General features: G+C 66.1%; 53 protein-coding genes, 1 pseudogene and 1 riboswitch (2 of these 55 only partly in view). Of the genes and pseudogenes, 29 read left to right on the forward strand and 25 right to left on the reverse strand.

All coding sequences use genetic code 11. From position 1 onward, the window contains the following. On the forward strand, positions 1–141 hold the 3' portion of the coding sequence (locus GUV69_RS00275) for an L-idonate 5-dehydrogenase (RefSeq protein ID WP_164198755.1). It extends 903 nt beyond the left edge of the window; only the last 141 of its 1044 coding nucleotides appear in the window; its start codon lies beyond the left edge, outside the window; the stop codon is at positions 139–141. A 75-nt stretch (positions 142–216) separates the two neighbouring features. On the opposite strand, the gene GUV69_RS00280 is transcribed toward GUV69_RS00275, so the two are convergent. The 4 genes from GUV69_RS00280 to GUV69_RS00295 all read right to left on the reverse strand — a co-directional run bounded on the left by GUV69_RS00280 (position 217) and on the right by GUV69_RS00295 (position 3544). Next, positions 217–1074: an amino acid ABC transporter permease gene (locus GUV69_RS00280; RefSeq protein WP_164198756.1), complete on the reverse strand. Its 858-nt coding sequence runs from the start codon at positions 1072–1074 to the stop codon at positions 217–219. Next, positions 1071–1721, reverse strand: a complete 651-nt coding sequence (locus GUV69_RS00285; protein WP_164198757.1) for an amino acid ABC transporter permease — start codon at positions 1719–1721, stop codon at positions 1071–1073. Before GUV69_RS00285 ends, GUV69_RS00280 begins: the two co-directional genes overlap by 4 nt. Before the next feature lie 107 nt (positions 1722–1828). Further along, positions 1829–2716 (reverse strand): glutamate ABC transporter substrate-binding protein, encoded by an 888-nt coding sequence (locus tag GUV69_RS00290; protein WP_164198758.1) that lies wholly within the window; start codon positions 2714–2716, stop codon positions 1829–1831. A 72-nt stretch (positions 2717–2788) separates the two neighbouring features. Then, the gene (locus tag GUV69_RS00295) at positions 2789–3544 is read right to left on the reverse strand and encodes an amino acid ABC transporter ATP-binding protein (protein WP_164198759.1); all 756 of its coding nucleotides are present in this window, start codon (positions 3542–3544) and stop codon (positions 2789–2791) included. Between the two features lie 115 nt (positions 3545–3659). On the opposite strand from GUV69_RS00295, the gene GUV69_RS00300 reads away from it, so the two are divergent. The 4 genes from GUV69_RS00300 (at position 3660) to GUV69_RS00315 (ending at position 6525) form a co-directional block, all read left to right on the forward strand. Next, complete coding sequence (locus GUV69_RS00300) at positions 3660–4442, forward strand: LOG family protein (protein ID WP_164198760.1); 783 nt, start codon at positions 3660–3662, stop codon at positions 4440–4442. A 23-nt stretch (positions 4443–4465) separates the two neighbouring features. After that, the gene (locus GUV69_RS00305) at positions 4466–4879 is read left to right on the forward strand and encodes a DivIVA domain-containing protein (RefSeq protein ID WP_164198761.1); all 414 of its coding nucleotides are present in this window, start codon (positions 4466–4468) and stop codon (positions 4877–4879) included. Further along, positions 4876–6123 carry a hypothetical protein gene (locus GUV69_RS00310; protein ID WP_431197083.1) on the forward strand — a complete coding sequence of 416 codons (1248 nt, stop codon included), beginning with the start codon at positions 4876–4878 and terminating at the stop codon, positions 6121–6123. The genes GUV69_RS00305 and GUV69_RS00310 overlap by 4 nt, the downstream gene beginning before the upstream one ends. Positions 6124–6357: 234 nt before the next feature. Continuing rightward, positions 6358–6525 (forward strand): DUF3117 domain-containing protein, encoded by a 168-nt coding sequence (locus GUV69_RS00315; RefSeq protein WP_009357720.1) that lies wholly within the window; start codon positions 6358–6360, stop codon positions 6523–6525. Positions 6526–6603: 78 nt separating this feature from the next. Here GUV69_RS00315 and GUV69_RS00320 read toward each other — a convergent pair whose 3' ends face one another. Beyond that, entirely contained in the window at positions 6604–7236 is a 633-nt protein-coding gene (locus GUV69_RS00320) for an O-methyltransferase (RefSeq protein WP_164198762.1), read from the reverse strand. 230 nt (positions 7237–7466) lie between these two features. Here GUV69_RS00320 and sigE point away from each other — a divergent pair, with 230 nt between their 5' ends. The 3 genes and pseudogenes from sigE to GUV69_RS00335 all read left to right on the forward strand — a co-directional run bounded on the left by sigE (position 7467) and on the right by GUV69_RS00335 (position 9409). Beyond that, complete coding sequence (sigE, locus tag GUV69_RS00325) at positions 7467–8081, forward strand: RNA polymerase sigma factor SigE (protein ID WP_164198763.1); 615 nt, start codon at positions 7467–7469, stop codon at positions 8079–8081. Positions 8082–8089: 8 nt separating this feature from the next. Then, positions 8090–8929 carry an anti-sigma factor gene (locus GUV69_RS00330; RefSeq protein WP_164198764.1) on the forward strand — a complete coding sequence of 280 codons (840 nt, stop codon included), beginning with the start codon at positions 8090–8092 and terminating at the stop codon, positions 8927–8929. Between the two features lie 69 nt (positions 8930–8998). After that, a pseudogene (locus GUV69_RS00335) lies at positions 8999–9409 on the forward strand (twin-arginine translocase TatA/TatE family subunit). A 25-nt stretch (positions 9410–9434) separates the two neighbouring features. Here the strand turns inward: GUV69_RS00335 and GUV69_RS00340 are convergent. The 3 genes from GUV69_RS00340 to GUV69_RS00350 are packed head-to-tail and all read right to left on the reverse strand — an operon-like array spanning position 9435 to position 12623. Then, positions 9435–10562, reverse strand: a complete 1128-nt coding sequence (locus tag GUV69_RS00340; RefSeq protein WP_164198765.1) for an Mrp/NBP35 family ATP-binding protein — start codon at positions 10560–10562, stop codon at positions 9435–9437. A gap of 11 nt (positions 10563–10573) precedes the next feature. Then, positions 10574–11347: a DUF1003 domain-containing protein gene (locus tag GUV69_RS00345; protein ID WP_373458689.1), complete on the reverse strand. Its 774-nt coding sequence runs from the start codon at positions 11345–11347 to the stop codon at positions 10574–10576. Beyond that, complete coding sequence (locus GUV69_RS00350) at positions 11340–12623, reverse strand: magnesium transporter MgtE N-terminal domain-containing protein (RefSeq protein WP_164198766.1); 1284 nt, start codon at positions 12621–12623, stop codon at positions 11340–11342. Before GUV69_RS00350 ends, GUV69_RS00345 begins: the two co-directional genes overlap by 8 nt. 77 nt (positions 12624–12700) lie before the next feature. On the opposite strand from GUV69_RS00350, the gene GUV69_RS00355 reads away from it, so the two are divergent. Next, a complete protein-coding gene (locus GUV69_RS00355; protein WP_244292577.1) occupies positions 12701–13624 on the forward strand; it encodes a YflT domain-containing protein in 924 nt (307 codons plus the stop codon). Between the two features lie 101 nt (positions 13625–13725). Here the strand turns inward: GUV69_RS00355 and GUV69_RS00360 are convergent, their stop codons facing one another. From GUV69_RS00360 to GUV69_RS00375, 4 genes are all read right to left on the reverse strand, one after another. Then, the gene (locus GUV69_RS00360) at positions 13726–14559 is read right to left on the reverse strand and encodes a carbohydrate ABC transporter permease (RefSeq protein WP_244292814.1); all 834 of its coding nucleotides are present in this window, start codon (positions 14557–14559) and stop codon (positions 13726–13728) included. 80 nt (positions 14560–14639) lie between these two features. Then, positions 14640–15626, reverse strand: coding sequence for a carbohydrate ABC transporter permease (locus tag GUV69_RS00365; protein ID WP_164198768.1), 987 nt, complete (start codon positions 15624–15626; stop codon positions 14640–14642). Positions 15627–15659: 33 nt separating this feature from the next. Next, positions 15660–17030, reverse strand: coding sequence for an ABC transporter substrate-binding protein (locus GUV69_RS00370; RefSeq protein ID WP_431197084.1), 1371 nt, complete (start codon positions 17028–17030; stop codon positions 15660–15662). Between the two features lie 192 nt (positions 17031–17222). Beyond that, positions 17223–18821 (reverse strand): aminopeptidase P family protein, encoded by a 1599-nt coding sequence (locus tag GUV69_RS00375; protein WP_164198769.1) that lies wholly within the window; start codon positions 18819–18821, stop codon positions 17223–17225. Between the two features lie 83 nt (positions 18822–18904). On the opposite strand from GUV69_RS00375, the gene GUV69_RS00380 reads away from it, so the two are divergent. Continuing rightward, positions 18905–19753 (forward strand): PHP domain-containing protein, encoded by an 849-nt coding sequence (locus GUV69_RS00380; protein WP_164198770.1) that lies wholly within the window; start codon positions 18905–18907, stop codon positions 19751–19753. 68 nt (positions 19754–19821) lie between these two features. Here the strand turns inward: GUV69_RS00380 and GUV69_RS00385 are convergent, their stop codons facing one another. The 4 genes from GUV69_RS00385 to thiE all read right to left on the reverse strand — a co-directional run bounded on the left by GUV69_RS00385 (position 19822) and on the right by thiE (position 25014). Then, on the reverse strand, positions 19822–20694 hold the full coding sequence (locus GUV69_RS00385; protein ID WP_164198771.1) for a DNA-methyltransferase: 873 nt from the start codon (positions 20692–20694) through the stop codon (positions 19822–19824). An 8-nt stretch (positions 20695–20702) separates the two neighbouring features. Then, on the reverse strand, positions 20703–22403 hold the full coding sequence (locus tag GUV69_RS00390; protein ID WP_164198772.1) for a DEAD/DEAH box helicase: 1701 nt from the start codon (positions 22401–22403) through the stop codon (positions 20703–20705). A 291-nt stretch (positions 22404–22694) separates the two neighbouring features. Beyond that, positions 22695–24200: an RNB domain-containing ribonuclease gene (locus GUV69_RS00395; protein WP_164198773.1), complete on the reverse strand. Its 1506-nt coding sequence runs from the start codon at positions 24198–24200 to the stop codon at positions 22695–22697. Positions 24201–24285: 85 nt separating this feature from the next. Then, on the reverse strand, positions 24286–25014 hold the full coding sequence (gene thiE / locus GUV69_RS00400; protein WP_164198774.1) for a thiamine phosphate synthase: 729 nt from the start codon (positions 25012–25014) through the stop codon (positions 24286–24288). A gap of 27 nt (positions 25015–25041) precedes the next feature. Next, positions 25042–25161, forward strand: a riboswitch (TPP riboswitch). On the opposite strand from thiE, the gene thiO reads away from it, so the two are divergent. The 4 genes from thiO (at position 25154) to GUV69_RS00420 (ending at position 28193) form a co-directional block, all read left to right on the forward strand. Further along, positions 25154–26413 carry a glycine oxidase ThiO gene (gene thiO, locus GUV69_RS00405; RefSeq protein ID WP_164198775.1) on the forward strand — a complete coding sequence of 420 codons (1260 nt, stop codon included), beginning with the start codon at positions 25154–25156 and terminating at the stop codon, positions 26411–26413. It overlaps the preceding riboswitch by 8 nt. Further along, a complete protein-coding gene (gene thiS / locus GUV69_RS00410) occupies positions 26410–26646 on the forward strand; it encodes a sulfur carrier protein ThiS (RefSeq protein ID WP_164198776.1) in 237 nt (78 codons plus the stop codon). The genes thiO and thiS overlap by 4 nt, the downstream gene beginning before the upstream one ends. A gap of 3 nt (positions 26647–26649) precedes the next feature. Beyond that, positions 26650–27465 carry a thiazole synthase gene (locus GUV69_RS00415; RefSeq protein WP_164198777.1) on the forward strand — a complete coding sequence of 272 codons (816 nt, stop codon included), beginning with the start codon at positions 26650–26652 and terminating at the stop codon, positions 27463–27465. A gap of 59 nt (positions 27466–27524) precedes the next feature. Further along, entirely contained in the window at positions 27525–28193 is a 669-nt protein-coding gene (locus GUV69_RS00420) for a 4a-hydroxytetrahydrobiopterin dehydratase (protein WP_164198778.1), read from the forward strand. Between the two features lie 30 nt (positions 28194–28223). Here the strand turns inward: GUV69_RS00420 and GUV69_RS00425 are convergent, their stop codons facing one another. From GUV69_RS00425 to GUV69_RS00435, 3 genes are all read right to left on the reverse strand, one after another. Next, positions 28224–28526 (reverse strand): hypothetical protein, encoded by a 303-nt coding sequence (locus GUV69_RS00425; protein ID WP_164198779.1) that lies wholly within the window; start codon positions 28524–28526, stop codon positions 28224–28226. A 70-nt stretch (positions 28527–28596) separates the two neighbouring features. After that, positions 28597–28821: a DUF3107 domain-containing protein gene (locus GUV69_RS00430; protein ID WP_056343932.1), complete on the reverse strand. Its 225-nt coding sequence runs from the start codon at positions 28819–28821 to the stop codon at positions 28597–28599. Positions 28822–28873: 52 nt separating this feature from the next. Then, positions 28874–29539, reverse strand: a complete 666-nt coding sequence (locus GUV69_RS00435) for a TetR/AcrR family transcriptional regulator (RefSeq protein WP_164198780.1) — start codon at positions 29537–29539, stop codon at positions 28874–28876. An 84-nt stretch (positions 29540–29623) separates the two neighbouring features. Between GUV69_RS00435 and moeB the strand changes: the two genes are divergently transcribed. Continuing rightward, on the forward strand, positions 29624–30823 hold the full coding sequence (gene moeB / locus GUV69_RS00440; protein WP_164198781.1) for a molybdopterin-synthase adenylyltransferase MoeB: 1200 nt from the start codon (positions 29624–29626) through the stop codon (positions 30821–30823). 179 nt (positions 30824–31002) lie between these two features. Here moeB and GUV69_RS00445 read toward each other — a convergent pair whose 3' ends face one another. Further along, the gene (locus GUV69_RS00445; protein WP_164198782.1) at positions 31003–32331 is read right to left on the reverse strand and encodes a glutamyl-tRNA reductase; all 1329 of its coding nucleotides are present in this window, start codon (positions 32329–32331) and stop codon (positions 31003–31005) included. A gap of 158 nt (positions 32332–32489) precedes the next feature. Here GUV69_RS00445 and hemE point away from each other — a divergent pair, with 158 nt between their 5' ends. From hemE to hemL, 10 genes are all read left to right on the forward strand, one after another. Beyond that, the gene (gene hemE / locus GUV69_RS00450) at positions 32490–33596 is read left to right on the forward strand and encodes a uroporphyrinogen decarboxylase (RefSeq protein ID WP_164198783.1); all 1107 of its coding nucleotides are present in this window, start codon (positions 32490–32492) and stop codon (positions 33594–33596) included. A 4-nt stretch (positions 33597–33600) separates the two neighbouring features. Then, positions 33601–35076 carry a protoporphyrinogen/coproporphyrinogen oxidase gene (locus GUV69_RS00455; RefSeq protein WP_244292578.1) on the forward strand — a complete coding sequence of 492 codons (1476 nt, stop codon included), beginning with the start codon at positions 33601–33603 and terminating at the stop codon, positions 35074–35076. Between the two features lie 95 nt (positions 35077–35171). After that, a complete protein-coding gene (locus GUV69_RS00460) occupies positions 35172–36053 on the forward strand; it encodes a hypothetical protein (RefSeq protein WP_208786562.1) in 882 nt (293 codons plus the stop codon). A 119-nt stretch (positions 36054–36172) separates the two neighbouring features. Continuing rightward, positions 36173–36874, forward strand: a complete 702-nt coding sequence (gene hemQ, locus GUV69_RS00465; RefSeq protein WP_164198785.1) for a hydrogen peroxide-dependent heme synthase — start codon at positions 36173–36175, stop codon at positions 36872–36874. Further along, complete coding sequence (locus GUV69_RS00470; RefSeq protein WP_164198786.1) at positions 36871–38136, forward strand: ferrochelatase; 1266 nt, start codon at positions 36871–36873, stop codon at positions 38134–38136. The genes hemQ and GUV69_RS00470 overlap by 4 nt, the downstream gene beginning before the upstream one ends. Then, positions 38133–39116: a hydroxymethylbilane synthase gene (hemC, locus tag GUV69_RS00475; RefSeq protein ID WP_164198787.1), complete on the forward strand. Its 984-nt coding sequence runs from the start codon at positions 38133–38135 to the stop codon at positions 39114–39116. The genes GUV69_RS00470 and hemC overlap by 4 nt, the downstream gene beginning before the upstream one ends. 4 nt (positions 39117–39120) lie before the next feature. Then, positions 39121–39987 carry a uroporphyrinogen-III synthase gene (locus GUV69_RS00480; protein WP_164198788.1) on the forward strand — a complete coding sequence of 289 codons (867 nt, stop codon included), beginning with the start codon at positions 39121–39123 and terminating at the stop codon, positions 39985–39987. Then, complete coding sequence (hemB, locus tag GUV69_RS00485; protein WP_164198789.1) at positions 39984–40964, forward strand: porphobilinogen synthase; 981 nt, start codon at positions 39984–39986, stop codon at positions 40962–40964. The genes GUV69_RS00480 and hemB overlap by 4 nt, the downstream gene beginning before the upstream one ends. A 42-nt stretch (positions 40965–41006) precedes the next feature. Then, positions 41007–42125 carry an LLM class flavin-dependent oxidoreductase gene (locus GUV69_RS00490; protein ID WP_164198790.1) on the forward strand — a complete coding sequence of 373 codons (1119 nt, stop codon included), beginning with the start codon at positions 41007–41009 and terminating at the stop codon, positions 42123–42125. Positions 42126–42200: 75 nt separating this feature from the next. Further along, entirely contained in the window at positions 42201–43520 is a 1320-nt protein-coding gene (gene hemL / locus GUV69_RS00495) for a glutamate-1-semialdehyde 2,1-aminomutase (RefSeq protein WP_164198791.1), read from the forward strand. 115 nt (positions 43521–43635) lie between these two features. On the opposite strand, the gene GUV69_RS00500 is transcribed toward hemL, so the two are convergent. The 4 genes from GUV69_RS00500 to GUV69_RS00515 all read right to left on the reverse strand — a co-directional run bounded on the left by GUV69_RS00500 (position 43636) and on the right by GUV69_RS00515 (position 47106). Continuing rightward, complete coding sequence (locus GUV69_RS00500) at positions 43636–44373, reverse strand: amino acid ABC transporter ATP-binding protein (protein WP_164198792.1); 738 nt, start codon at positions 44371–44373, stop codon at positions 43636–43638. Then, positions 44370–45134, reverse strand: coding sequence for an amino acid ABC transporter permease (locus GUV69_RS00505; protein ID WP_164198793.1), 765 nt, complete (start codon positions 45132–45134; stop codon positions 44370–44372). Before GUV69_RS00505 ends, GUV69_RS00500 begins: the two co-directional genes overlap by 4 nt. A 17-nt stretch (positions 45135–45151) precedes the next feature. Further along, positions 45152–46087, reverse strand: a complete 936-nt coding sequence (locus GUV69_RS00510; protein WP_164198794.1) for an ABC transporter substrate-binding protein — start codon at positions 46085–46087, stop codon at positions 45152–45154. Between the two features lie 308 nt (positions 46088–46395). Then, the gene (locus GUV69_RS00515) at positions 46396–47106 is read right to left on the reverse strand and encodes a 3'-5' exonuclease (RefSeq protein WP_164198795.1); all 711 of its coding nucleotides are present in this window, start codon (positions 47104–47106) and stop codon (positions 46396–46398) included. Positions 47107–47169: 63 nt separating this feature from the next. Here GUV69_RS00515 and GUV69_RS00520 point away from each other — a divergent pair, with 63 nt between their 5' ends. The 3 genes from GUV69_RS00520 (at position 47170) to GUV69_RS00530 (ending at position 54514) form a co-directional block, all read left to right on the forward strand. Further along, the gene (locus GUV69_RS00520) at positions 47170–47586 is read left to right on the forward strand and encodes an MGMT family protein (RefSeq protein ID WP_164198796.1); all 417 of its coding nucleotides are present in this window, start codon (positions 47170–47172) and stop codon (positions 47584–47586) included. 131 nt (positions 47587–47717) lie between these two features. After that, positions 47718–51050: an ATP-dependent helicase gene (locus GUV69_RS00525; RefSeq protein WP_244292816.1), complete on the forward strand. Its 3333-nt coding sequence runs from the start codon at positions 47718–47720 to the stop codon at positions 51048–51050. After that, on the forward strand, positions 51047–54514 hold the full coding sequence (locus GUV69_RS00530; protein ID WP_164198798.1) for an ATP-dependent helicase: 3468 nt from the start codon (positions 51047–51049) through the stop codon (positions 54512–54514). The genes GUV69_RS00525 and GUV69_RS00530 overlap by 4 nt, the downstream gene beginning before the upstream one ends. On the opposite strand, the gene GUV69_RS00535 is transcribed toward GUV69_RS00530, so the two are convergent. Next, positions 54501–55829: a macrolide 2'-phosphotransferase gene (locus GUV69_RS00535; RefSeq protein WP_164198799.1), complete on the reverse strand. Its 1329-nt coding sequence runs from the start codon at positions 55827–55829 to the stop codon at positions 54501–54503. The genes GUV69_RS00530 and GUV69_RS00535 overlap by 14 nt on opposite strands. 166 nt (positions 55830–55995) lie before the next feature. On the opposite strand from GUV69_RS00535, the gene nudC reads away from it, so the two are divergent. Beyond that, positions 55996–56855 carry the 5' portion of an NAD(+) diphosphatase gene (gene nudC, locus GUV69_RS00540; protein ID WP_164198800.1) on the forward strand. Its footprint extends 163 nt past the window's final position, so the window shows 860 of its 1023 coding nt (coding positions 1–860); it begins with the start codon at positions 55996–55998; its stop codon lies off the right edge, out of view.

The raw sequence follows: 56855 nt of genomic DNA on the forward strand, positions 1-56855 counted from the left end.
GCCCTGGAGCTCATGGCCGGTGGTGTGGATGTCTCCCCACTGATGACACATGAGGTATCGCTCGTGGACGCGCTGGCTGGCTTTGAGATCGCTGCGGACCGGACTTCCGGATCCTCGAAGGTCATGATCCGCCTCGGCTGACGCCGGGCCTGCGGGGAAACCACAAGGGGTCCGCAGCCTTGCGGCTGCGGACCCCTTGTTGTGTGTTGGATAGTGCTACTTGGGTTCCCGGACTTCCGGCAGCTCCGGGGCAACGACGGCGGTTGGAGCCTTGGCAACACCGCCGGCAGCCTTCGTGGAGCCGCGGCGTTCGATCCAGACCGCGATCCGTGAAACACAGATGTTGATCGCAATGTAGATCGCGGCGGCGACGAAGAAGATGGGGAACAGGAACGCGTTCCCCAGGAAGTCCGCCATCACCTGGACCGCGCGAAGCAGCTCACCGTAGGCCACGATGTAACCCAGCGAGGTGTCCTTCAGGAGAACCACCAGCTGGGCAACCAGTGACGGCATCATCCGGCGCACAGCCTGCGGCAGTTCGATCAGCATCCGGGACTGGAAGCTGGTCAGGCCGATGGTCAGGCCGGCTTCACGTTGTCCCTTCGGCAGTGACTGGATGCCCGCGCGGATGATTTCCGCGAAGATGGCCGCGTTGTAAAGGACCAGCCCGGCGATCACCGCGACGAACGAGCTGGTGCCGAACACCAGCAGGACAAAGAGCATCATGAGGACAACCGGCATGCCGCGCAGGAACTCGAGGACCACCCGGGTGGGGATCCGGATCCAGGCCACAAGGGAGATGCGCAGGAGGCAGAGCATCAGGCCGAGCGGAAAGGCAATCACTGCAGCAATGGCGGCGGCGCTGAGGGTTGCCCCGATGCCGTTTCCGAGCAGCATCCAGACATCGCCCCGGGTGAAGATGGCCCAGCGGCGGCCTTCGAAGATGCCCTGCTGGGCAAGGGTCATGATGATAAACACCAACAGGCCGAGGATCACCACCGTGCCAATGATGGAACCGATCAGCGAAACCCGGCGGGCCTTGGGGCCCGGGACGTCGTAGAGGACTGAAGTCATCGGGCAATCGCCACCTTTCGTTCCACCGTGCTGGCCAGGATGCCCAGCGGAACGGTGAGGAGCAGATAGAAGAACGCCACGCCCAGCAGTACAGCCATGACCTGGTCGCCGTTGGCATTGGCCATCTGGCGGCCGTAGCCGAACAGCTCAAGGACGAAGAACGCGCCCGCGACGGAGGAGTTCTTTACCAGGGCAATGAGGATGTTGATCAGCGGCGGAATCACCGTCCGCAGGGCCTGCGGGAGGATGATGAGTGAAAGCACCTGGCCAAACTTCATGCCAATGCTTCGCGCTGCTTCCGCCTGGCCGATCGGCACGCTGTTGACACCGGAGCGGACAGCTTCTGCGATGAAGGCCGCGGTATATGCGCTGAGGGCGATGATGGCGGCGACCTCGAACTGTTCGAAGGTCACGCCGAGCCGAGGCAGGACGATAGCCGCGAAGAAGAAGGCGATGGTCAGGGGCGTGTTCCGCAGGACTTCCACGTAAACCATGCTGAACCCGCGCAGGGCCGCGACGGGGGAGACGCGGGCGGCGGCCAGAAGGGTTCCGACGATCAGGGCGATAATCCCGGAGACGACAGACAGGAAAAGAGTGCGGAGAAGGCCTTCCCAATACAGGGGGAGGTTTTCGAGAATGACTTCCATAGGATCCTTCGGCTCTGGGCGTAGAGGGTCGAAAAACAGGCTGGCGGTTTCCGGGGGAGGCACTGTGCACCTTGTCCCCGGAAACCGCCGTTGCTACCCGGTGTTAGTTAGTAGCGGTTGATGGCGGGAAGCTCAGGGGCGGTCTTGATGACCGAACCTGCAGTGGCTTCCCAGGCCTTCTTGTAGGACCCGTCCTTCGCGAATTCCTCGAGCTGGTCGTTGATCCAGTTACGGAATTCCGTGTCATCCTTCTTCAGGCCGATGCCGTAGGGCTCCTTGGTGAAGGTTTCATCCGAGGCCAGCTTGAAGGCCTCCGGCTCCTTGTCCACAAAACCGGCCAGGATCACGTTGTCCGTGGTGATGGCTTCAACCTGCTTGTTGCGCAGCGGCTCAAGGCACGCGGAGTAGGTTGCGGCCGGAACAAGCTCCGCACCGTACTTGTCCACGATGGTGGCTGCCGGGGTGGAGCCGGTCACGGAGCAGACCTTCTTGCCCGCAACGTCTTCAGGCTTGGTGATGGAGGTGTTGTCCTTGTTCACCATCAGCGCCTGCCCGGCTTCGTAGTACGGCCCGGCGAAGCTGACAACCTGCTTGCGCTTGTCGTTGATGGTGTACGTGGCGATCACCAGGTCAACCTTGCCCTGCTCGATGAAGGGTTCGCGGTTGGCGGAGACCGTTTCGGACCACTCGATCTTGTCCGCTGCAATACCAAGCTTGGCGGCGATGAGCTTGCCCATCTCGACGTCGAAGCCGACCGGCTTGCCGTCCAGGCCAACCTGGCCGAAGAGCGGCTGATCGTACTTGGTGCCAATCTTGATGGTGCCGGCAGAGGCCAGCTTCTCCATGGTGGTGCCTGCGGCGAATGTCGGCTTGTCGGCCACGGTGGGGTTGTCGGTGGCGCCCGGCGTGCCGCCGCCACAGGCGCTCAGGGACAGTGCAAGGGCGGCGGTAGCCGCCACGAAGAACGACTTCCGGCGGGTCATAAATGCCTTCATGACATTCCTTTCATTGATTGGCCGTGGGTCACGGCCAGGATGCGAACTGGAGTGTGTGTTCGGTAAGGGGAATCAGTGCGTGAGCAGCTTGGAGAGGAAGTCCTTGGCACGGTCACTCTTGGGGTTGGTAAAAAATTCCTCGGGCTTGGCGTCTTCCACGATCTGGCCGTCGGCCATAAAGACCACCCGGTCGGCGGCTTTCCGCGCGAAGCCCATCTCGTGCGTGACCACCACCATGGTCATGCCTTCCTTGGCCAGCTGGATCATGACATCAAGGACCTCGTTGATCATCTCGGGGTCGAGGGCAGACGTGGGCTCATCGAAAAGCATGACCTTTGGCTTCATGGCCAGGGCGCGGGCGATGGCCACACGCTGCTGCTGTCCGCCGGAGAGCTGGGCCGGGAGCTTGGGGGCCTGATGACCCACGCCTACCCGCTCCAGCAGGGCCATGGCTTCCTTGTCTGCCTGCGCCTTGGCTACGCCTTTGACCTTGATGGGTCCAAGCGTCACGTTCTCAAGGATGGTCTTGTGCGCGAAGAGGTTGAAAGACTGAAACACCATGCCGACGTCGGCGCGGAGCTGCGCGAGCTCCTTGCCTTCCTCCGGCAGTACCTTGCCATCAATGCTGATGGTGCCGGCCTCGATGGTTTCCAGGCGGTTGATGGCACGGCACAGCGTGGACTTGCCCGAGCCTGAGGGGCCGATGACAACAACCACTTCGCCCTTCTTGACCTGAAGATTAATGTCCTTCAGAACGTGCAGCTGACCATAATGCTTATTCACACCATTCAGGGAGACGAGCGCGTCGCCGGGCACATGAGTAGTCATAAGAAGAATCTAGCGAACAAAGACCGCATATGACGGGAATCACCCCATGTTGCCGCGGATCGTGATTCAAGAGATACCTGCCACGGGCGCGGCAGCGTGGCATTAGCCTTGGGGGATGAGCATCAACGCAGATCCGGCCAAAACTTCCCAGCCGCGCCGTAAAGGGCCCCTCGAACTTCGCCGTAAGCAGGCAGCCGTCGAGATGTCCGATCAGCATCTGCTTGATACCAAGGGAGCCGGGCAGTTCGTCCATTCGGATCCCTGGCGTGTCCTCCGGATCCAGAGCGAGTTTGTGGAAGGGTTCGGTGCCCTCGCCGATCTGGGACCGGCCGTCAGCGTATTCGGGTCAGCGCGGACAAAACCCGGCAGCCAGTACTACGAAATGGGCATGGCCGTGGGCCGCCATCTGGCGGCAGCAGGCGTGGCCGTCATTACCGGCGGCGGTCCCGGTTCCATGGAGGCTGCGAACCGCGGCACTGTTGAAGGGAACGGCGTCTCCGTTGGCCTGGGCATCGAACTGCCCTTTGAGCAGGGCCTGAACCAATGGGTGGACCTCGGCATCAACTTCCGCTACTTTTTCGCCCGGAAGACCATGTTCGTCAAGTATGCCCAAGGCTTCATCGTCCTCCCCGGCGGCCTCGGGACTCTCGACGAACTGTTCGAAGCAATGGTCCTGGTCCAGACGCGGAAGGTGACCTCGTTCCCCATTGTGCTCCTCGGCGTCGACTTCTGGGGTCCGATGATCGAATGGATCCGTGGCACCCTGGTGGCCGAGGGCATGGTTTCGGAAAAGGACCTGGACCTGATCCAGGTGGTGGACGATCCCGCCGAAGCGGTGGAGCGTGTGCTGGGAACAGCCCCGGTCCCCTCCACCAACGGGGAGCAGCGGCCCGAATAGCCGGTGCGTCCACATCTGGCACGATGGGTGCTGTGAGTTTTTTCCTGGTCTTCCTCGCCGTGTTGCTGATCGGTGCCACCCTCTGGGCAGGCGTCGGCGGGCGCCGGGGCATCCTGCGCGGCGTCCGCCGCAGCTCCGAACCTGATCCGGGCGCGGACCCGGCCGGCCATCAGCCGCCCGGGACGGGGCTGCTGTACGGCGGTTTCACCCAGCCCCCGGCCAACCTGCCGCCTGTGCTGCTGCCCGCCAACCCCGCCCCGGCGGACATAGACCATGTCAGGTTCTCCCTCGGTCTCCGTGGTTATCGCATGGATCAGGTGGACCAGGTCCTCGACGAACTTCGCGACCAGCTCGCCGCCAAGGATGCGGAACTGGCGCAGCTCCGGGCGCGTCTGGACGGGGCTGAGCGGGCAGCCCGGCCGGAGGCAGGCGCTTGAGTACTGACACAGGGGACCGGACGGGCCCGACGGCGTCACTCACCGCACTCGGGGTGCGCGCCGCGGGTGCGGTCCGGCGCTGGCCGTGGTGGCTGCAGGTGGCAGTCCTGTACGTCGCTGCCAGACTGGTCACCGCGTGCATCTTCATGGCGGCGGCCCTCCACCAGGGACCCAATCCCTGGTTTCCTCCCAAGCCCGATTACTGGAATTTCATCAACATCTGGGATGCGCGCTGGTATGCGCGGATCATCACCGACGGGTACCCGGCCCCGCTGCCGACGGACGCCGCGGGCAATGTGCTGGAAAATGAATGGGCCTTTTACCCGCTGTTTCCGGCCCTTGGCAGGGCGCTCGCCGGACTGACCGGGGCAAGCCCGGCGGCGGCGCTCACAGTGGTGGCGATGCTCTCCGGGCTGGGCGCCTCCCTTGCCGTGTACTGCCTTTTCAGGCACAAGGCTTCACACAGCGCAGCGTCATGGGGGACGGCGTTCTTCGCGACTTTTCCCGCCTCCGCCATTCTCCAGGTCCCCTACGCCGAACCCCTGACCCTCTTCCTGCTGGCCACCGCACTCATGCTGGTCATCCGCCGGAACTACCTGTTGGCCATGCCGGTGGTGGTGCTCCTGTGCCTCTCCCGCCCGGTGGGGGTTCCATTTGCGGCCATGCTGGGACTGCTCTTCCTCGCGCGCACGGTGGAACGTTTCCGTAAGGCGCCGGAGGGCTCCCACAGCCCGCGGGGACTCGTTTCCCTTGCGGGACTCACCGCCGTGTGCGGTGCCTCAGCCCTGGTCTGGCCGGCAGCGGCCTGGGCCGCCACAGGAGACATTGCTGCCTACACCAAAACGGAGACTGTGTGGCGGGGCCACGACCTCGTGCTCTTCAAACCCTGGTTCGATACGGGCGTGGACCTTTTCGGTCCCGTCCTTGGGGTGCTGGCGCCGTTCGTCTTTGCGGGGCTCTTTGCGCTCCTGCTTTTCTCCAGGCCAGTGTTGCGCCTGGGTGCTGAGCTCCGTCTGTGGTGTGCCTGCTACATGGCGTATCTGCTGCTTTTCCTGCACCCGCAGACCAGCACCTTCCGGATGCTGCTTCCGCTGTTTCCGCTGGCCCTCGCCGCGGCGCTGCTGTCCCGGTCACGGGCCTACCGCGGCACCGTCCTGACCATGTTTGTCCTGCTCCAGATCGTATGGATCGTCTGGCTGTGGGCGTGGGCCCAGCTTCCGGGCGGCGGAGATTATCCGCCCTGATCACTGGCGGGGCCGGTCTGACAAATCCGACAATCCGACGTGGCCGTAAATGTCCATCGATTAGCTACGTGCGGGTAATTACAGGATAATAGGGAGTAAGCAAGGACAACAGGATTCAGAAATGTTCACGCATGGCGGCATCAGTACGGGCCGCCATGGCGGCTTGATTTGACTACGCGGATACAGCCCGTCCGGGCTGATATGTTCTGGGACTAATTGGAGGGGAAATTCCTCATGGCGGCTATGAAACCTCGCACCGGCGACGGCCCTATGGAAGTTACCAAGGAGGGCCGCAGCCTGATTATGCGCGTTCCGCTCGAAGGCGGCGGACGCCTTGTGGTGGAACTTAACGCGGCGGAGGCGGCCAATCTTAAGGAATGCCTCGTCGGCGTTACCGAGTAATTTGGTGGCCGAATAACTTCGCTGGGCGAGGGTCCGCAGCCGATTGGCTGCGGACCCTTTTCTATGTCGTGACTGCCGCTATTTCTTGACCGCCAGCAGCAGGCCGTCGCCGGTGGGCAGCATCGCGGAAGCCAGCCGTTCGTCGTCGCGAATCGCCCTGCCGACCTGGCGCAGGACCACCGTGTTGGCGTCCCTGGCAGCAGGGTTGGCAACCCGGTCCTTGTCCAGGGCGTCGTTGATGATCAGCAGCCCGCCGGTCTTCAGCAGCCGGACAGCCTGCTCCACGTAGCCGGGCAAGCCGGGCTTGTCGGCGTCGATAAACACCAGATCATAGGCGGCGTCGGTCAGGCGCGGCAGGACGTCGCCGGCACGGCCCGAGATGGTCCGCGTGCGGTTGGCCGGGCTGCCGGCCTCCGAAAATGCCTCGCGCGCGGCTTTCAGGTGTTCCACGTCAACGTCGATGGTGGTCAGCACCGCCTGCGGGCCTAATCCCCGCAGGATGCACACACCCGAAACGCCCGCGCCGGTTCCGATTTCGACGGCCGTCTGGGCCTTGGAGCCTGCAGCCAGGACCGTCAGGACGGCTCCCACGCCTGCGCCGATCGGCGTCACGCCCAACTCGAAGGAGCGCTCCCTGGCCCGCAGCATGACCTCATCCTCGGCGGGCAGATCTTCTGCGTAGGACCAGCTCGTGGACTTGTCGGCGCTCATGGGGGATTCGCTTTCTGGGCGGCAGGGGGAGTGTCTAGTACAGCGTACTGCGTCCGTGGCTGCCAGCAGCGGAAGGAATCCGTTGCGCCTTCGGCTGAAGACCCCCGCCGATCAGGAAATTCCCAGCGAACTTTGAAATGATGGAGATCCGCTCATCCGTGAGGTGATCGGCGCCGAACCAGAGATGTCAACAGTATCCGGGCGATAGTAATCCACGATGGGAGTGGACGATGTCAGCAGATGCGGCACCTGTCCCTGCAACCGACCTTTCTGCCGCTGTATGGGTCAGGCCGACCTGGGAGGAAGTGGTGGCCAACCACTCCGCCAAGGTATACCGGCTTGCCTACCGCCTGACCGGGAACAAGTACGACGCCGAGGATCTCACGCAGGAGGTGTTCGTGCGGGTCTTCCGTTCGCTGGAAAACTTCAAGCCGGGAACACTCGACGGCTGGCTGCACCGCATCACCACCAACCTGTTCCTCGATCAGGCGCGCCGGAAGAGCCGCATCAGGTTCGACGCACTGGCGGAGGACGCAGAATCCCGGATCCCGGGACGGGAACCAGGGCCGGAGCAGAGCTTCGAGCTCAACAACCTCGACCTTGACGTCCAGGCAGCCCTGGAGGAATTGCCGCCGGACTTCCGCGCCGCCGTCGTGCTGTGTGACCTGGAGGGCCTTTCCTATGACGAGGTCGCCGCCGCCCTTGGGGTAAAACTCGGGACGGTGCGGTCGCGGATCCACCGCGGGCGGACCATGCTGCGCGAAAAGCTGGCCCATCGTGATCCCCGGCCACAGCAGGGCCGGAAGCCCAAGCTGTCACTGCCGCGCATCGCCAGCATTCTCTGATCGGCACCATGACGCTCCAGAACCCCTTCGGCCGCCGCCATCACCGCGGTGCCGGGCATCTACAGAGCTGCGGAGAGTGCGCGGCCGCCGTCCAGCGTGAACGCCAGTACATCCAGCGGCTCCGCGAAGCTTCCGTTCCGCCTGCCAGCGATGACCTCACAGCCCGCCTGCTGGCTAGGACAGAACTCCTCGCGGCCACGCCGTCGCCGTCGCCCGGCCAGCCCTCAGCAGTGCGCGTCCTGGCACTGACGGCCGGCGGGACAGCCGCCGCCGCGGGTCTCCTTGCCGTGGGCGCCTTCGCGCTGGCGGGGGACAGCCTTCCGTTGGCGGGGCCGGCCCTGAACGGGAACCTGTTGCAGCAGGCCGCCCAGGTGCCCGCTGACGGGAGGGAGCTCACCGCCCCGCAATTGTCCGCACTTCGCTCCGAGGGGTGGGTCTGCCCGGAGCTTGAGAGCCTCGGCTTCCACGTGCGGAGCGCGAATGCCATTACGGTCAACGGCATGCCTGCGGTGGAGCTGCACCTTTCAGACGGGCAGCACTACGCCACAGTCGTGGAACAGCATCCCGTGGACCCTGCTGGAAACGTCGGGAGCCTGGTGGTCAGCAAGCAGGCTCCCTGGACGGCCACGTATGAAACGGCGGCAGGCAGGTTCACGCTCGAGTCCGATCTTCCTGCCGACGTGGCCGACGACGCCCTTCCGGTGCTCCAGCGGCTCAGTGCTGTTGCCGTCGAAGGGATCGATGCCGGCACGTCCCCGGACGCCGCGCCGGATACGGCACAAGATGATTCGCCGGCCGCCCGGCTGGAGCGCGGAATCCGTAAAATCGGGGAGTTGCTGACGCGGTGACCGGGGCACGTTCCGGACCGGGCGGGCACGAATCGTCAGAGACGCTTCGGAGAGGGTAATCTTCCTAAAGTGTTTGGAATCAACGGCCCTGAGTTCTTCCTGCTCCTGATCATCGGCATCCTGGTGATCGGTCCTCAACGGCTGCCCGAATACACCCAGAAACTTGCGAACCTGGTTAAGGAAGTCCGCCGGATGGCATCCGGCGCGCGGGAGCAGATCAAGGAAGAAGTCGGCATTGACATCGACGATGTCGACTGAAAGAAGTACGATCCCCGCCAGTATGATCCGCGGCGCATCATCAAGGAAGCGCTGCTGGACGATGACACCAAACCTGTCAGCAGCGGGGCACCTGCGGCTGTAGCTGCCGTTTCCGGCGCTGCCGCGGCTGCAGCCGCACCGGCAGTGACCTCCCGGCCCGCGCGCGTGGTACAGACGCTGCCGCCGGGCACTGCCGCCCCGTTCGACACCGAAGCCACGTAAGCCCCAACCGCCTCACCCAAGAGCGTCAGCGGGGCTGGAGCCCCAGCTTCAGTCCCGTCAGGCCACGGGGTTTGGCGGCCAGCTTCCCCGCTATTCCGTTCAAGGCCATGGCCGCCGGAGTCTCCGGCCGGCTCAGCACAATCGGCGAGCCGGCGTCGCCGCCCTCCCGCAGCAGGATGTCCAGCGGAATCTGCCCCAGCAGCGGAACGTCGGCACCTACTGTTGCGGTGAGCCTTTCGGCGAGAACCGCCCCGCCGCCGCTGCCGAACAGTTCCATCCGCCCGCCGTCGGGCATCTCCAGGTAGGACATGTTCTCGATGATGCCGGCCACCGACTGCCCCGTCTGGGTGGCGATGGCACCGGCCCGCTCGGCCACGTCGGCGGCCGCGGCCTGTGGCGTGGTGACCACCAGGATCTCGGCTTTGGGCAGCAGCTGAGCAACAGAGATGGCAATGTCCCCGGTGCCGGGCGGCAGGTCAAGGAAGAGGGCATCGAGGTCGCCGAAGTACACGTCGGTCAGGAACTGCTCCAGGGCGCGGTGAAGCATCGGGCCGCGCCAGGCGACAGGCTGGTTGCCTGCGACGAACATGCCGATGGAGATCACCTTGACGCCATAGGCCACCGGGGGCAGGATCATGTCGTCCACCCGGGTAGGCGCCTGGGTGATGCCCATCAGGCCCGGAACCGAGAAGCCGTAGACATCGGCATCCACAATTCCAACCCGGAGGCCCTGGGCTGCGAGGGCACAGGCCAGGTTCACGGTGACCGAGGATTTGCCCACGCCGCCCTTCCCGCTGGCCACAGCAAAGACCTTGGTCAACGAGCCCGGCTCATTAAAGGGAATGCCGCGCTGGCCGCCGGCGCCGCGCAACTGCTCCTTCAGGGCGTCCCGCTGTGCCTGGTTCATCACCTTCAATTCGACCTCAACGGCGGTCACGCCGGGAACCGCGGAGAGGGCCTTTTCGGAGTCAGCCGTAATGGTGTCCCGCAGCGGACAGCCGGCGATGGTCAGCAGAACAGCCAGCCGGACGCTGCCATCGTCGGAGATATCCACGGACTCCACCATGCCCAGTTCCGTAATGGGACGGCGAAGCTCGGGATCGATCACGGTAGCCAGCGCAGCGTGGACTGCCTGCTCCAGGGTGGCGCTCATTCGGGCAGGGCTCAGCTTTCGGGGGTAGGGGTGTGCTTAGGGCCGGCAGCGGTGTCTTTTGCCTCGGCCGCGCCGGGGTCGGGCCCGGCAGCGGAGGGGCCGGTGGCGACATGGCTTGGTTTGACCCTCGGCATCTGCTGCGTGCGCGGGTTCCGCTGTTTGTCGCGCTTTTCCTTCAACTTCTCCTTGACCTTGTCCCGCGGCGACTCGTGGCTCCCCGTTCCTGCGGGGTCATGGGTGCGCAGTTCCTCCTGCGCTTCCAGCATGTCCTCAAGGAGTGAGCGCAGTTCCGCCCGGACGTAATCGCGGGTGGCCACTTCGCGCAGCGCAATCCGCAGCGATGCAAGCTCCCGGGTGAGGTACTCGGTGTCGGAAAGGTTCCGCTCGGCCCGCTGCCGGTCCTGCTGGAGTGATACCCGGTCGCGGTCATCCTGCCGGTTTTGGGCCAGCAGCAGCAGCGGGGCGGCATAGGAAGCCTGCAGCGAGAGCATCAGGGTCAGCAGGGTATAGCCCAGCGCGCGGGAGTCGAACTGCCACTCCAACGGGGCCCACGTGTTCCAGACAAGCCAGACCACCACAAACACCGTCATATAGACGAGGAATTGCGGCGTGCCCATAAACCGGGCGAAGCCTTCGGTGGCATGGCCGAAGGCATCCGGATTGGGTGAGAACTTGGGCAGGATGCGCTGGCGGCCGCTCAGCGGCGTGTCCAGGCCACCTTTGGCTGGTGCTTTCCCCTGGCCGCGCTGGCCGCCGGAGTTCTTTGGGGCGCCGGTGTCAGCCAATACGGCCTCCCAGTTTTCTTATCGGGGCTTCGCCATCATAGGCGCGCCAGTCATCCGGCAACAGATGATCCAAAACGTCATCAACAGTCACCGCCCCCACAAGGCGGCCGTCGTCATTGACCACGGGGAGGGAGTTCAGGTTATACGTCGCTAGGGTCCTTGCGACCTCACTGATGTGGGCCTGGTCCGACACCGGCTCAAGGTTCTTGTCCACCAGGTTGCCCAACGGTTCGAAGGGCGGGAAGCGCAGGAGCTGCTGGATGTGGACGACGCCCAGGAAACGTCCGGTGGGGGTTTCGAGCGGCGGCCGGGTGATGAAGATGGACGATGCGAGGGCGGGGGAGAGCTCCTCGCGACGGACGTGCGCGAGGGCCTCGGCAACGGTTGCCTCGGGCGGCAGGATGACCGGAACCGGTGTCATCAGGCCGCCGGCAGTGTCTTCGTCGTATTCGAGCAGACGCCGGACGTCTTCGGCGCCTTCGGGTTCCATCAGTTGCAGCAGCTGCTCAGCCTGGGCGGAAGGAAGCTCGCCAAGGAGGTCGGCGGCGTCGTCCGGATCCATCTCTTCCAGGACGTCAGCCGCGCGCTGGACGTCAAGGGCGGAAAGGATCTCCACCTGGTCGTCCTCGGGCATCTCCTGCAGGACGTCGGCGAGCCGCTCATCCTGGAGTTCGCTGGCCACCTCGAACCGGCGCTTGTCGCTCATCTCCTGCAGCGCTTCGGCAAAGTCCGCGGGCTTGAGGTCCTCGTGGTTGGCCACGAACTGCGTAGCAGCCTGTGGCTCGGTGCGGGCGCCCTGGAGGGCGTCGGCCCAGTCGATGATCATGGTCTCGTTGCGCCTCAGCCGGCTGAGCGGCGAGAGCGAGTGGCCCCGCCGGACAAATAGCTTGCTGACGAACCAGTCGCGGGAGCGATGCTGGTCCATGGCGATGTCCTCAATGGTGGCGTCGCCGCTGCCGTCCCTCAGCGTGACCCGCCGGTCGAACATTTCCGCAACGACCAGAGTCTCCGCGCCGCGCTGCTCAAAGCGCCGAAGGTTGACCAGCCCGGTGCAGATGATCTGCGTCTGGTCGATCGAGGTAATGCGCGTCATAGGGACGAAGACGCGCTTCTTGCCCGGAACTTCGACGACGATACCCACCACGTGCGGCGCGCCCCGGCTGCCGCGGGAGAGGACCACAACATCGCGCAACCGTCCCAGGCGGTCGCCCAAGGGGTCGAAGACATCAAGACCCAGAAGGCGGGCCACAAAGACGCGCGAAAGATTTGTGCTCACGCCTACAGGCTACCGAGTCTGCTCTCTTTTAGCTGAATTTGCAGGCGGCACACATACAGATGGGCAAGAATGGGTGTATGTCAAACATTTTTGGTGCTCCCAAGGCCGGTGGCCCCGCCGGACCGGACGACGCCCGCGCGGTCCCTTCCGGTGACACCGTCGGCTCGTACACCTCCTACTTGGATGCCCAGAAGGCGGTGGACTACCTCGCAGACCAGCAGTTCCCGGTCCAGATGGTGTCCATCGTGGGCAACGAACTCAAAATGGTGGAGCGGGTGACCGGCCGCCTCAGCTACCCGCGGGTGGCGCTGTCCGGCGCGCTAAGCGGCATGTGGTTCGGTTTGTTCGTCGGCGTCATGCTGTCTTTCTTTGCGCCGTCGCCCGGCTACTTTTCCATCCTGGCTTCGGTACTGATGGGTGCTGCCTTCTTTATGCTCTTCGGCATTGTCACCTATGCCATGCAGCGTGGAAAGCGGGACTTCACCTCCACCAGCCAGGTGGTTGCCACCAACTACGACGTTGTGGTGTCGGCTGAGGCAGCCCACGAGGCGCGGCGCCTGCTGCAGCAGCTGCCCATGACCCGTTCGGATGCGGCCGCCGCTCCTTACAGCGCGCAGGGCTACCAGGGCCCGCATTACGGCCAGCCGGGCAACCAGCAGGGCCAGTATGGCCAGCCAGGCCAGGCACCAGCCCGGCCCGCGGGTTGGAACGACCCCTACGGTCAGCAGGGCGCGGGGACACCCGCTCCCGGCGACCAGGGGCAAAGCGCTGTAAACCCGGCGGAACCGGCGCAGGGCGCGCAGATAGAGGGCGCGGCCCAGCCCGCCAAGGCCCCCGTGGCAGCGGTCCGTTATCCGGATCTCCCGGACGGCCGCCCCCAGTATGGTGTCCGCGTGACCGATCAGCCGGCAGCAGGCCAGTCCGCTTCGGCCCGGCAGGCCGACGGCCAGCCCCAGGCCCACCCTGATTCCTCAAAGGACAACGGGGACTCCACGCCGTAAGGGGCAACGCGGAGAACGAACGGCACACAAATGAACTCCGCCTGGACCCGGCGATCACCGGGTCCGGGCGGAGTTCTTTTTGCCTGGAGCAGTCGCTCCCGCTATTTCACGCTGCCGGCTGTCAGGCCGCCTACAAGGTACTTCTGGAACATGAAGTAGAGCACCACCACGGGTACGGCGCACACGAGCGACGCCGCCATCATCTGTGAATAGACGGGGATCGCCCCGCCCTCGACGGCTGAAGCGAAGACCTGCAGGGCCACTGCTGCGGTGTGCGTGTCCGGCCGGGTGAAGACCGACGCGAACAGGACGTCGTTCCAGCCGAGCAGGAACGCGAAGATTGCCGACACGATAATTCCGGGCCAGCTGAGCGGAATGATGATCCTGAAGAGGATCCCGAGGTTGGAAGCGCCATCAATGCGAGCCGCCTCCTCGAGTTCGCGCGGCAGGCCGCGAAGATAGGTCACCATCACCCAGGTTGAGAACGGCAGGGCGAACGTCAGGTAGGCGATGAACAGGCCCCAGAGGGTTCCGATGACGGTCACACCCAGGTAGGTTCCGGCGGAGGAAAACAGGACAAACACGGGGAGCAGCATCAGCGTTCCGGGGATGGACTGGAGCCCCAGCAGGCCGCGGAGCACGGTCAGCCGGCCCCGGAACTCAAACCGGACCAGCACATACGCCGTGCCGATGGCCATCAGGGCGGAGACCGCTGCTGTAGCACCGGAAACGATCAGGCTGTTCCCAATGGCTTTCGCCAGGCCCACCGAATCCCAGATCTTGTTGTAGCTGTCCAGAGAGAAACTGCTCGGCCAGAACTCCCCGCTGGCTACCCCCACGTCCGTGTTCAGCGAGGCCAGGAAGATGTAGAGGATGGGAACCAGTACCAGGGCGCAGAGCAGGACGGTGATGACAGCCAGCAGCGGCCTTGGCATGAGGCGGGTGACCTCCAGGGCCGCATCGCGCCGGACGGGCTGTTTTGACTGCCGCTCGATCGGGTTTGCTGCGTCGACGGTCATTTCTTTCCTCCCTCGTGCACATCAAGCCGGACTGCGCGCAGGTAGATGAAGAGCGGAATGGCAATCAGAATGAGCGAGACCACCGCCATGGCTGCACTGAGGCCAAAGCGGAAGCTCTGGAAGCTGGTGACATAGACCAGGATGGGCAGCACGTTCACATCTGATGGGGCCGGCGCCCCAAACAGCACGTAAGGGAGGGTGAAGTTGTTGATGTGGTTCAGGGTTGCCAGCAGGAAGGCGAGCGAGACGGGCCCTTTCAGGTAGGGGAAGATCACGTACCGCAGCTTGTTCCACCACAATGCGCCGTCGAGCGCGGACGCCTCGTGGACCTCGTGGTCGACCGCCTGCAGTCCGGACAGCGCCAGCAGGTAAATGAACGGCCAGGCCGCCCAGATTTCGACCCAAACCAGCGTCCAGTACGCGTTCGGACCGTTGAGCCACAGACCGCCATCCATGCCGATGTTGGTAAGCGTCACATTCACGATGCCGTCCGGCTGCAGCATCGTTCGCCACACGCTGGCCACCACGAAGGACGGCAGGACGTAGGGAATCAGGAAGACCGAACGCACCAGTGCCCGGCCGCGGTAGGCGTTCTGGGTGACCACGGCGGCGGCCACGCCCAGGGGGACGGTGACCAGGGTGGAGATCACCGCGAAGGACACGGAGAGCCAAATGGAGCGGAGCAGGTCGCTGCTCAGCGCCGCTTCGATGTAGTTCTGGACACCGATGAATTCGGCACTGACCCACCGGCGCAGGGTGTACTGATCGAGGTCGATCAGTGACATCCAGATACCCATGGCCAGCGGGATGAGGATGACGATCGTCATCAGCAGCCCGCCGGGAATCAGCAGCCACAGTGGCCTGTTCTTTTCGCTGAGCGCCTTCCGGCGCTTCCCGCCGGGAGTGGGACCGCCGGGGGCGGCGGCCGCCCCGGCCGCCGGACTGCTGTCCGACGGCCGGGGCTCTGTCACGCTGCTAGCCATGTTCGGTAACCTTCCGCAGGTGTCCGGTCGGTCCTACTTCTTGGCCCGGTCCAATGCCGTTTGCGACTTGGCCTGTTCGTCCTTGAGCCGCTGGGTCAGGTTGGATTCGCTGACCTCGCCGGAGGAGAGGTCAGGGATGGACTGGACCACCACGTTCGTCAGTGACAGCTGGACGTCGCCCCATGCGCCGCTGAACGGTGTTGCTACAGACTTGGCGCCTGACTCAAGGGCCGGTGCAATAACTTCGTTGCTGGCGAGTTCGTTCGCTGCTTCCTGGTTGGCAGGGAGCTGGCCGAAGACCTTGAAGTAGTTGAGCTGCACATCCTTTTCCGTGATCATCTTGATGAACGCAAAAGCGAGGTCTTTCTGCTTCGAGTAGTCAGCAACCACGAGGTTGTCACCGGAGAGGATGCTGGACGCGGGCTTGCCGTCAGAAGGGTTTGCGGTCTCGCCCGGCGGGACGGTGGGCATCAGCGCATACTTGTATTTGCCCTTGACCGCCGAGGCGTCCAGCGCGGGGATGGACAGCGGCGAGGTCATGGGGAAGTAGCCGGCTTTGCCTGCGGCGAAGGCTGCCAGGGCCTGCGGGTTGGCCCAACCGACGGAAGCCGGGTCAACCACCTTGTCCTTGGTCACCCAGCCGAAATAGGTCTCGTAGGCCTTCTTGGTGATGGGGTCGTCGAGGCGGACCTTGTCGCCGTCAATGATGGGGTTGCCTGCCTGGATGGACATGCCCCAGATGTACTTCCACGGATCGAAGTTGTCCTTGTAAGCCACTGCGACGCCGTACTGGTCGCCGGTGGTGAGCTTCTTGGCATGTTCAGTGAATTCATCCCAGGTGGTGGCGGGCTTCTCAATCCCGGCCGCGGCCAGCAGCTCGGTGTTGTAGGCCATGACGAACGGCCGGCTCACGAAGGGAATGCCGATCTGGTTGCCATCATCCGGACCCGAAATGCCCAGTGCAGCGGGTACGAACTTGTCCTTGCCGCCGAGCGCGTTCCATTCGTTGTCGGCGAGCTTCACGAATGCCCCGGTGGAGTACGCAGTGGGAGTGAAAGTGGTGCCCAGGCCGTAAACGTCCGGGCCCTGTCCGGAGACGACTGACGTCTGGATCCGGGTCATCTCGTCATTGGCCGTGGCGAACGTCTCCCACTGGATGTCGGCCCCGGTCTCGGCCTTGAACTTGGTGCTCATCTCCTTGAACCAGGCCTGCTGCTCCTGGGGATACTGCGCCGTGACGTTCATCAGGACGTTGAGCGTTTTGCCGGCGCCATCCACTTTCCCGCCGGTAGCGCCGGAGGTAGTGCCTCCTGTATCGCCCGACCCGCCACACGCGGCAAGCATCAGGACCGAAATGGCCGCTGCGGCAACTGCACCGAGGCGACGTGGTTTGGACATACCCATGAGACTTCTCCTTTGAAGACATACATTGCGGCAGAGACCCCAGACTGAACCACAGTCTACGATTTCTTTCTCCGCGCACAGCGTATTCACCGGAGCCAAACTTTGGCAAGCGATTGCCAAAAACCGTTACCGGAGCTTCATCATGGGAACGGACAGGGAGCGGCCGGGGAACCGGGCATGCCCCGTCCTTCGTCAGGCGGTGTGCCTGCCCGCCACGGCGTGGTCCACCTCGCCGTAGATGCCTGCCATCCAGGATTCGACGTCGTCAGCCGTGCGGGGGAGTGCGGCGCTGAGGTTGACCGGACCGTCCTCAGTCATCAGGATGTCGTCCTCGATCCGCACGCCGATGCCGCGATACTCCGCCGGAATGGCCAGGTCCTCGTTCTTGAAGTAGAGGCCGGGTTCGATGGTGAAAACCATGCCTGCCGTAAGGACGCCGTCGAGGTAAAGTTCCCGCTTGGCCTGGGCACAGTCGTGGACATCGAGGCCGAGATGGTGACTGGTGCCGTGCGGCATCCACCGCCGGTGCTGCTGGCCCTCGGGGCTGATGGCTTCCTCGACGCTGACGGGGAGCAGCCCCCACTCGGCGAGGCGTTCTGCGAGCACCGTAGTGGCGGCAGTGTGGATATCGCGGAACCTGGTGCCCGGGCGGGCTGCGGCGAATCCGGCGTCGGCCGCGTCGAGAACCGCTTCATAGATTTTGCGCTGGATGTCGGTGAAGGTGCCGTTGGCCGGCAGGGTCCTGGTGACATCGGCGGTGTACAGCGAATCAACCTCCACGCCGGCATCCAGCAGGAGCAGTTCGCCGGCGTTCACCCGGCCGGTGTTCCGCGTCCAGTGCAGCACAGTGGCGTTGTTGCCGGCTGCGGCGATGGTGTCGTAGCCGAGTTCATTGCCCACCTCGCGGGCACGGGCGAAGAACGCGCCTTCCACAACGCGTTCGCCGCGGGCGTGGGTCAGGGCGCGGGGAAGCGTCTTAACCACTTCCACAAAGCCCTCGACGGTGGCTGCTACCGCCGTCATCATCTGTTCAACTTCCCACTCGTCCTTCAGGAGGCGGAGCTCGGACAGTGCCTCGGACAGCTTCTCGTCCAAAGCGTCCAGAACGGCGAGGTCCAGGTTGTCCGGATCCTTGGCCGTGTTGTAGCGGGCAGTGTCCACCAGGGCGTCGATGTTCTCGTCCACCTTGCGGACGAGACGCACGGAGATGCCGCCGATCTCCGGGGCCCCGACGTTCTTGGTGATGGCCGTTTCCAGCCCGTCAATGTGGGCGGTGGGCAGGCCCAGCCGGGCCTCGAACTCAGCAAGCGTGGGGCGGGCGCCGATCCAGAATTCGCCTGAGCGCGAGTCGGCGTAGAACTGTTCCGTATCCCGGCCGGCCAGCGGCCGGAAGTAAAGGGTAGCGCGGTGGTGCCCGCCGTCGTCGCCCTTTCCTTCGCCTGCCGGTTCCAGGATCAGGACGGCGTCCGGCTCGTGGTCAAGGCCCAGCCCGGTGAGGTGCGCGAAGCCGGAGTGCGGGCGGAAGCGGTAGTCGCAGTCGTTGGAGCGGACCTTCAGCGGGCCGGCGGGGATGACCAGGCGTTCGCCTTTGAACTGGTCTGAAATGGCTCTGCGCCGGGCCGCGGCGTAGTTGGCCACGGCGTCCCGGGCCGGCGGCTGCTGGTCGGCGGGCGCCCAGTTGCTGGCCATAAAGGCCTTGAAAGCATCAGAACTGGGCCGCTGCGAGCGGTTGTTGACGCGCTCGTCGAGTGGCTGGGAAGCAGAGTTCAGGGTATTTCCGGCATCGTTCACGGCACCATCGTCTCACCAGCGGCGGGGAGTGCGCGAACACAGGAGTCAATGCCCGGACCGGCGCGGTCTACTAGGCTGGGCAAGTGAGGATTGACCTGCATGCCCACTCCAACGTTTCCGACGGCACGGAAACCCCTGCTGACGTCATGGCCTCTGCCGCCAGGGCGGGCCTGGACGTCATCGCCCTGACGGACCACGACTCAACGGACGGCTGGGCGGAGGCATCCCGCGCGGCCCTGGACCACGCGGTTGCCCTCGTGCCGGGGATGGAAGTCTCCTGCCGGACGGAGCAGGGAATCAGCGTGCATCTGCTGAGCTACCTGCACGATCCTGCTCATCCGGGGCTTCTCGAGGAAATCACCAAGGCCAAGGACGCGCGTCTCACCAGGGCAGAGCGCATGGTGAGCCTGCTCGCCGAGGACTACCCGCTGACTTGGGACGACGTCATCCACCACGTCGCTCCCGGTGCCACGCTGGGGCGTCCGCACATCGCTGATGCCCTTGTAGCGGCCGGCGTGGTGTCGGACCGGTCGGAGGCCTTCACCTCCATCCTCACCTCGCGTTCGCGCTATTTTGTCCAGCACTACGCACCCGACCCGGCAGCCGCCGTCGAACTTGTCCGTGCGGCCGGAGGCGTCCCTGTTTTCGCCCATCCGGTGGCCTCTGCCCGCGGCCGCATTGTGGGGGAGCGCGTATACCAGGAAATGATCGACGCCGGCCTGGCGGGCCTGGAGATCGAGCACCGCGACAACCCTGAAGAGGGCCGTGAATTCCTCCGCGGTCTGGCTGCCAGGCATGGACTCCTGGTGACCGGGTCCTCGGATTACCACGGCACGGGAAAACCCAACCTGCTCGGGGAGAATCTCACCACAGCGGAGGTGCTGGCCCGGATCGAGGAGATGGCGACAGGGACCGCCGTCGTCCGCCCCTGACACTGCCCCACCTCAAATAGGTAGCAGTAACTGTCGTTTTGGAGGCTGAAAACGACAGATAGCGCTACTTACTTGGGCGGGAAGGACGTAAAGGTCGCCTTGGCACCCAGCCGCTTGGCCATGACGTCGATGGCGGGCTGGTTCTGGTCCACGCACACGAACTTCCGGTCCAGCTTGGCCGCCACCGCGCCAAGAGTTCCGGAACCGGCAAAGAAGTCCAGGCACCAGTCACCGGGCCGGCTGGACGCGGCCACCACCCGGCGGATGAGGCCCTCGGGCTTCTGCGTCGGGTAGCCGGTCTTTTCCTTGCCGGTGGGTGAAACGATGGTGTGCCACCAGACGTCGGTGGGCAGCTTCCCGAGCTCCCGCTTGGCCGGGGTCACCAGCCCGGGAGCCATGTACGGTTCCCGGTCGACCTCCGCGCTGTCGAAGTGGTACTTGGCCGGGTTCTTGACGTACACGAGGATGTTGTCGTGCTTGGTGGGCCAGCGGTACTTCGCCCGCGCACCGTAGTCGTACGCCCAAATGATCTCGTTCAGGAAGCACTCGCGGCCGAAGATGGCATCGAGCATCACCTTGGCGTAATGGACTTCCCGGTAATCCAGATGGAGGTAGAGCGTGCCGTCGTCAGCCAGCAGCCGCCACGCTTCCACGAGCCGCGGCTCCAGGAAAGACCAGTAATCGCTGAACGCGTCATCGTAGCGGTGCAGGGCGCCCTTGATCGTGTCGTACGAACGGCCCTTGAAACCCACGCGGTCCCCGTCACCGCCGGCGTTGAGCACCATTCGCGTTTCCTGGCGCGTCTGGGCCCTGCCGGTGTTGAAGGGCGGATCCACGTAAATGAGTGTGAAGGCGCCGTCCGGCAGCGAGGGGAGGAACTCCGCGTTGTCCGCGTGAACCACCAGGTTGCTGCCGTCCGGCGCCCAGACGGTGTCAGTCATCGAGGCTGTTAGGCCCCTGCGTTGCCGGGCAGTGAGCCCTTGTCGGCTCCGGCCACTACTTCGCCGTTGCGGCGGCGGGTGCGGGTCCTGCTGCGGCGGGCACGGGGGTCGACTTCGCCCTCGGCCGTGGCCGCGGCAGCCGGTTCGGCGGCGGGCCCGGTGCCGGCTGCCGCCGCATCGGGCGTACGACGACGGCGGTCACCTGAGCGGGCACCTTCGGAGCCGCTGCGGCGGCCGGAGTCACGGCCGCCTGAGCGGCCGGCGTCGCGTCCGCCGTCGCGCCCTGCGTCCCGTCCGCCGTCCCTTGCGCTGCCGCGCGCGTTCTTTTTGCCGGTCTCGCCCAGGTCCTCGAGGACTTCAGCGTCAACTCCGGCGAGCGTGCGCTTGTTGCGGGGCAGCCGGCCCTTGGTGCCTTTCGGGATGTCCAGCTCTTCATACAGGTGCGGGGACGAGGAGTACGTCTCCACGGGCTCCGGGTAGCTCAGGCCCAGTGCCTTGTTGATGAGTCCCCAGCGGGGCATGTCGTCCCAGTCAACGAAGGTCACGGCGGTGCCCTTGTTGCCGGCGCGGCCGGTGCGGCCCACGCGGTGCAGGTAGATCTTTTCGTCCTCAACGCACTGGTAGTTGATGACGTGCGTGACGTCGTCCACGTCGATGCCGCGGGCGGCGACGTCAGTGGCAACGAGGACGTCCACCTTGTTGTTGCGGAAGGCCCGGAGGGCCTGCTCGCGGGCACCCTGGCCGAGGTCGCCGTGGATGGCGGCGGCGGCGAAGCCACGGTCCACCAGTTCCTCGGCAACCTTCGCGGCCGTTCGCTTGGTTTTGGTGAAGATGATGGTGCGGCCGCGGCCGCGGGCTTGCAGGATGCGCGCAACAACTTCAACCTTGTCCATGCTGTGGGCACGGTAGATGAGTTGGCGGATATCGCGCTTGGTGAGGCCCTCGTCGTCGGGATCAGCTGCCCGGATGTGGGTGGGCTGCGTCATGTACCGGCGTGCCATGGCGATGACCGGGCCGGGCATGGTGGCGGAGAACAGGAGGGTCTGACGGACCGCCGGCGTAGCCGCGATGAGCGTTTCCACATCCGGGAGGAAGCCCAGGTCCAGCATTTCGTCGGCCTCGTCAAGGATGACCATCTTGACGTTCTTCAGCACCAAGTGCTTCTGCTTGAACAGGTCGATGAGGCGGCCGGGGGTGCCCACCACCACCTCGACACCCTTCTGCAGGGCCTCCACCTGTGGCTCGTAGGCACGGCCGCCGTAGATGGTGGCGATGCGGGCATTACGCTTCCGCGACGCGTTCTGGAGGTCGTTGGCCACCTGGACAGCCAGTTCGCGGGTAGGCACAATGACCAGGGCCTGCGGCGCACCGGGAACGGCGAGCTTGTCGAAGCCGGCGTCGTCCGGGCCCACCACGCGCTGCAGCGCAGGGATGCCGAAGCCGAGGGTCTTGCCGGTGCCGGTCTTGGCCTGGCCAATGATGTCGTGGCCGGAGAGGGCTACGGGCAGGGTCATGGCCTGGATGGGGAAGGGGTGGGTGATCCCGGCGTCAGCAAGGGACTCGACGATATCGGCGCGGACGTTGAAGTCGGCGAAGGATTTCTCCTCGATCTCATGCGGCTTCTCATCCGAGATGATGGTTTCTTCGGGTTCGATTGTTTCGATGCCGGAATCGTCAGTCAGGATCTGGTGGGTATGCAATTCACTCACAGGGGAGTTTCCTTATTCATTTGGGCATTGGCGCTGCGTGCTCAACGGCCGGCCAACGTGGCCGGACCGGAGCACGCTCGAAGCGCGCAAGCAATCCAGTGGAAGCCGATCGCGGGCTATCTAAATGCTGGCACTGGTGACCAGCGGGTCAATCTCAAGATCGCGTAGGGGCGGGCTTGTTGAATTCAAAATCAAGGAAATCAACGACCGGGCATCCATATCTACTTCTCCAGTCTAGCCGCACGGACCCCAAATACCGGCTTTTGCCCGTTCAGGCAGGGCCGGTGCACCTCAGGGCAGCAACTCGAAGTGGACCTCACGGGCGGCGATGTCGGAGGAGATCAGGCGGACCCGGACCTTGGTCCCGGACTCGAGGTCGCCTGCGCACCGCGCCGTGACGGCTGGCTCGGCGATCTGGATGATCCCAGACGGCCCGTTTCCGTTCTTAGCGGCACCGTTCCTGCCGTTTCCGTTCTTGCCCGCGCCGCCGTTTCCGTTGTCCTTCTGGGGCTTGGATCCTGAAATGACGATTGCATCAAAGTCCTGGCCAACGTGGTTGACCAGGAGCGCCGCCTCCACGGTGTCCAGGGCCATGCGCTCCATCCGTGCTGCCAGCTGGTCCGAGCCGGCCATGATTTCCGGCAGGGTGGGCAGGGCTTCCCGCGCCCAGTCCGGCACCGGCTTGCCGTTGCTGAGGGCCTCGCAGATCACCAGGACAAAGCGGTCTATGAGTCGCCGGAGTGGCGCCGTGGTGTGGGCGTAGGCGGCGCCAATCGCCGACTGGATGGCATCGTCGGGAACATCGCCGTCAAAGGCCGTGTAGCTGGCTCCGCGAAACAGCATGCCGGCGGAATGCATGATGGCCAGTTGCCGGGGCTCGGTGGGATCGAGGCTGCGAAGGTACTCGCCATAGCTGATTTTCCCGTCCCAGGCCTTGCCGAGGGCCACGGTCTGGAGCCGGAAATGCCGGAGTGAGCGCTCGTCAGGGGCGGGCATGGTGCGCAGGATGCCGACTTTTCCGGCGAGCATCAGATTGGCGGCCGCCATTCCGGTCATCAGGGAAATCTGCGCGTTCCAGTCCTCCACCGGGAGCTGCGGGGCAGCGGCAATCCGGTAGCCGCCGTCGGGCGTCTGCACGATTTCCTGTTCCGGCATGTTCAGGCTGGCACCGCCGCGCTGCCGTTCCAGCTCAACGCGTTTGAGGCCGACGTCCTTCAGCAGCTGCAGGACGGGATTGGCGGTTCCGGCGTCGATGTCCGCCTGGACGCCCTTGTAGTCCAGCTTGGCCCGGCTGCGGATGGTTGCACGCCGGACGGAGACGCTGGAGACGTGCGCGGCGTCGTCGAGCCCGAAATCCCACACGAACGCTGAACACAGCTGGTCCGCCAGGAGGCTGCCGGCCTGTTCGCTGATGACCTCGGGGTGCAGCGGAATCCGGCCGTCAGGGGCGTAGAACGTCTGGCCGCGGCGGCGCGTTTCGGTGTCCAGGCTGCCGCCGGGGCGGACAAACGAGGGTACATCCGCGATGGCGTACAGCACCCGGTAGCCGGCGCCGGCGCGTTCGATGAACAGTGCCTGGTCCAGGTCCGTGGACGACGCCGGATCGATCGTCAGGAACTCAACGTCCGTCATGTCGGTGGCGGGTAGCTGGTGCGCAGCAACGGCCGCTTCGGCGTCGCGGACCGCTTCTGCCGGGTAAGGACCCGGCAGTTCCAGCTCGGTCCGCAGGGCGCTCAGTGCTGCCGCGAGGGCGTTGGTCTGCTCGTGGACGTTGGGGGCCAACCGATGATGGGACACGAAAGTCAGGTTAGCCCGGTTTCCCTGATTCGTGCACGCCCCGCCCCGCTGCGCGCCGGATTCTCAGGAGCCGGGCGCCGGACCATCAGGACGCGGGGGCATCCAGGGCCGCCACGAGCGCTGCGGCTGCTGCCGTGGGGTCGGAGGCTTCCGTAATGGCCCGCACCACCACAATCCGGCCGGCTCCGGCTTCAACCACCTGTTCGACGTTGCCCAGGTCGATGCCCCCGATCGCGAACCAGGGCAGGGTGCTGTCTGCTGCGGAGACGGCCTCCGCGGCATAATGCACCAGGTCAAGGCCCACGGCGGCCCGGCCGGGTTTTGTGGGGGTGGCCCATACCGGTCCGACGCAGAAGTAGTCCAGACCGCCGTCGGCAGTCACCGCCGCGGACATCCGGATGGCGCCTTCGATCTGTTCGGAGGTGTGGGTGGACAGGCCCACTGCGGCCCCGGCGCCGAGCAGGGTGCGGGCCGACGCCACGGGCAGGTCCTTTTGCCCGATGTGGAAGACGGGTGCGCCGGACAGCATGGCGATGTCTGCGCGGTCATTGACTGCCCAGAGCCGTCCGTGTCGGGCTGCGGCTGCCTGCAGTACGGCCAACAGTTCCAGTTCCTCGGCGGCTTCGACTTCCTTGTCGCGGAGTTGGATGATATCCACCCCGCCGGCGAATGCCGCGTCCACAAAATCAGCGAAGTCACCGCGGTCCCGCCGGGCATCAGTGCACAGGTATAGCCGTGCGGTGGCGGGAAGGGTGCTGCCTGTCGCCTGGGCGGAGTAGCTGGGCACGATGTGGGGACTGGAGTGCGCGTTCATGAAAACCACCATAGTTCCCCTAAACTGGGCGAGTACTGCGGGAGCCCGTAACAGCCGTCACAAAGCGGCCGGGCTGAGAGGGCATCAGAGCCGACCGCTTGACCTGATCCGGCTAGTACCGGCGTAGGGAAGGAAACACATGGTCCTGCACGCGGACGTCGCCGTGATCGGTGGCGGAGTCATTGGCCACGGCATCGCCTGGGAGGCACGGCGCTCCGGCCGGTCCGTGGTCCTGATCGATGACGCGCCCGGCTCCGGGGCCAGCTGGGCGGCCGCCGGCATGCTCGCCCCCGTCAGTGAACTGCATTACCAGGAGGAAGACCTCCTGGACGTCATGCTCGAGTCTTCAAGCCGGTGGCCCGCGTTTGCAGCGGACCTTGCCCGCGCGGGGGCGGCGGACACCGGGTACATTACGACGCCGACCCTCGCCATCGGCGCCGACGCTGCGGACCGCCGCGCCCTGATGGACCTGCGGAGCGTTCAGCAGGCGAACGGGCTTGTGGTAGAGCCGCTGCCCCTCCGGGAAGCGAGGGCCAGGGAACCGCTGTTGAGCCCGGCAATTTCCTGCGCCTTGGACATCCCGGCGGACCACCAGGTGGATCCGCGGAAGCTGGTGGCCTCGCTCCGTCAGGTCCTGGCCGTCCATAAACCGGGGGCAGGAACCGCCGTCGCCGGTGCCCGTGACGGGTTCGCCGTCGATCACCTCGCAACGGGCCTGCGGTGGGAGGGCGGCCGTGTCAACGGGGTGACGCTGGCCAACGGCGGCACAGCCATCGCCGGTGAGACCATTGTGGCCAACGGCGTGCAGTCGGCCTCGCTCGCCGGCTTGCCGGACGGGCTGCATCTGCCGCTGCGGCCTGTCTACGGCGATATCCTGCGCCTCGCCGTTCCCCGGCATTTGCGCCCGCTGGTTACCTCCACCGTCCGTGGCCTGGTCCACGGGGTGCCGGTCTACATCGTTCCGCGGCAGGACGGCACCGTGGTGATCGGCGCAACCCAGCGGGAGGACGCGCTATCCGCCGCGGGGGACGGAACCGGGGCGGGCTCTGCGGTCTCGGCCGGCGGCGTCTACCAGTTGCTGCGCGATGCCCAGGCGCTGCTGCCCGCCGTCGCCGAGTTGGAACTCCTGGAATCCACCGCCCGGGCGCGGCCGGCCACGCCGGACAATGCACCGCTGCTTGGCCGGGTACCTGCCAGCGCAGCCGGCACCGGGCACATCCCCGGGCTGATCATTGCTACCGGGTTCTTCCGCCACGGCGTCCTGCTGACCCCTGGTGCGGCGGCTATCTGCCGGGACCTGCTGGACGGCCGGCATGAAGCCCGCTGGGACGCCCTCAGCCCGGGCAGATTCTCCGGCCTTCCCCGTGTAACTTCCCAACCCACAAAGGAAACAGCATGAACATCACCCTCAACGGCGCGCAGCATGCCGTGCCGCACGACGCGTCCATTACCAGCCTCGTCAGCCAGATCACCGGCCGCCGCCTCGGCGTCAACGGCCAGGCGGCTGACGGACAGAAGCTCGGTGTGGCCGTCGCCCACAATTCCGAAGTAGTTCCGCGCAGCCAGTGGCATGCCACGGCGCTCGCCGAAGGTGACAACGTAGAACTGGTCACCGCAGTTCAGGGAGGCTAAATCATGACAGTAACCACCAGCATCAGCACAACGGACCACTCCGCGGCTGCGGACCGGCTGGTCATCGACGGGGTTGAGCTGGGCTCGCGCCTCATCATGGGCACCGGCGGAGCGCCCAGCCTCGACGGGCTGGGCGCCGCCCTCCTGGCATCAGGAACGGAATTGACCACTGTGGCGATGCGGCGGTACTCGCCGGCGGAGTCCGGGTCCCTCTTCCAGCTCCTGGTGGACCACGGGATCCGGGTCCTGCCCAACACTGCCGGCTGCTTCACGGCCAAAGACGCCGTCATGACCGCGGAGCTTGCCCGCGAGGCGCTGGAAACGGACTGGGTCAAGCTGGAAGTTATCGCCGACGAACAGACCCTGCTGCCGGACGCCGTCGAACTCGTGGACGCCACCGAACAACTGGTGAACCGGGGCTTCAAGGTATTCGCCTACACCAACGATGATCCGGTGCTCGCCCTCAGACTGGAAAACCTTGGTGCCACCGCGGTCATGCCGCTTGGCGCGCCGATCGGCACAGGCCTGGGGATCCTGAACCCGCACAACATCGAACTGATCGTCTCGCGCGCCTCGGTACCTGTGGTGCTGGACGCCGGCATCGGCACGGCGTCGGACGCGGCGCTGGCCATGGAACTGGGTTGTGACGCCGTCCTGCTTGCCACGGCCGTGACCCGCGCCCAGAATCCCGCGCTGATGGGGGAGGCCTTCAAACACGCCGTGATGGCCGGTAAGCTGGCGAAAGCGGCCGGGAGGATACCGCGCCGCGAGCACGCCCTGGCGTCATCGGCGATGGAAAACCGGGCCGAATTCCTCTAGGCCGCGACCTTCCGCCGTGTCGGCCGGGACGGGCTCACGGATCAACCAAGGAGTCCGCCATGGCTGGCACCCAAGACCTCCTCACCCGCGATCAGATTGCCGCCGCCCTGGCGGGGCTTCCGGACTGGAGGTACCGGCTGGGCGGGCTCGTGACGGTCTTCAAAGCGCCGACGGCGGCTGCCGCACTGGAGCTGATTGCCGCCGTCGGACGCTTGGCCGAAGAGCAGAACCACCATCCCGATCTTGACTGGCGGTACAACCGGGTGTTCGTCCGGTACACCTCGCACGACGCCGGCGGTGAGGTCACACCGCGGGACACCACAGCGGCGGCAGCCGCCAGCGAAGCGGCGGCCCAGGTTGGGGCTACAGCCCAGCCGGGACTGTTCAGGACGGTGGAGGTGGGCATCGACACGGCGGACCCGGCGGAAATTGCCGACGTGTGGCGGGTCGCGCTGGGCTACAAAAACGGCCCGGGCGGCGACCTGGTGGATCCTTATGGCCGCGGACCAGCCATCCGGTTCCGGCCAATAGAGAATCCTGATACCTGCAGGCTCAGTGTTGACGTCCATTGGAGCCTTGCCGAATCAGGGCCTGTCCTGGAGGAGGCCGCTGCGACCGGGGCCGACATGAACCGTGACCACGCACCCGGCCGGGTGGCAGTCACGGATGCGCAAGGAAACCGGCTGTACCTGTGCACGGAGGAAGGCCGGGAGCCGGAGCACTCCTAAGCGCCGGACTCCGGATGGTTACAGCTTTTGTTACAGCTTCAGGGCCTGTGTAAGGCGCTGGATGTCGTGGCGTTCGCGGGTCCGTCCCAGGTAGATGACGGCCCCGACGGCCGCCGCGGTGCCCAGGATCATCGGTACGACCCACGGAATCCAGGTCATGCCGGGCCGGTAGCCAAGGCCGGCCGTGATCAGGAGGATCCAACTGAACGCACCCACCGCCACGGCGATACCGGCGGGCAGTCCCATCCCGTACCTGGCGTGGCGTTTGTCATTGGCCCAGACAATAAAGCCTGCGGCGGCTGTGGCCAGGACAACGATGGTCAGCGAAAGCATGGGTCTCCCTCGGAAAGCGGCGGGCCCCCCGCCGGGGGCGGTGGCCCGCTTGTGTGCTAGAGCTCTTGTGCTAGAACTGGCCGAAACCGACCTTGCGGGCCTCTTCGGCTCCGATTTCAACGTAGCCCAGGGCGTTGCCGGGGACAATGATGATGCGTCCCTTGTCGTCCTTGAGCCGGAGCTCGGTGCCCTTGGTGATGGCTTCTTCAACGACCGTGGCTACGGCGTCGGCATCCTGAGCCGATTCGAGCACGATTTCGCGGCCAATATTCTGAATGCCAATTTTAATTTCCAAAACGGGGGCCTCCCAGCCAATCAAAGTTTCTTTGGGTTCTCTTATTTGTAGTCTAGGACTCTTTAGGGAAGCGGGAAATTCCGCGCCAAGCTAAACGGTAAATGAGGTCGCTTGCCACATCGAGGTCCAGATTGCCGTCCGTTTCCAGCCAATAACGGGCGCTGACCTGTGCCATTCCGGCAAGTCCCCTTCCCAAAAGCTGTGCCTCCAGGTGCGGAAGCTTGGTGTCCTCGGCAATAACGCGGGCGACGGCGTCCGCGAAGGTTTTGTTGAAAGTCTCCAGCCGGGAACTGACATCGGGGTCGTTGATGAGGTCCGATTCGAAGACCAGACGGTGGGCCTGGTCGTCGCTGGCGATGAAGTGGTAGTAGGCCCGCATCACTGCCTGCACACGTTCGTCATTGTCCGTGGTGGAGTTCAGGGCGCCCAGCATCAGGTCGGTCAGTGAAGTCAGATGGCTGTCCAGCAGCGCCAGGTACAGCTCCCGCTTGGACGGGAAATGCTGGTACAGCACGGGTTTGCTCACATGGGCCGTTTCGGCGATCTCATCCATCGCGGCCCCGTGGTAGCCGTTGGCGACAAATACCTCCTGGGCTGCCGCCAGGAGCTGCGCCCGGCGTTCGTCCCGGGGGAGCCTGGCGGACCGTTGGCCCGGTGCGCGTTGCGGTGCGGGAGGTTCCCCTCCGGACGCCCGGTCAGCCCGTGTTTCATGGACCACAGTTGCCCTACTTTCCCTTGCCGTTACTTACACAATACTGCCCGGTAATATGACCCGGCGGTATCTCGGGGCATACATTGAAGTATGGCTTCGACTTTGACCGCAACTGATTCCTCTGTCTCGCTTAAACCGCTGGTTGATCCCGCCGGTGAGCTAACCCCGGCTGAGGTGGAAAGATACTCGCGGCACCTCATCATTCCCGAAATCGGTGCAGTGGGGCAGCGGCGGCTGAAGAATGCCAAAGTGCTGGTGATCGGTGCCGGAGGACTGGGCTCGCCGGCCCTGCTCTACCTGGCGGCCGCTGGCGTGGGGACACTGGGAATCATCGACGACGACAGCGTCGACCTCAGCAACCTCCAGCGCCAGGTGATCCACGGCGTCGCGGACGTGGGCCGGCCGAAAATCGAATCGGCCCGGGACGCCGTCGCTGCGCTGAACCCGCTGGTGGAGGTTCGGCTGCACAACGTCCGGCTCGATGCCTCCAACGCCCTGGACCTGTTCAAGGACTACGACCTGATCCTCGACGGAGCCGACAACTTCGCCACCCGCTACCTGGTCAACGACGCCGCCGCCATCCTGGGCAAACCGTACGTCTGGGGTTCGATCTTCCGTTTCGACGGCCAGGTCAGTGTGTTCTGGGAAAAGCACGGTCCCACCTACCGCGACCTTTACCCTGAAGCCCCGCCCGCCGGCTCCGTGCCCTCCTGCGGCGAAGGCGGCGTCTTCGGGATGCTCTGCGCTGCCGTCGGATCACTCATGGTGACGGAGGCCGTCAAGCTGATTACCGGCGTCGGGCGTTCCCTCCTGGGCCGGGTGGCCCTCTTTGATGCACTCGGTGGCAGCTGGCGCGAAATCCGCGTCTCCAAGGACCCGGCGACGGAACCCATCACCGAACTGACCGACTACGAGGCCTTCTGCGGCATCGCCCCCGCGGTGTCAGCCGACACGGAGCACACTGTCACGGCAACCCAGCTCGCTACGATGCTGGCCTCCCGGAAGGCCGGATTGAAGGATTTCGAACTCGTGGATGTCAGGGAAACCGGCGAACACGGCATCGTGAGCATCGAAGGTTCGGTGCTCATTCCGCAGGGCAGGATCCTGGCGGGTGAGGCCTGGGCCGAGCTGCCGCAGGACAAGGACATCGTGTTCCATTGCAAGGCCGGGACCCGGTCAGCCAACGTCCTGGAAGCTGCGCGGAAGGCCGGCTACCAGAGGGTCAGCCACCTCGACGGCGGCATCCTCGCCTGGGTGCGGGACGTGGAACCCGAAAAGCCGGTGTACTAGGCCCCTCCCCGGTCAGACGCTCTCTCACTTAATGCGCTTAAAACCGCAACGCTCTCTCACTTTCTTCAAGAAAGTGAGAGAGCGTCGTCGTTAAACCTGCGTTAAGTGAGAGAGCGTTTCCAAGAAACCCGCATTAAGTGAGAGAGCGTCCCGGGGGGCGGGGGTTCTGGGGGCGGGGGTTAGGCGGTGGCGGTGCCGCGGTGGTCCGCGACCCCATGATCTGCCGGGCATTCAGCCTGGGCCGCAGCGGCGGGCTGCTCCACGGTGATGCCGTACAGGGTTTCAAGTGCCGACACGTAGTCGTCCTGCTGGCCGTTCGCTGCCAGCTCGCGGGCACGGACCGTGGGAACGTGCAGCAGCTGCTTGACCATCCGGCGGAGCGCGAACTCCACTTCCTCGGCAGCCGCGGTGCAGCCGTGGCGGGCACGGACCCGCTCCATCTCTGCGTCAAGGACGTTCATGGTGTGCCGGCGGAGGGCAACGATGGCGGAGTCCACAGACCGGGCTTCACGTTCCTGCTCGAAGGCCTTGGCGGCGCCGGACACAATCCCGCTGGCCTGGTTCAAGGACTCGGCCTGTTCCTGCGGAGCCGCCAAACGCACGGATTCGAGCGTGAGCAGCTCAACGCCGTCGAGCTGGCCCACTTCCGGGTCAAAGTCGTGGGTGAGGGCGAGGTCGATTGCGATCAGCGGCTGCGTGGACAATGCGCGGACCTGCCGCAGTTCATCGGCCTCCACCCGGTTGTCCGAGCCGCTGCAGCCGATCATGACATCCGCCGCGGCTACCGCCACGGGCAGGGACTCGGCGTCCAGGGCCGTTCCTCCGCGGGTGGCGACGAATGCTTCGGCCCGGCCCGATGACGAAAAGACTGAGATGTCCGTGCAGCCCCGTTCACGGAGCAAAGCCATGGTGGCCCCCGCGTAGGCGCCGGTTCCGAACAGGACAACCTTCTTGGTTGACCAGTCAGGACTTTCGGAAAGATCGGTCGCCAGGTCGAGGGCGACCGAGACGATGGAGAGCCCGCGCGAGCCGAGGGCGGTTTGTGCACCGACATCCTTGGCCGTTTTGGATGCTGCCTGGAACAGCCGGACAAGGCCGGAACTGGCCGTCCCTTCATGCTGGGCGGTGATCAGGGCCCGGCGGACCTGGCCGGCAATTTCGCGTTCGCCCACGACGGCTGAATCCAGTCCTGCGCTTACGGTGAAGAGGTGCTGGCTGACTTCCGGGCCGGTGCGCGTGCTGAAGGCGCGGGAGACGAGCTGTTCATTGAGGCCGCTCAGGCCGCTGATCTCGGCGACCAGGGCGGCCCGGGCCGCCTCAACGTCGTCTGCATGGGGGGCCTCGCCGTAGATTTCGTAGCGGTTGCAGGTGGCAAGCACTATCGCGCCCTTCACTGCCGGCGATCCGGAGAGTGCGGACGTAGCGATCCCCGAAGCACCGCTGCTCAGTTGAGCAACGGTCTCAAGATCGATGTCGGCGTGTGTAGCCACCAATGAAAAAAGAACCACAGCAGACCAATCATAGCTTTTTCGTTGCCCGGTAGAACAACCCGGGGCGCGAGCGTGGCTGCGGAACGGCCGTGATTCCTGCCACGCCTGCCCGAAAACCGTTCCACGTGACAGGCTGTCGTTATCTTTTGGGGCCGACTTTGGGCACAATCGAAGGCATGACTTCCAGCCCAGCCGCGCCTCATGCCCTGACTCACGATGGCGCCCTTGCCGCCAGCCATCCGCTGATGGACGGCCGCACCGCCGATTCCCCGCTGATCACCGCCTACCGTGGCGGCAAGCCGTCGCGTCGGCCGGTGTGGTTCATGCGGCAGGCCGGGCGCTCGCTGCCCGAATATCTGAAGGTCCGCGAAGGCGTGGCCATGCTGGACTCGTGCCTGCGGCCGGAACTGGCATCCGAGATTACCCTGCAGCCTGTCCGCCGCCACGACGTTGACGCGGCCATCTTCTTCTCCGACATTGTGATCCCGTTGAAGCTCGCGGGCATCGGCGTGGACATCGTTCCCGGCGTGGGACCGGTTCTGGACAAACCGGTCCGCACTGCAGCGGACGTGGCGGCGCTGCCGCAACTGACGTGGGAGGCGCTGGAGCCGATCCGCGAAGCCGTCCGCCTCACGGTGGCCGAACTGGGCAAGACACCGCTGATCGGCTTCGCCGGCGCGCCGTTCACGCTCGCGGCGTACATGGTGGAGGGCAAGCCTTCCCGTGACCACCTGGGCCCGCGAACCATGATGCACGCGGACCCGGAAACTTGGGCCGCGCTGGCCAACTGGGCTGCGGACGCCTCCGGCCTGTTCCTCCGTGCACAGCTTGAAGCAGGCGCCTCGGCCGGGCAGCTGTTTGATTCCTGGGCAGGGTCGCTGGGCCTCGCCGACTACACCAAGTACGTCGCACCGGCTTCGGCCCGGGCCTTGGACCACGTCCGTCATCTGGGTGCGCCGTTGATCCACTTCGGCACGGGCACGTCCGAACTCCTGGTTGCCATGCGCGACGTCGGCGTGGACGTGGTGGGTGTTGATTACCGCCTGCCGCTGGACGAAGCGAACCGCCGGCTGGGCGGAACGGTGCCGCTGCAGGGCAACATCGACCCGGCACTGCTGTCCGCGCCGTGGGAGGTCCTGGAGGCTCATGTGCGTGAGGTCATCAGGGCAGGCTCTGCTGCGCCCGGGCACGTGCTGAACCTTGGCCACGGGGTGCCGCCCGAAACCGACGCCAGCGTCCTGACCAGGGTTGTTGAGCTCATCCACTCCATCTCCCCGGAGTAGTCCCGTGGGCAGCTCCTTGAACCCGGCCGTCCTGAAGCCGGCCGTGGTCCTGGGCGGCGGAATCTCCGGCCTGCTGGCAGCGCGGGAACTGGCCACGGCCGGGCACGCCGTGACCGTCCTGGAAGCCAGCGGCACCTGGGGCGGCTGTGTGGGAAGCCACGTGGTGGCCGGCCTCACGCTGGACAGCGGAGCGGAGTCCTTCGCCACGCGCTCCCCGGCAGTGGCTGAGCTTGCCGCTGAACTTGGGCTCGCCGGCAAGATCGTTCCGCCGCGCCCCGGCGGAGCCTGGGTGCAGCTTCCGGAGGGGCCGAGGGAACTGCCCAAGACGGGTGTCCTGGGCATCCCCGCCAACCCGTGGGACCCGGAGGTCCGGCGTTCCCTGGGTTTTGTCGGTTCCCTGCGGGCATCGTTGGACAGGTACCTGCCGGCCCGGGTGGGAGCGGCCGCGGACGTCACGAGCGTCTCGGCGCTGGTGCGGGCGCGGATGGGCCGCCGGGTGCTGGAGCGGCTGGTGGCACCGGTGGTGGGCGGGGTGCACTCCGCAGACCCCGGCCTTCTTGACGTGGACATGGTGGCCCCCGGCCTCCGCGCCGGGATCCGCACGCACGGTTCGCTGGCGGCCGCTGTGGCTGCCCAGCGCCGCGGGGCCAGCGGGCCTTCCGTCGCGAAGGCGGGTTCCGCCGTCGCCGGTCTTGAAGACGGCATGCACACCCTGGTGACGGCCCTCCTCAACGATCTCCGGGAACGCGGCGTCACGCTGCTGACCGGTGTCCCTGCGCGCGCCGTGGAACGGACCGCAGATGGCTGGCGCGTCACCGCAGGCGAGGCAACGTACGACGGCGGCCTGCTGGTCGTTGCGCTGCCGGGCCCGGACGCCGTGGGGTTGCTGCAGGAGGCGGTTCCGGCGCTCGCTGGCAGAAGTCCCGGCCACGGTCCCGACGTCCGGCTTGTCACGCTGGTGGTTGATCTCCCTGAACTGGACCGCAGGCCCCGGGGCACCGGGGTCCTCGTGGCACCCCAGACGCCAGGAATCCAGGCAAAGGCATTGACGCACGCCACCGCAAAGTGGGACTGGCTGGCGGCTGCTGCGGGGCCGGGAACCCATGTGCTGCGCCTGTCGTACGGCCGCCTGGAGGGCAGTGGCGCCGAGGGCAGTGGCGCCGAGGGCAGTGGCGCCGAGGGCAGTGGGGGCGCCAATGCCCCGGCCTCCGATTCTGAACTCCTTGCAGCAGCCCTCCGCGATGCGTCCGCGTTGCTTGACGTGCCGGTGCAGGAAAGGGACGTCGTCGGCTGGGATGTGGTCAGGTGGCAGGGTGCGCTGCCGTTCGCGGCTGTGGGCCACAAGGCCCGGGTGGCCGGGATACGCGAAGTGTGCGCGGCCGAGAACGGGCTATGCGTTGTAGGCGGGTGGGTTGCCGGCAACGGGCTGGCCGCTGTTGTGTTCGACACACGGAAAGAAGTCCGCAGCCTGCTCAGCTGATCATCGCCCCTGTTCAACGGAATATCAGTCTGCCGGCCGCCCTCGGGGAGCCATATTTCCGGTTTCAGGTCCTTCCGGACATGTGGCTAGGGTCGATGACTATGGTTATTTTCAGGTCCGAACCTTCCCGTTCCAGGACCAGTATCCATGGGGGACTCCGGCGTGGCGCGGCAACTGCCGCCCTCGGAGCGGTACTGGTCTTTTCTGCTGGAATCCCAGCGTCCCAAGCGGCCGAAGGCCGAAGTGATCCCGGAAGGCCGGCCCACGCCAAGGGACCCAAGGACGGTACCGTAATCGACGGCGTGCTGAAGGGCCTGCTGGGCGGTTCGGCCGGCCGGCCGAAACCGGGCGAAGACGCGCCCTCGCCGGTCCCCACCAGTCCCGCCGCCCGCCCCTCCCCGGTACGCACCGCCCAGCCAGCGCCTCCGGAGACCGCGTCGCCGACTCCCGCACCTGTTGCGCCGACGTCGGCTGCCCCCACTTCGGCGCCCGCTCGGGCTGTTCCTGCCCCCTCGGCCCCGGGCACAGGAGCGCCGGCAACGCCCGGCCAGGAAACCGCCGCGCCGGCCGCAGGTGCCTCTACCGCGGCGCCCGCAGCGCCGGACGCCGGCACCGGCCGGGCGCCCGGCGACGGGACCGGGGGCGAGGAAACCGAGGGCGACGGGACAGGAAGCGACAGGACAGAGAGCGACGGCGGTCCTGCCGCGCCGGGAACGGAAAAGCAGGCCGGCGGCGAAGGATCCCGCCTGTCCGGGAGCAGCCAGGCCCCGGCCGCCACCGCGGACGAAACGTCCGCGGCCACGGGCTCTGACCAGGCGGCCGGACAGCCAACGGCCGCCGGAGCTCCCGCGGCCCGGCACAAGATGATCCCGGCACCTGAACCGGCCGCTGAGACCGCCAAGGTATGGCTTGGTGTGGGGCTGGTGGGTTCGGCCGGTGCCGCCGGGCTGCTCTTCACCAGGATCCGCAACTTCTGACTTATTACCGGGTCTGTATTGGGGGTCCGGTAAATACAACTTGTGAAATTGGGCACTTCTACGTCTTGTAGAAGTGCCCGGTTTCGACTTGAGGGTGGGGAACGGGCAAACTGGTAACCATGAGCCACACTTCTGCCGAATCTGTCACTAAAACCGAAGAATCAGCCACGCAGTTCTTCACCCTCTGGACCGTGTTCAAGCGCTCCGAGGACATGGTGCGCAGCGCTGACGCTGCCGCCGACTTTGACGCCCTGCTGTCCCGTCTGGCCGACGCCGGCGTGACCCACCGCGGCAGCTACGACGTCTCCGCCATGCGCGCCGATGCCGACGTCATGGTGTGGCTCCACGGCCCCAAGCCCGAAGCCCTCCAGCAGGCCATCCGCGACATCCGCCGCAGCAAGCTCTTCGCCGGGACCGAAATTGTCTGGTCGGCCATGGGCGTGCACCGCGAGGCCGAATTCGCCAAGAATCACACCCCTGCCTATTCCCGCGGTGTGGAACCGGCTGAATGGCTGTGTGTATACCCGTTCGTGCGCTCTTACGAGTGGTACCTCCTGCCCGATGCCGAACGCGGCAAGATGCTGCGCGATCACGGCATGCTGGGCCGGGACTTCCCGCAGGTCATCTCCAACACGGTGTCCAGCTTCGCCCTGGGCGACTGGGAATGGATCCTCGGTCTGGAGGCTCCCGAGCTCGTAGACCTGGTTGACCTCATGCGGCACCTGCGTTCCACAGAGGCCCGGCACCACGTCCGGGAGGAAATCCCGTTCTACACCGGCCGGCGCATCACGGCGTCCGAGGTTGCAGAGGTCCTCGCATGACACAGGCTGATCCCCAGGCGGGCCCGACAACCACCGCGGTCAACCCGGTCACTGAGGCCGGGCGGATGGCGCCCAAGGACTACGACGCCGTGCTGCTCGCCTCCTTCGGCGGCCCCGAAGGCCAGGACGACGTCCTGCCGTTCCTTCGCAACGTCACCCGTGGCCGCGGCATCCCCGATGAGCGGCTCGAAGAGGTATCGCACCACTACCGCGCCAACGGCGGCATCAGCCCCATCAACGAGCAGAACCGCCAGCTCAAGGCCGCCCTCGAAGCAGAGCTCGCCGCACGCGGGATCGAACTCCCCGTGCTCTGGGGCAACCGCAACTGGGACCCCTACATCCCGCAGACACTGCAGGACGCGTACGACGCCGGCCACCGCCGGCTGCTGATGGTCACCACCAGTGCCTACTCCTGTTACTCCAGCTGCCGCCAGTACCGCGAGGACATCGGCGTTGCGCTCACTGAGAGCGGCCTGGACGGCCGGCTTGAGGTGGACAAGGTCCGCCAGTACTTCGACCACCCGGGCTTTGTTGAGCCGTTCATCGAAGGTACGGCCGCCGGCCTGGCCGATGTGCAGAAGCAACTCGCCGCCGCCGGCACCCCCGACGCCCCGGTGCACATCCTGTTTGCCACGCACTCCATCCCCACCCGGGACGCCGAGGCAGCCGGCCGGTCCGAGGGCGAACCGCGCGAATTCGAGGAAGGGTCCGCGTACGTTGCGCAGCACCTGGCCACCGGTGCCAAGGTCATTGAAAGGGTCAAGGCCGAATCCGGCCTGACCGCTCCGTGGTCGCTGGTCTACCAGTCCCGCTCGGGTGCTCCGCACGTGCCGTGGCTGGAACCGGACATCAACGACGCCATCGAGGAGCTGGCGGGCCAGGGTGTCAAGGGCATTGTCATCGTCCCGCTGGGGTTTGTCAGCGACCACATGGAAGTTGTGTGGGACCTGGATACCGAAGCCCTGGAGACCTGCCGCAACCTGGGCCTGGCCGCCACGCGCGTTCCCACCCCCGGTACCCACCGGAAGTTCGTGACCGGACTCGTGGACCTTATCTCCGAACGCACGCGTGCCAACAACATCAGCGACAGGCCCGCCCTCACAGGGCTGGGCCCGTGGTACGACGTCTGCCGGCCCGGCTGCTGTGCTAATTTCCGTGGCGAGAAGCCAACCATCGCCGGAGCCGACACCACCGTTGGCACAGGCCATGACGGGTACCCGGCAGGCGGCGCGGGAGCGGCCGCGGGAGAAGGCGTCCTGTGACCGTCCGGATCGGAACCCGGGCGAGCAAACTTGCCCTGACCCAGACCCAGCAGACCGCTGACCAGCTGGCTGCCGTGGGCGGCTTCCCGGTGGAGCTGGTTCACATCACCACCGAGGGTGACGTCAAGACCGGATCACTCTCCCAGATGGGCGGCACCGGCGTGTTTGTGGCCGCCCTGCGCGATGCCCTGCTGCAGGAAACCTGCGATGTCGCCGTGCACTCGCTCAAGGACCTGCCCACCGGTGCGGCGCTCGGCCTGACCATCGCAGCGACGCCCAAGCGCGTGGACGTCCGGGACGTGCTGTGCTCACGGGACGGCCTGAAGCTGGCAGACCTTCCGCATGGCGCCAAGGTGGGCACCGGCTCGCCGCGCCGTGCCGCGCAGCTGCGCGCAGCCCGCCCGGACCTTGACGTGCAGGACATCCGCGGCAATGTGGACACCCGCCTTGGCCGCGTCCCGGGCCTGCCCGGCAACGCTGCAGACGCGCGCGGCGACCTCGACGCCGTTGTCCTGGCGGCAGCCGGCCTGGAACGCATCGGGCGCCTGGATACCGTGAGCGAATTCTTCGAGATGGACGTCATGCTTCCGGCACCCGGACAAGGCTCACTGGCTATTGAATGCCGGACGGCTGACGCGCCGCGCCGGGCCGCCTCAACCGAAGGCTCCCAAGGGGTCCTGGCCCAGGCGCTGGCCGCACTGGACGATGAGGACACCCGCCTCGCCGTGACCGCCGAGCGTGCCGTGCTGGCCCGCCTTGAGGCAGGCTGCGCTGCTCCCGTAGGGGCCTTCGCCTTCCGAAAGGGCAGCATGCTGTACCTCGAGGCAGCGGTGTGCGCCGTCGACGGCAGCCGCACGGTTCGCGAAAAGAAGGCGACGGACGGGCTGACTGAGGTCGGTGCCACCCTGCTCGGCATCGAAGTGGCTGAGCTTCTGCTGGCCGCCGGTGCCGCGGAGATCGCGGACCTTGCTGCCTCCTGAGGACGTGGGCGCACAGGCAGGCGTCCTGGGCGGCAGGCGTGTCCTGATCACCCGGAGCGCCGACCGTGCCCGGCCGCTGGCCTCGCTGCTTAGCGGCCTTGGGGCCGAGCCTCTGGTCCTGCCGCTTATCGACTTCGAACGGGCAACGGACCAGGCAGCGCTGGATGGCGCCCTGGACGCCCTCGCTGCCGGCGGCTTCGACTGGCTTGTGGTCAGCAGCATCACCACGGTGCGCGTGCTCGTGGAAAAGGCTGCCGGGCGCGGGACAACGCCGGCTGGCTTGATCCCGGCCGGAACGCGGGTGGCCACCATCGGGCCGTCCTCCCGGCAGGTCCTGGAAGCATCGGGCATTCCCGTGGCGCTGGCGCCGGTGGACAACCAGTCCGCCGAAGGGCTCGTGGGCCTCTGGGCGGCAGGCTCCGGGCGCGTGCTGCTGCCGCAGGCGGACATCGCTGCGCCTGGCCTACGCGAGGGCCTTGCGGCCAAGGGGGCCGAAGTGACCTCCGTGGTGGCGTACCACACAGTGGATTTCCCGGCGCGGCCGGGATTCCGCCTGCAGGCGGAACTACCTGCCGCCGTCGACCGTTCCAGGCACGCAACGGTTGAGGAATTGAGCCCGCTGCAGGCCAGGGGAGAGCTCGACGCCGGGACCATCGACGCCGTCGTGGCCGCATCGCCCAGCGCCGCACGCCGCATCGCCGCGGCCCTGCTCCCGCTGGGCAGGTGCCGCTTCATCGCCATCGGGCGACCGACGGCGGCAGAAGCTGCCACGCTCGGTATTCCGGTGGCCGCCACCGCCAAAGTACCCACCCCGGACGGCATAGTGGCCGCCCTGGGCACAGTATTCGCCAACGAAGGGAACATCCGATGAGTTTTCCGAGTCACCGCCCGCGCCGCCTCCGCACCACGCCCGCCATGCGCCGGCTCACCGCCGAGTACCGCCTGGCTCCGGCGGATCTGATCCTGCCTGTCTTCATCCGCGAAGGCATCGGCGAGCCCGCCCCCATTACCTCCATGCCAGGCGTGGTGCAGCACACCACCGGGTCACTCAAGCGCGCCGCCGCGGAAGCCGTAGAGCTGGGCGTGGGAGGAATCATGATCTTCGGTGTACCCGCGGAACGGGACGCCCGCGGCACCGCCTCCCTTGCCCCGGACGGAGTCCTCAACAAGGGCATCCGCGACGTCCGCGCCGAAGTGGGCGATGACCTGGTCATCATGGGGGACCTGTGCCTGGACGAGTTCACTGACCACGGCCATTGCGGTGTCCTGGACGCCGACGGCTATGTGGACAATGACGCCACCCTGGAAATTTATGGCCAGATGGCTGTGGCCCAGGCGGAGGCCGGCGCCCACGTTGTGGGCCCGTCGGGCATGATGGACGGCCAAGTGGCCGTTATCCGCCAGGCCCTCGAGGACTCCGGCAACAAGAACACCGCCATCCTGGCCTACGCGGCCAAGTACGCTTCGCCTTTCTACGGCCCGTTCCGTGAAGCCGTTGACTCGCAGCTCACGGGGGACCGGCGCACCTATCAGATGGATGCTGCCAACCGCCGTGAAGCCATCCTTGAGGTGGAACTGGACCTAGAAGAAGGCGCCGACATGGTGATGGTCAAACCGGCCATGAGCTATTTGGACATCCTGGCCGACGTCGCCGCGATGAGCCCCGTGCCCGTCTCCGCCTACCAGGTCTCGGGTGAGTACGCGATGATCGAGGCTGCCGCTGCGAACGGCTGGATCGACCGGCGCGGTGCCATCACGGAATCTGTCCTGAGCATCAAGCGCGCGGGTGCCAACACCGTGCTGACCTACTGGGCCACCGAACTTGCGGGTTGGCTCAAGGAATCATGACTGGTTGGGAATGTTCTCGGAGCGTGGGTCGTTTGTATGCGTATGCATGAAAATAGCGAGCATTCCGGAACCACTCCTTCAACCCCGGCCGACCCCACCGCGCCCGTCCCGGCTGACACCATCCTGCTGGGCGTCAGCACGTTCGGCGACGTCGACCTCGATGCCGACGGCGAACCCAAGCACCACGCCCGGGTGCTGCGCCAGGTGGTGGAACAGGCCAAGGTGGCGGACGCCGTCGGTCTCCACTCCTTCGGCGTCGGTGAGCACCACCGCAAGGACTTCGCCGTCAGCGCGCCGGACGTGGTGCTGGCTGCCATCGCCACGGCGACGGAAAACATCCGCCTTGGAAGCGCCGTCACCGTCCTCAGCTCCGATGACCCCATCCGTGTCTTCCAGCGGTTTGCCACGCTCGACGCCGTCTCCAACGGGCGCGCGGAAGTGATCCTGGGCCGGGGCTCGTTCACGGAGTCCTTCCCGCTGTTCGGCCAGGACCTCGCGGACTACGACATCCTGTTTGAGGAGAAGCTGGCGCTGTACGACCAGGTGCGCTCCCAGAACCCGGTCAACTGGGACGGCCGGACCCGCGCAAGCCTCCGCGGCCAGATGGTCTACCCGCACGTGGAAGGCCGGCTGCTGCCCACCTGGATCGGTGTAGGTGGCTCGCCGCAGTCCGTGGTCCGCACCGCTTCCTACGGCTACCCGATGGTCCTGGCGATCATCGGCGGCGAACCGGAGCGCTTCCGCCCGTATGCCGACCTATTCCGGCGGACCCTTGCCGAGGCAGGCAAGGAACCGCAGGCACTGTCCGTGCACTCGCCGGGATATGTGGCCGAGACCGACGAGCAGGCCCTTGAGGAGTACTACCCGCACTGGCTCGCCGTGCGAAACAAACTGGGGGCGGAGCGCGGCTGGGGCCCGGCCGGGCGCGGGGAGTTCGAAGCCGCTGCGGATGAAGACGGCGCCCTGTTTATCGGTTCGCCGGACACCGTGGCCGCGAAGGTGGTCCGGCTGAAGGCCACACTCGGCGCGGACCGTTTCGAGATGAAATACAGCAGCGGCACCCTGCCGCACGAACAGATGATGCGCTCGATCGAACTGTTTGGTTCGAAGGTGGCACCTATCGTCGCGGACAAGCTGGCGGACATGCCCGCACGCCGCTGACGCCACCTGGAAGCAGCCGGGGCCCGCGCGTGGCGTGGGCTCCGGCGGGCACTGCCGGGATGGGACAATAGGGGCATGACTCGTTCCGATGCCCTCTTTGCCCGTGCCCAGACCCTGATGCCCGGAGGCGTCAATTCGCCCGTCCGGGCTTTCGGATCGGTAGGAGGGACGCCGCGGTTTATGGTTTCCGCCAAGGGACCGTACCTGACGGACGCCGACGGCACCGAGTATGTTGACCTGGTCTGCTCCTGGGGGCCCGCGCTCCTGGGTCACGCCCACCCGGCCGTCCTCGAGGCCGTTCACGCAGCCGTGGACCGCGGCCTGTCCTTTGGCGCATCCACCCCTGACGAGGCCAACCTCGCCGCCATCGTGCAGGAGCGCGTGCCTGCGGCCGAGCGCGTGCGGATGGTGTCCACCGGCACCGAGGCCACCATGACGGCGGTCCGCCTGGCCCGCGGCTTCACCGGCCGAAACCTCATCATCAAGTTTGCCGGCTGCTACCACGGCCACCTGGACGGGCTGCTGGCCGCCGCCGGATCGGGAGTTGCCACCCTGGCGCTGCCGGGCTCGGCCGGTGTTACCGAAGCCACGGCCGCGGAAACGCTGGTCCTCCCGTACAACGACCTTGCTGCAGTCGAGGCTGCGTTCGCCGCCCACGGACCCAATATCGCCGCCGTGATCACCGAGGCTGCGCCGGCCAACATGGGTGTAGTGACACCGGGGGAGGGCTTCAACCTGGGTCTGTCGCGCATCACCCGCGAGCACGGCGCCCTGCTGATCGTTGATGAGGTCCTGACCGGTTTCCGCACCGGCTACTCAGGCTACTGGGGCCTGACCGGCGGCGCGCCGGACGCGGCCGAGCCGTGGACCCCGGACCTGCTCACCTTCGGCAAGGTCATCGGCGGGGGAATGCCGACGGCGGCCCTGGCCGGGCGTGCCGACGTCATGGACTACCTGGCGCCCCTCGGCCCGGTATACCAGGCGGGTACGCTCTCCGGTAACCCCGTGGCCATGGCCGCAGGCGTTGCCACCCTGACGCACGCCACCCGCGACATCTACTCGTTTGTGGACGCCCGCTCCCTGGAGCTGTCCTCAGCCCTGTCCGAAGCCCTTGACGGGGCCGGGGTGGACCACTCCATCCAGTTCGCCGGGAACCTCTTCTCCGTTGCCTTCGGTACCTCTGCCAACGGCGTCCACAACTACGCTGATGCGCAGGCCCAGGAAACCTTCCGGTACGCGCCGTTCTTCCACTCCATGCTGGACTCCGGCGTGTACCTGCCGCCGTCCGTCTTCGAAGCCTGGTTCCTCTCAGCTGCCCACGACGACGCCGCCATGAACCGGATCTTCGATGCACTCCCGGCCGCCGCAAAAGCCGCCGCAGCCGCACAAGCCTAGGGCCGCCGTCGGGCATTCCCTGCCTGCCTAAAGCAGAAATCCCCGGCTCCCGGACAGATCCCCGCCTCGTGCGAGGGGGATAAGTCCAGGAGCCGGGGATTTTCTGTAGCGGAGCCTAGAGGACGTCCGAGAGGAAGCCCCTGAGGCGGTCTGTCTCGGGGGCGCTGAAGATTTTCTCGGGAGGTCCCGATTCCACCACCACGCCAGCGTCCATAAACGTCACGGTATCGGAGACGTTGCGGGAGAACCCCATTTCATGGGTCACCACCACCATGGTCATGCCGCCCTTGGCGAGATCGGTCATGAGCGCCAGGACGCCCTTGACCAGTTCCGGGTCCAGTGCGGAGGTGGCCTCATCGAAGAACATCACCTCCGGTTTCATGGCCAAAGCGCGGGCGATCGCGACGCGCTGCATCTGGCCACCGGAAAGGTTGGCCGGCCGCACGTCCGCCTTGTGCTTGAGTCCCACCAGGTCCAGCTGCTCCAGGGCTTCGGCCCGGGCCTGGTCCCTGGGCAGCTTGCGGAGCTTGCGCAGGGCCAGGCTGACGTTCTCCACCACGGTTTTGTGCGGGAAGAGGTTGAACTGCTGGAACACCATGCCAATGCGCTGGCGCAGCTCGTCCGGGTTGTCCTTGAGGACGGACCGGCCATCCAGCAGGATGTCGCCCTGGTCGGGTTCGATCAGCCGGTTCATGACCCGCAGCAGCGTCGACTTCCCCGAGCCGGAGGGGCCGATGACCGAAGCCGTGGTGCCCTTCTCCACGTGGAGGTCGATGCCGCGGAGAACATGGTTGTGCCCGAACGAGAGGTGCAGGTTCTTGCCGGTCAGGGTGCCGGAGGTAAATTCCGTCATGCGTGGGCTCCCTTGCCGATAGGTGCTGCCAGTTCGTCCGGTTCCTTCTTCTCCGGCCGGCCGGTGCGGAGCCGGTTATCGATGAAGTTCACGAAGTGCGTCAGCGGAACGGTCAGGATCAGGTACAAAATGCCCGCGGCCACCAGGGGGGAGAGGTTTCCGGTGTTGGCCATGGCGTCATTTCCGATCCGGAAGATCTCGCGGTCCGACGACGCCAGCCCCAGCATAAAGACCAGCGATGAGTCTTTCAGCAGCGAGATGAACTGGTTCACCAGTGCCGGAAGCACGCGGCGGATGCCCTGCGGCACCACAACCAGGCGCATCGAGTTGCCGTAGCTGAAGCCCAGGGCACGGGAAGCCTCCAGCTGGCCTTTCTCCACGCTCTGGATACCGGACCGGAAGATCTCACCGATGTAGGCGCCGGCGATCAGGGTCAGCGCCAGGATGCCCAACGGGTACGGGTTACGTGAACCGGTGAGTTCCCGGGCGATGGGACTAAGCCCGATACCGATCACCAGGATCACGAGAATGGCCGGAAGCCCCCGGAACAGGTCGGTGTAGATCCTCGCCGCCCAACGGGCTGCCGGATTCCGCGAAATACCCATGAGGGCCAGTAGAAGGCCAAGCAGGGAACCGAGGACGCCTGACGCCACCGCCAGGATCAGGGTGTTAGGCAAGCCCACCAGAAGAAGGGAGGGAATGACCTTGGCCATTTCTTCCCAGTTGAGGAACGTATCACCAAGCTGCTCCAGGAGATCCATAGAGGATGAGGCCCGGATCAGCTCTGGGGAACCGAAGCAGCCTTGCTGCCCGGCTTCCAGTCGGCGGGGGTCTCGCGGTCCGGGTACCACTCCTTGGTCAGCTTGGACCAGGTGCCGTCAGCAATAACAGCGTCCAGGCCCGAGTTCAGCGCGTCAATGAGCGGCTGGTTGTCCTTGGCCACGGCGTAAGCCGTGAAGTTCTGGGTGTTGACCACAGATTCGGCGATGACGGTGCCGTCGCCTTCCTTGACCTGGCCGGTGGCCTGCTGCGACGGGGCTACCCACGCGTCGATCTGGCCGTTGCGCACGTTCGCGTAGACGGTGGCGTAGTCCGGGAAGCGGACCGGCTCAAGCTTGAGGGTGTTCGTGACGTAGTCGTCCTGGACCGTGCCCTGGACAACGCCGATGCGGACGTCAGCATTGAGGTCCTTGAACCCCTTGACGTCGCTGTCGGTCTTGGCAACCACAGCCATGAAGCCGAAGTCATAGCCGTTGGTGAAGCCTACGTTTGCGCGGCGGGCGTCCGTTGTGGAGATCGAGGAGGATCCGACGTCGAACTGCTTGGTCTGCACCTGGGAAAGCAGCGCCGAGAAGTCAGTGGCGACGAATTCAACTTCGAGGCCCAGCTTGCCGGCAATGGCGCGAAGCAGCTCGTTGTCGTAGCCGGTGAACTTGCCGGAGGGGTCGATAAAGATGTTCGGCGGCGCGTCGGAGAGCGTGCCAACCTCGAGCTTGCCGTCGGTGTTCAGGCCAAGCTTGGTCTTATCGATCTGGTCGAGCGGGGTGACGTCGGCGGTGGTGTACCTGTCCAGCGTTTGCTGGTCGCTGCCGGCGAGTGCATCGGTCGGTGTGCCGCTCGGCTCAGCGGTGCCCGTGCCGCAGGCGGCCAGCGATACCGCCAGCGCCAGCGCAACGGGAACGCCGGTCAGCCACTTCATGGCTTTAGTCTTCATGAGGTAGTCACTTTCATCTGAGTCATAAGTTCAACCGGGCCGAAAGGCTGCGCGTGGAGCGCCTGGAGCCTTGCTCCCAGGATGCAGACCGGCCGGGAGCGGGAATACCGCAGAACATAATTATCTCATTCCCGCGATTCCGCCGTCTTTATCGAATAACACAAGGAAATATCCGGCTACAGGCCGAATTAGTGATGTACTGAGAAGCGGTGTGAACGTCAGGTGAATGGCTGTTTTCCATGACATCGAATAGCGCGGTCTGATGCAGGGTCCGTTGAAGTCCGCGCGTGCGTGTGAGTTAGCTCTCCCTAAAAATCTCCGCGGCTGGCATCCTCCGGGGGAAGGACGGGCCATTCGCCTTCAATGACGGCTGTCGGCTTGGTCTTGCGCAGGTAGTTCTGGAAGTCTGCCGCCTGGCTGACTGCCCAGTCCTTTTGCATCTCGTGCAGCTGGCTGGCCGGCATCTTGAGCTTAGGGAACTTGATGGCCATGGCGTCCAGCATCCGGAGCGTGGCCAAGGCATCGGCCGCGGAGGTGTGCGCGTTGTCCAGCGAGATGCCGTATTCCTCGCAGAGCGCGGTCAGGGTGCGCTTGCCCTTGCGGTAGCGGTCTACCTGCTTGTTCATGATGTAGGGGTCCAGCACCGGAAACCGGGTGAGCTGGCGGACGCCGTACCGGGCCGATTCAGCGGCCAGGACCGTGAAGTCGTAACTGGCATTAAACGCGATGACCGGAACGCCGGCGTCGAACAGTTCCTGCAGAACGGTTGCCAGCTCGCCGGTTACTTCGTGGGCAGGGCGCCCCTCCCGTTGTGCCTGTTCGGTGGTGATGCCGTGCACATCGCTGGCCTCGGTGGGAATTTCAACCCCCGGATCGGCAAGCCATTCGTGTTCCTTGATGACGTCGCCCTGGTGGTCCACCACCGTCACCGACGCCGTGACGATCCGTGCGGCCCGCGAATTGCGTCCGGTGGTTTCGAGGTCGAAGGCTGCGCGCGGGAGGGTGTTCCAAGTGGTCATGCTTCAACGCTACCGGCCGGCACCGACAGGACCCGGCAGCGCCACTGCGGCTAGTCTGGATCCATGCGGATTGAGTACGTCGAGGCGGTGCTGGCGGTGGTTGAGCTGGTTCCGCCCGGGAGCGCACTCGCGTACGGCGATGTGGCCGAGCTGCTGGGATCCGGCGGTCCCCGGCAGGTTGGCCGCGTGATGAGCCATTACGGCAGCTCCGTACCCTGGTGGCGCGTCCTGAAATCCAGCGGGCACGCCCCCGACGGTCATGAAACCGAAGCCCTCCGCCACTACCTGCAGGAGGGGACGCCGCTCCTCGGCCATCCCGATGAGTATCTTCGGACAGGCGAAGGGCGCTGGCGGGTTGACCTCATGGCGGCGCGCTGGTCGCCGACTGATGACGATTTCGACCGGATTGATGCAATTGCCGAGCACCTTGAGCTGCGCCTTCATCGATTGTCAGTGGCTGATGATGGAATGTCTGTGTGACCGTAACAGCTTTAGATCTTGATCCCGCCGGCTATCCGCTTGGCGAGGCCCGTACCGGGTTCCATCCGGGAGGAGCCGGGGGCACGGGCCTCCGGCTCCTCCCGCCCAGGCAGGTCCATGCCGAGGTTCCGGTGCTGTCCATTGACCAGCGGCAGGCCGTCTCCGTGCCTCACGGCTCGGGGCCGGTGCTGGTCCCCGGCGCGCCGGGAACCGGCAAGTCCACCGTCCTGATCGAAGCTGCCGTTCACCGTGCCGTGCAGGACGGCGTGGATCCGGAACGGATCCTGATCCTGGCGCCGGGCCGTCTGGCCGCGGACTCGCTCCGGGACAGGTTTACCGCAAGGCTGGACACGAGCCTGAGCACCACACCGGCCCGGACGTGGGCTTCCTACGCCTTTGACCTGATCCGGCGGGCCAAAGCGGAGGGTATCCTGCCGCTCCCGCGGGCGCCACGCCTCCTGTCAGGCCCGGAACAGGACCTCATCATCCGGGAGTTGCTGGAGGGCCACCGGATGCCCGGTCTCGAACTTCCGTGGCCCGCTGATCTGGAAGCGGCCCTGGAAACGCGCGGTTTCCGGCACGAAGTGCGCCTGCTTTTTGACAGGATCATCGAATCCGGCCGGACAGCAGCCGATCTCGAGGAGCTCGGGCGGCAGTGTGCACGGCCGGACTGGATCGCCGCCGCTTCCCTCTATTCGGAGTACCGGGATGTCCTGGACCTGAGGATGCCCGAAGCATTCGACCCCGCGGGGATCATCACCACCGCCCGCCAGATTTTCCAGGATGAGCCTGGCTTCCTGACAGCCGAACGCGAACGCCTGCAGCTGGTACTGGTGGACGATATGCAGGAGGCAAACCCCGCCGTTTTTGAACTGCTGGCTGACATCGCGGCCGGCAAGGACTGCTACGTTGCCTTCTCACCGGACACCGTGGTGCAGGGCTTCCGCGGGGCCAGGCCGGACCTCGTCGCTGACCTTCCGCGGCTGCTGTCGCCCGGGTCCGGCGTCGTGGAACGGCCGCTGTGGCACACCCACCGGCACGCTCCCGCCATTGCCGAGGCCTGGCTTGGAGTGGCCGGCCGGATCTCACAGCGCGCCGGCGGGCAACTGGCCCGGCGGCTTGAGCAGCCCGGTTCCGGGGATAACGCCCCGCACGCCGGAACCGCCGCCGTCGAACGTTTCGCTTCCGGAACCCCGGCGGCTGCCGGAACGGTGGAAGCGCACCTGGTCCCGTCCCCGGTCCATGAGCTGCGGTACGTGGCCCAGCGCATCCTGGACCAGCACGTCAACCATGGCCGCGACCTTGCGGAGATCGCGGTGATTGTCCGCAACGGCGGACAGCTCAGCGAGCTGCAGCGGTACCTTTCGGGGCAAGGGATAGCGGTGCGCGTTCCGGTTGCCGAATCTGCGGTCCGTGACGAAGTGGCGGTGCGTCCGCTGCTGGATGCCTACGCCATCGCACTTGACCCCGCGCTGCTGACGCCGGAGGCCGCCGTCGCGCTTCTGACGTCCCGGATCGGCGGCGCGACGTCGATCGAGCTGCGCCGCCTCCGGCAATCCCTGCGGCGCGAGGAGCTGCAGGGCGGGGGCGGGCGTACCAGTGATGCCCTTTTGGTTGAGGCGCTCCTGGAGCCGGGGGCGCTGGTGACCCTGGGCGTGGAGGGCAGGTCCGCACGGCGCACGGCCCGCATGATTCAGGCGGGACAGAACGCTGCGGCCCAGCCCGGCGCCAACGCGGAGTCCGTGCTCTGGGCCCTCTGGCACTCCACCGGGCTGGCCAATGCGTGGACTGAATCCGCCCTGTCCGGGGGTTCCCACGGGGCACGGGCAGACCGCGACCTGGACGCCATGATGGCACTCTTTCACACCGCCGAGCGCTACGTGGACCAGATGCCCGGTGCCGGTCCCGAGCAGTTCCTCGAATACCTCCTGAACCAGGAACTGCCCATGGACACGCTCGCCGCACGGGCGCAAGTGGATGACGCTGTGGAACTGATGACTCCGGCGAGTGCCGCCGGACGGCAGTGGCCCGTCGTCATCGTGGCGGGGCTGCAGGAAGGCGTCTGGCCCAACACCCGGCTCCGCGGGGAGCTGCTGGGCAGCAGCCTGTATGCGGACGCGGTGGAACACGGGGTCAGCTATGCCCTGCAGCTCGACCCCCTGAGCAGGCTGCGGGAGATCCGCTACGACGAACTCAGGAGCTTCTCCACCGCCGTTTCCAGGGCGGAGCAGCTCCTGATCTGCACGGCTGTCTCCTCGGAGGACGACCAGCCGTCGTCCTTCCTCGATTATGTGGCGCCGCTTGAACCCGGGCAGGAGGGCCGGGGATTCACTCCGGTGGAACGCCCCATGACGCTGCGTGCACTCGTGGCCGAGTTGCGCCAGTACGCCCAGCTGGACGGAAAGTTCGAGCCGGAAGCCGCCGAGGCCGCCAGGGTTCTTGCGGGATTGGCAACGGCAGAGCCTCCCGTCCCCGGAGCCCACCCGGATACGTGGTGGGGGCTGCTGCCGCTGAGCACGTCGGAGCCCGTGGTCCCTAACGGCGGGACGGTCTATGTTTCGCCCTCCAAGGTGGAATCCGTGCAGAAATCTCCGCTTGACTGGTTTGTCCAGGCTGCCGGGGGCGAGGCCGCCACTGATTTCGCCCGCAGCCTCGGAACATTGGTCCACGCCATCGCACAGGACCTGCCGGAAGCTTCCGGCGGGCAGTACGTCGAGGAACTGATCCGTCGATGGCCCACGCTCGGGATGAAGGACAACTGGGAAGGCAAGCTCGACTTCCAGCGGGCCGAGGCAATGGTGCGCAAACTCGCCCAGTACGTCCTGATAATGCGCAGCGAGGGAAGGAGCCTGCTGGGCGTCGAACAGGATTTCGAGGTACGCCTGCCTGACCTCCCGCCCGTGCCGGCCGTCGAAACCACAGGTCCGGGCGCAGGAACCGCCAGTCCGGGCGCAGAAACTGCGGTGCCCGGGACCGGTATCGCTGACTTCCGCAACCCCGAACCCCGTGCCGCGGTCCTTCGCGGGCAGGTAGACCGGCTGGAGATCGACAGCGAAGGAAGGCTGGTCGTGGTGGACCTGAAAACAGGCAAAAGGCAGCCTGGCAAGACAGAGTTGTCTCGCCACCCGCAGCTGGGGGCCTATCAGGCTGCCGTCCTGGCCGACGGTTTTGGGGACGCCGCTGCTGCCGCGCCGGGGACCGCCGGGCCGGGCGCAGCGGAGCCGGGTGGTGCTGTGCTGGCACAGCTGGGCACCACAACGAAGAGCCCCGGAGTCCAGCAACAGGAACCGCTGGACCCGCAGGAAAACTGGGCGCTGGACATGGTCAACGATGCGGCCGCGCTGATGGCCGGCAACAGCTTCGAGGCGAGGCACGATCCCGCGAAGGGCGGCCACGGCGGTCATGGCTGCCGGCTCCCGGAGGTCTGTCCGCTCTGCATCCGCGGAAAGCAGGTCACGGAATGAGCCTGCAGCCTCCCGAGCCCCTCTTCAGCCCGGAACGGCTGTCGGCGCTGTTGGGTGAAAAGAACACTCCCACGCCCGAACAGTCCGCCATCATCTCTTCGCCCCTGGCACCCCGGCTGGTGATCGCCGGAGCAGGTTCCGGCAAAACCGCCACGATGGCCGACCGCGTGGTGTGGCTTGTCGCCAATGGGTGGGTCAGGCCCGAAGAAGTCCTGGGTGTCACGTTCACCAGGAAGGCTGCCGGCGAACTTGCCACAAGGATCCGGGCGAAACTGGCTGCGCTGCAGCGCATCGCGGCCCAGGACACCGGGCATGCCGTCTTCCCGGCGGGCCTGCTCAGCACCGACGCCCTGGAGCCCAAGGTGTCCACATACCATTCCTTCGCCAGTGGAGTCGTGTCTGATTACGGGCTGCGGCTCGGCGTGGAACGGGACGTTGTGCTGCTGGGCGGTGCCCAGGCGTGGCAGTTGGCCACCGAGGTGGTGGAAGCGTTCGACGGCGACTATCGCCACTTCAAGGCAGCCAAGTCCACACTGGTCAAGGCGGTCATCCAGCTGGCGGGCGAGTGTGCGGAGCACCTGCAGGAACCGGCCGGCGTCGAGTCCTGGCTGATGGCGCGGCTCGAGGAATTCGAGGGGCTGCCGTACGTGGCCGGTGCCGCCAAAAACGCACCCCAGGCCGCTGGCGAACTGGCCGCCATGCTGCGTACGCGGGCCAGCGTCGCGGACATGGTGGGGCGCTACACGGCAGCCAAGCGGGCTAGGGGAGCCCTCGACTTCGGGGACCTCGTGGCGCTCGCCGCCCGCGTGTCCCGGGAGGTTCCTGTGGCCGCCGAAATGGAACGCCAGCGGTACAAAGTGGTGCTCCTGGACGAATTCCAGGACACGTCCTATGCCCAGCTGGTGTTGTTCTCCCGCCTCTTCGGCGAGGGCCATGCCGTCACGGCCGTGGGAGACCCGAACCAGTCGATCTACGGTTTCCGCGGTGCATCCGCCGGACAGCTGTTCCACTTTGTCCGCGAATTTCCCGTCCGTCTGGAGGGCCCGGAGAGCGGGGACGGGCAGGCCAGGTTCCAACTGGCGCCAACGTCCTACCTCACCACGGCCTGGCGCAACGGCAGGGCGATTCTCTCCGCGGCCAACATCATGTCAGAAGCCCTGGGCAGGGCGGAGGCGCTCAAGGCGCCGGCCGGCACAACTCCGGAAGCCGCAACCGTTCCCCCGCTGCAGCCCAGCCCGTTCGCGGTGGAGGGCCAGGTGGTGCTGGGCCGCTTCGGCACCGACGTGGATGAAGCCACGGCCCTGGCCGGGGACGTCCTGAAATACCGGATCACGGACTTCGAACGCGAGGCGGACGGGACTCCGGTTCCGCCTGCCCTTGCGGTGCTTTGCCGGCGCCGGGCCCAGATGGAAACCATCCGTCGCGAGTTCGAATCGAGGGGAATCGCCTACGAAATTGTGGGACTCGGCGGACTCCTGGACACCCCCGAAATTGTTGACCTCGTGGCCACCTTGCGTGTGTTGGCAGACCCGGGGCGTTCGGACTCGCTGATGCGCCTCCTTGCCGGAGCCCGGTGGCGGATCGGCCCCGCAGATCTGATGGCGTTCCGCGACTGGTCCAGCCAGCTTGCGCGCCGCCGCGGACATCTGGCGGAGGCATCGTCTCCGGATGGCGACAGCGGGGAGGCTGCCGATGACGCCGTTATTGAAAGCGACCTGACTGACGGGGCCAGCCTGGTGGAGGCGCTCGACTGGCTGCCACGTGAAGACTGGGTCTCCGCCAACGGCCGCGCCCTGACCATCGAGGCGCGCGAACGGCTCGCGAGGCTGTCGGCTGAGCTCAGGCAGCTGCGCGGGTACCTCGGCGATGACCTGACCACTTTGCTGGGCGAGGTGGAACGGGCCATGCTGCTTGACATCGAAGTGGCGGCCCGCCCGGGTATCAGCATCCATCAGGCCCGCCGCAACCTGGACGCGTTCCAGGACGCGGCGGCCGGCTTCCTGCGGACTTCCCACCGCGTGGATATCCTCGCGTTCCTTGCCTGGCTCGAAGCTGCCGCCGCAGAAGAGAACGGCCTTGAAGCGCCGCCGCCGGATATCAACCGCGAGGCCGTACAGCTGTTGACCGTCCACGCCTCAAAGGGTCTGGAATGGGACGTTGTTTTTGTCCCTGGCCTGAATGCCGGCGCCTTCCCCAGCAACAAGGACTCCCGCTGGAGCAGCGGCTCGGCCGCACTGCCCTGGCCCCTCCGCGGGGACCGCTCGGACCTGCCCCAATGGGATACCGACCAGCCTGACAAAAAAGGCTGGCTGGACGCGGAGAAGGACTTCAAGGCAGCGGTCCAGGTCCACGGTGAAGGTGAGGAACGACGCCTCGCGTATGTGGCCTATACCAGGGCCAAACACGTGCTGTGGGTTTCCAGTGCAGCCTGGGTAGGGTCCCGGGCCGGCCGCGCGGAGATGTCGCCGTTCCTGGCTGAGCTGGAGCGGCTTGTCGCTCCGCTGCAGGGTGGCAACCCGGTGAAGGGTGGGAACCCCGCCGGTGCCGTTGTGCACCCCGCGTCGGTGGAGGAAGCCTCCTTGCCGGAGAAAAGCCCGCTGACCACCGAGACGGAGCTGGCCGGGTGGCCTTATGACCCCCTCGAAGGCCCGGCCGATCCCCGGACGGGTGAACGCCTGCGGACTGTCCCTGGCAGGAGGCTTGCCATGGAGGCCGCGGCGGCACGTGTGCTGGCCGCCGTGGAGGCCGGGCGAATCGGCGCGCAGGACAGCGCCCTCCGGGGGCATGCCGCCGACTGGGCCAGGGAGGCTGCCCTGCTGCTGGAACGCCGGTCCCGCCGGGCAGGCGGACAGGACGTGCACCTGCCGGGCCACATCTCCGCGTCCACCCTGGTGGACCTGGGTGAAGACCCCGGGGGAGTGGTGAGCCGGCTGAGGCGGCCGGTGCCCCGCGAGCCGGGCATGTCCGCCCGGAAGGGCACTGCCTTCCACTCCTGGGTGGAGGAATACTTCGGCACCGCCGGGATGCTGGATCTTGGCGAGGCCCCGGGGTCGGACCACCACATCGACGCCGCTTATGACCTCGATGCAATGGTGGCCACGTTCAAGGCCTCGGAGTGGGCCGACAGGTCACCGGCGTTTGTTGAAGTTCCCGTCGAAACCCGAGTCGGGGACGTGGTGGTCCGTGGGCGCATCGACGCCGTATTCCAGGATGCAGACGGCCGCTGGAACCTTGTGGACTGGAAAACCGGACGCCGGCCCTCCGCATCCCAGCTGCGCGCCAAGTCCGTCCAGCTCGCCGCATACCGGCTCGCATGGGCCCGGCTCAAAGGCGTACCGGTCGACGAAGTGCGTGCCGCATTCTTCTATGTCGCGGATAACCAAGTGGTGCGGCCGCACGATCTGGGTTCCGCCGAGGAACTGGAACTGATCGTGGCGGCCGCCCTCGGACCTAGTGCTTCCTGACGTCCACGATGCTGATCGCCGCGGTGGAGGTGTCTTCGGCCGCTGATTCGTCAGCGGCCGAAACCGTTCCAGCCGGCATCGAATCCGCCGGGATGGGGCTTACCTCGACGGCGGGCCGCGCCGGAGCGGACTCCAGCCCCGCGATGGATGCCCTCGCTCCAGGCACCGCCACAGGCACCTTAGGTACAGCCACCTCAGGTTCAGCTACTTCAGGTACCGGCACCACCGTGACCGCCGGTACGGGAGCTACGCTCACGGCAGAGACAGGTGACGCGGCAACTCCCGGTGCCAGGGTCACAGACGGTACGGGGTTCACTGCCGGCGACGGCCCGGCGTCGGCCGTTAAACCGGCCGCGACAGGTGCCTTGCCCGGCAGCGGCTCAACGCTGATGGCCTGCCCGCCGTGTTCTTCGACGTCGGCCGCGAGGGTTTCGAGCATGCCTTCAGCTTCGGCGACCATGTCACCGTCAGCGGCCGCAATGCCCTTGACGAGGTATTGGGCGAGGGCGAACTCAGCGGACAGCGCGGCCCGGCGCAACAGGTGCTGGTCCGGAGCATCCCGGCGGTTGTCGGTATAGCTGGCCAGAACGGCGTCCACGAAATCCTGTTCATTGGAAGCAACCAGCCACGCGAAGTCGTCTGCGGGGTCGCCGATCCGGAGGTCGGTCCAGCCGGTCACCGCCGTGACGCGGCTGCCGTCGACCAGCAGGTTGTCCTCATGAAGGTCGCCGTGGACAACGCTCGGGTTGAACCGCCACAGGGAGACGTCCTCCATGGCATGTTCCCAGCGGCGCAGCAGCGAAGCCGGAATCTTTCCGGTGGTGGCCGCCTGGTCCAGTTCGTTCAGCCTGCGCTGACGGAACTCGTTGGGGGTATAGCTGGGGAGGTCGGCGTTGCTGACCAGGGACCGCGGAAGATCATGGATTGCGGCCAGCGCGGTACCCACCTCCTTGGCGAGTGCCGCCGGGCCGGCGGTCAGTTCCTCAACGCTGCGCGTGCTGCCCGCCAGGTGCGAGTAGACGAACGTGCTCAGGCTGCCGAGGCGGACACTTCCCGCCACAGTGGGCATCAGGAAGGGCAGTTCGGCCCGGATGGCCGGGGCGAACGCCCGCAGGACCAGGAACTCGGTTTCGAGCCGTGCGCTGGCCTCCGCATGCCGGGGCGACCTGACCCGCCAGCGCTTGCCTTCTGAATCAAGGAGCAGGGCGGAGTCGAAATCCGCGGGGTCGTCCGCGGCGGAGCTGACGGCGGTGGGGGTCAGCCCGGGGACTGCCGCGGTTGCTACGGCTGCCAGTTCGATCGGTTTTCTTCTCACCGTTCCACGGTAGATTGGCTGGCGTCCAACACAACGATGTGCGGCGGCGAGTCTCCAGATACCGTGGAAAGTAGGGTAGGTTGCCGGGCCTGAGGTCCTCGCCACATGTTCCCCGGATTCGCCTCCGTAAATGTAAATTGTCGGTCCGAGTCAGTACGGTGGACACATGAGTCATGCGGAGTCTGCTTCACCGGCCTTTCAGGCGCAGGCAGTCCACCTGCCGGCCAACCACCTCGTCGACACCGTCCTGCCGGTGCGGCCCGCCCGGGTGGACCGGGGCTCCGTTGAACGTGTCCGGCCCGGGATGGTTGAGGAACTGCTGGCCAGCGGGCAGACGCGCGCGGTTGTCCTGGCCGGGAGGCAGGCCCTTGTGCAGGGGAACCAGCTGTTCCTGCCGGCAGCGTCACCTTTCCTGGCCGGTCTCGGAGCCCTGGGTACGGTCCCGAAGCAGGCCATCTATCTGGGCGCGGCGTTGGCTGGCTCGGACCTGCCTGCCGGCACGGAGGTTGTCCTGGTCATCCTGCCCGAGGCCGTTACCCCGGGTACGGCCGGGATCCCGCTGGACGCTGAATGGGCCGGCTTCCGCGATGTCGCTGCTGTCCTGAACCCCACCGATACGGCCCTATTCGTTGAAGCCAGCGCCATCGCCAACTGGCACGCCACCCACACGCACTGTCCCCGCTGCGGTGCCCCCACGGTGGTTGAGGCCGGCGGCTGGGTGCGCCGCTGCCCGCAGGACGATTCAGAACATTATCCTCGGACCGACCCCGCCATCATTGTCACCGTCGTCGGCCCGGACGGCCGGCTCCTCCTGGGCGGCGGCGGTCCGGTGGATGCGAAGAATTACTCCACGCTGGCCGGATTTGTGGAGCCGGGAGAATCCCTTGAACAGGCCGTCATCCGCGAAATCCATGAGGAAGTGGGCGTCAGGATCACCCGCTGCCAATACCTGGGCTCCCAGTCATGGCCCTTCCCTGCATCCCTGATGCTCGGGTTTTCTGCGGTTACGGAAGACACCGAGGCAAC

The sequence above is a fragment of the [Micrococcus luteus] ATCC 49442 genome, assembly GCF_010367585.1.
In the GTDB taxonomy this organism is placed as follows: domain Bacteria; phylum Actinomycetota; class Actinomycetes; order Actinomycetales; family Micrococcaceae; genus Arthrobacter; species Arthrobacter luteus_A.

Coding starts and splice junctions, on each gene's coding strand:
- GUV69_RS00280 (WP_164198756.1), bottom strand. CDS start 1,074: ATGACTTCAGTCCTCTACGACGTCCCGGGCCCCAAGGCCCGCCGGGTT.
- GUV69_RS00285 (WP_164198757.1), bottom strand. CDS start 1,721: ATGGAAGTCATTCTCGAAAACCTCCCCCTGTATTGGGAAGGCCTTCTC.
- GUV69_RS00290 (WP_164198758.1), bottom strand. CDS start 2,716: ATGAAGGCATTTATGACCCGCCGGAAGTCGTTCTTCGTGGCGGCTACC.
- GUV69_RS00295 (WP_164198759.1), bottom strand. CDS start 3,544: ATGACTACTCATGTGCCCGGCGACGCGCTCGTCTCCCTGAATGGTGTG.
- GUV69_RS00300 (WP_164198760.1), top strand. CDS start 3,660: ATGAGCATCAACGCAGATCCGGCCAAAACTTCCCAGCCGCGCCGTAAA.
- GUV69_RS00305 (WP_164198761.1), top strand. CDS start 4,466: ATGGGTGCTGTGAGTTTTTTCCTGGTCTTCCTCGCCGTGTTGCTGATC.
- GUV69_RS00315 (WP_009357720.1), top strand. CDS start 6,358: ATGGCGGCTATGAAACCTCGCACCGGCGACGGCCCTATGGAAGTTACC.
- GUV69_RS00320 (WP_164198762.1), bottom strand. CDS start 7,236: ATGAGCGCCGACAAGTCCACGAGCTGGTCCTACGCAGAAGATCTGCCC.
- sigE (WP_164198763.1), top strand. CDS start 7,467: ATGTCAGCAGATGCGGCACCTGTCCCTGCAACCGACCTTTCTGCCGCT.
- GUV69_RS00330 (WP_164198764.1), top strand. CDS start 8,090: ATGACGCTCCAGAACCCCTTCGGCCGCCGCCATCACCGCGGTGCCGGG.
- GUV69_RS00340 (WP_164198765.1), bottom strand. CDS start 10,562: ATGAGCGCCACCCTGGAGCAGGCAGTCCACGCTGCGCTGGCTACCGTG.
- GUV69_RS00355 (WP_244292577.1), top strand. CDS start 12,701: ATGTCAAACATTTTTGGTGCTCCCAAGGCCGGTGGCCCCGCCGGACCG.
- GUV69_RS00360 (WP_244292814.1), bottom strand. CDS start 14,559: ATGCCAAGGCCGCTGCTGGCTGTCATCACCGTCCTGCTCTGCGCCCTG.
- GUV69_RS00365 (WP_164198768.1), bottom strand. CDS start 15,626: ATGGCTAGCAGCGTGACAGAGCCCCGGCCGTCGGACAGCAGTCCGGCG.
- GUV69_RS00370 (WP_431197084.1), bottom strand. CDS start 17,030: ATGGGTATGTCCAAACCACGTCGCCTCGGTGCAGTTGCCGCAGCGGCC.
- GUV69_RS00385 (WP_164198771.1), bottom strand. CDS start 20,694: ATGACTGACACCGTCTGGGCGCCGGACGGCAGCAACCTGGTGGTTCAC.
- thiE (WP_164198774.1), bottom strand. CDS start 25,014: ATGAACGCGCACTCCAGTCCCCACATCGTGCCCAGCTACTCCGCCCAG.
- thiO (WP_164198775.1), top strand. CDS start 25,154: ATGGTCCTGCACGCGGACGTCGCCGTGATCGGTGGCGGAGTCATTGGC.
- thiS (WP_164198776.1), top strand. CDS start 26,410: ATGAACATCACCCTCAACGGCGCGCAGCATGCCGTGCCGCACGACGCG.
- GUV69_RS00415 (WP_164198777.1), top strand. CDS start 26,650: ATGACAGTAACCACCAGCATCAGCACAACGGACCACTCCGCGGCTGCG.
- GUV69_RS00420 (WP_164198778.1), top strand. CDS start 27,525: ATGGCTGGCACCCAAGACCTCCTCACCCGCGATCAGATTGCCGCCGCC.
- GUV69_RS00425 (WP_164198779.1), bottom strand. CDS start 28,526: ATGCTTTCGCTGACCATCGTTGTCCTGGCCACAGCCGCCGCAGGCTTT.
- moeB (WP_164198781.1), top strand. CDS start 29,624: ATGGCTTCGACTTTGACCGCAACTGATTCCTCTGTCTCGCTTAAACCG.
- hemE (WP_164198783.1), top strand. CDS start 32,490: ATGACTTCCAGCCCAGCCGCGCCTCATGCCCTGACTCACGATGGCGCC.
- GUV69_RS00460 (WP_208786562.1), top strand. CDS start 35,172: ATGACTATGGTTATTTTCAGGTCCGAACCTTCCCGTTCCAGGACCAGT.
- hemQ (WP_164198785.1), top strand. CDS start 36,173: ATGAGCCACACTTCTGCCGAATCTGTCACTAAAACCGAAGAATCAGCC.
- GUV69_RS00470 (WP_164198786.1), top strand. CDS start 36,871: ATGACACAGGCTGATCCCCAGGCGGGCCCGACAACCACCGCGGTCAAC.
- hemB (WP_164198789.1), top strand. CDS start 39,984: ATGAGTTTTCCGAGTCACCGCCCGCGCCGCCTCCGCACCACGCCCGCC.
- GUV69_RS00490 (WP_164198790.1), top strand. CDS start 41,007: ATGCATGAAAATAGCGAGCATTCCGGAACCACTCCTTCAACCCCGGCC.
- hemL (WP_164198791.1), top strand. CDS start 42,201: ATGACTCGTTCCGATGCCCTCTTTGCCCGTGCCCAGACCCTGATGCCC.
- GUV69_RS00500 (WP_164198792.1), bottom strand. CDS start 44,373: ATGACGGAATTTACCTCCGGCACCCTGACCGGCAAGAACCTGCACCTC.
- GUV69_RS00505 (WP_164198793.1), bottom strand. CDS start 45,134: ATGGATCTCCTGGAGCAGCTTGGTGATACGTTCCTCAACTGGGAAGAA.
- GUV69_RS00510 (WP_164198794.1), bottom strand. CDS start 46,087: ATGAAGACTAAAGCCATGAAGTGGCTGACCGGCGTTCCCGTTGCGCTG.
- GUV69_RS00515 (WP_164198795.1), bottom strand. CDS start 47,106: ATGACCACTTGGAACACCCTCCCGCGCGCAGCCTTCGACCTCGAAACC.
- GUV69_RS00520 (WP_164198796.1), top strand. CDS start 47,170: ATGCGGATTGAGTACGTCGAGGCGGTGCTGGCGGTGGTTGAGCTGGTT.
- GUV69_RS00530 (WP_164198798.1), top strand. CDS start 51,047: ATGAGCCTGCAGCCTCCCGAGCCCCTCTTCAGCCCGGAACGGCTGTCG.